This window comes from Streptomyces malaysiensis subsp. malaysiensis (assembly GCF_040653035.1).
In the GTDB taxonomy this organism is placed as follows: domain Bacteria; phylum Actinomycetota; class Actinomycetes; order Streptomycetales; family Streptomycetaceae; genus Streptomyces; species Streptomyces malaysiensis.
Genome location: NZ_JBEZNG010000020.1, coordinates 142,542 through 198,560 on the forward strand (window position 1 = coordinate 142,542; position 56,019 = coordinate 198,560).

Here is a 56,019-nt window from a genome sequence, read left to right on the forward strand (position 1 = left end):
TGGACGCCCTGAGCGACCGGCTGGAGCACCGCGCCGAGACGCTGCGCACCGGCGGTGTGGGAGGCCGGGAGCAGGAGGCCGGGGACCACGAGGAACCGGAAGAGCCGGAGGAGCCGGAGGAGCCGGAAGAGCACGAGGAGCGCGCGCGGGGGAGCGCCGCCCGGACCCGCGAGGGCGCCCCGCGCGAGCGCACCGGCAAGCAGCGCAAACCGGCCGACCACCCCGCGCGGACCAGGAAGCGGACCGGCTCCGAAGGGCCCGCGCGGCGAAGCCAGAGGTGAGGGCCATGGCTGAGGAAACCCCCAAGGGCGGGCGCGGCGGGCTCGCCCAGGAACTGCCCACCGAGCGCCTGCTGAAGGAGGCGCAGAGCCTGCTGGCGGCGCTGGGCGAAAGAGCCCTGGCATCCGTCACCCATCTGGGCAAGAACCCCGGGGCCGGCGGTCTCGAGGCCCCGCTGAAGCCGCTGAAGGGCGGGCTGGAGCAGGTCAGGGACAAGGTCGTCGACACGGCCAAGGAGCAGGTCAAGGGCACGGTGAAGGAGCAGGTCAAGGGCAAGGTCATGGATACGGCCAAAAGCCTCGTCCCGGGCCTGGGCGGTGGTGGCGACGGCGGCGGCAAGGGCGGCAAGAAGCTCAAGGTCACCAACATCGTGGAACAGATGGACGTGGGCGCGCCGCTCTCCCTCACCTACAACCTCTGGACGGAGTGGGAGAACTTCCCCTCGTACATGAAGAAGGTCGAGGACGTCCGGAACGAGGGCGAGGACGACGGCGAGGACGAGCCCGGCACGGAATCGGAGTGGAAGGCCCAGGTCCTCTGGTCGCACCGCAAGTGGCAGGCCGAGGTGGTCGAGCAGGTGCCCGACAAGCGCATCATCTGGACGTCACGGGCCGACAAGGGCCATGTGGACGGCACGATCACCTTCCATGAGCTGGCCCCCGATCTCACCCGGATCCTGTTCGTCCTGGAGTACTGGCCGCAGGGCTTCATGGAGCGCACCGGCAACCTCTGGCGCGCCCAGGGCCGCCGGGTGCGCCTGGAGATGAAGCACTTCCGCCGCCATCTGATGCGCGAGGTGCTGCTCAACCCCGACGAGGTCGTGGGCTGGCGCGGTGTGGTGCACGACGGCGAGATCGTGGAGGACGACGAACGGGAGGGCCGCGGGCCCGAGGAGGAAGAGCCCGAGGAGGGCGAGGAGTACGACGAGGGCCGCGAGGAGTACGAGAACGAGGAGCCCGAAGAGCCCGAGGAGTTCGAGGACGAGGAGCCCCGGGACGAAGACGAGGAGGAGTTCGAGGACGAGGAGCCCGTACGGCGCGGTGCGCGCCGCTGACGGACCCTGCCCCCGGAACGGGTGAGCGCGGTGACCGTAGCACGCCAGCAGCAGAGCCAGTATCTGGACCGGGCGAGTTCCAGCGCCCTGGTCGACGTGGTCGACCTCATCCTGGACAAGGGCCTGGTCATCGATGTGTATGTGCGGGTGTCCCTGGTGGGCATCGAGCTCCTGACCATCGACGCCCGTATCGTCGTCGCCAGCGTGGACACGTATCTGCGGTTCGCGGAGGCGACCAACCGACTCGACCTCGCCCGCAGCGGCACCGAGACCCATGGCCTGCCCGGCCTCATGGACGAGATCCGGGAGGGCGGCGGCAAGAGCAAGACCAAGGGCGCCCTGGAAGGCGTCAAGGAGTCGGTCTCGGATCTGTTCCAGGGCGATGAGGACGAGGACCGGGAACCCGAGGCCGAGGAGCGGGAGCGGCCCCGGCGCACGAGGGGTTCCTCCAGCCACAGGGAGCGCGAGCGGTGATGGCCGAGGGACGTGCCTGCTATGTCTACGGGGTCGTCATGGGCGACCGGGCCGATGAGTCGGTCAAGGACCTGCCCGCCGTCGGCGACCCGGAGGCCCCGGTGACCCTGGTCCGCCACGGCGGCCAGGCCGCGGTGGTCAGCGAGGTGCCGGTCGACAAGCCGCTGGGCACCCCGGAGGATCTGCGCACCCATGCCAGGGTGCTGGACCATCTGGCCGCGCAGGGCTCACCGGTGCTGCCGTTCCGCTTCGGCACCGTGATGCCCGACATCGCGGCGGTGACCGACGAGCTGCTGACCGAGGGGCATGACGACTTCGCCCGCGGCCTCGACCGGCTCCGCGGCCGGGCGCAGCTCACCGTGCGGGCCCGCTATGAACAGGACGCGGTGCTGCACGAGGTGGTCACCGAACAGCCGGAGGCCAGACGGCTCCGCGAGGAGCTGCGGGGGCTGCCGGAGGAGGCGGGCTACGAACAGCGGATCGAGCTCGGCCGGCTCGTCATGGACAGCATCGCCGCCAAGCGGAGCGTGGACGCACTGGAGCTCGACCGGCGGCTGGCGCCGTACGCGCTGGCCTCGGTCTCCGAGGAGCCGGCGTCCTCCGAAGGGCTGGTCAACGCCTCGTTCCTGGTGGATGACGCGAAGCGGCAGGCGTTCGAGGAGGCCGCCGAGCAACTCGCCGAGCACTGGCACGGCCGGGTCCGGATGCGGCTGCTCGGGCCCCTGGCGCCGTACGACTTCGTGGCCGACGCACTGCTCGAAGGAAAGGAAGGCGACGAGTAGCCATGGGACTGTTCACCGGCCTGGCCACGCTGCCGCTGGCCCCGGTGCGGGGTGTCGTCTGGGTCGCCGAGCGGCTCCACGACGAGGCCCATCGGCAGCTGTACGACCCTGAGGTGATCAAGGAGCGGCTGCAAGAGGTCGCCGAGGCCCGGGAGAGCGGAGAGCTCACCGAGGAGGAGGCGGCCCGCGAGGAGGACGAGCTGGTCCGCAGGCTGATGTCCCAGGGGCCGCCCGGCGGGGGCATGGAGGTATGAGCCGTGCCCCGCGAACGGCCCCGCGAGGAAGGCCACCGCGAAGAACGGCCGCGTGCCCGGACCCATGAGCCGCATGAGTCCCATGAGTCCCATGAGGTACGGGACCGGCATGAGCGGCCCCGGCGGCGTCCCGCCCTCGACGCCCGCGACGCCGCCCGCAGCGCCGCGCGCCATGTGGCGGGGCTGACCGGACGGACCCCGGAGGGCGTCACCTCGCTGGAGCGCCGGGAGGACGGCTGGTCCATCGGCATCGAGATCGTCGAGACCCACCGGATCCCGGACTCCACCGACATCCTCGCCGAGTACCGCGTCGAACTCGACGGCCGCGGTGAGCTCGTCTCGTACCGCCGCACCGAGCGCTACTACCGGGGCAGGGCGGAGGACCGGACATGAACCAGAGCTCCGACTGGAACGCGCCGGTCCGGCGCACCGGCGCCGCACGCGAACCGGCCCGCCGTGGCGCCGAGCCCTCCAGCCTGGCCGACATTCTGGAGCGGGTGCTCGACAAGGGCATCGTCATCGCCGGTGACATCCAGATCAATCTGCTGGACATCGAACTGCTGACGATCAAGATCCGGCTGCTGGTCGCCTCCGTGGACCGGGCCAAGGAGATGGGCATCGACTGGTGGGAGCACGACCCCACGCTCTCCTCCGGCGCCCGGGACGCCCTGGAGGAGAACGAGCGGCTGCGCCGCCGCGTCGGCGAGCTGGAGGACGGCAGCGGCGCGCGGCGGGAGGAAGACCACGGCGCGGAGCGGGAGGACGGACGGTGACCGATACCCTCGCCACCTGGCTGTACGCGGTGACCGCCGCCCCGGAGGACGGCACCCCGCCACAGGGGCTCACCGGTGTGGCGGACGAGCCGGTGCGCCTGGTGGAGGGCGCGGGGCTGGCCGCCGTCGTGGGCTCGGTACCGCTGGCGGACTTCGACGAGGACGCGCTGCGCGGCCATCTGGAGGACCTGGAGTGGCTGGAGCGCACGGCCCGCGCCCACCACCGGGTGATCAACGGCGCGGCCCGCCACGGCCAGGTCATCCCGCTGCGCTTCGCCACGCTCTACCACGACGACGACCGGGTCCGCGCCATGCTCCGGGAGCGGCGCGAGGACTTCATGGACACCTTGCGGCGGGTGGCGGGCCGCACCGAGTGGGGCGTCAAGGCGTATGTCGACCCCCGGTCGTTCCTGCCCGACCCCGATGAGTCCGAGGACGAGGGGAGCCCCGGAACCGCCTATCTGATGCGGCGGCGGGCCCAGCGGCAGGACCAGGAGACCGCGCATCTGCGCGCGACCGAGCGGGCGGAGGAGATCCACTCCTCCCTCGCCGCGCTGGCGGTGGCGACGGCCGCGCACCCACCGCAGGACAGCGCGCTGGCCGCGTACGAGGGGTGGATGGTGCTGAACAACTCCTATCTGGTGCCCGACGACCTCACCGAGGACTTCACCGCCCTGGTGAGCGCCCTGGGGGAGCGTTACCCCGCCGTCACCCTGGAGGTCAGCGGCCCCTGGCCGCCGTACTCCTTCACCGCTCCGCCGAAGCCCGCGGGAGACGCCCAGCCGGAGGAGAAGCCGTCGTGACCCGTGCGATCGAACGGCGGGAGGTGGCCCTGGTCGACCTGCTCGACCGGGTGCTCGCCGGAGGTGTGGTGATCGCGGGGGAGATCACCCTGAGCATCGCCGACATCGACCTGGTGCGGATCTCGCTGCGCGCCCTGATCGCCTCCGTACGGGTGGAGAACGACGAGGGATGGGAGGGCGACCGCGATGACGGCTGACCGCGCTCCCCGGCCCGGCCGGCGGATCGAGGTGGACGAGGAGTCGGTCCGCAAGAGCCTGGCCGGTCTGGTGCTCACCATCGTCGAACTGCTGCGGCAGCTCATGGAACGGCAGGCGCTGCGCCGCGTCGAACAGGGCGGCATCAGCGATGAGCAGATGGAGAAGCTCGGGCTGACGCTGATGGCCCTGGAACGGAACATGGCCGAGCTGCGGGAGCACTTCGGGCTGACCGAGGACGACCTCAACCTGGATCTGGGCCCGCTGGGCCCCCTGCTGCCCCGCGACCGGGACCTCTGACCGGTCCCCGACCGGCCTCCGGCACACCGCGATCAGCCTTTGCCCAGCCGCTGACCAGGGCGTCCGGTTCTGATACACGAGACACCCCGGCCGCTCCCGGTACCCGCCGAGTACTGTGCGGGTGTGGGGATCACGCTCAACCTCCAGCGCGCACAACCGGCCGACGTGCATGTCGGCCGCTCACCGCTGGCCGAGCTCATGTCGGTGCTGCACATCATGGCCGAGCCCGACCACCACCCCGAGGCCCAGCGCTGGACACACCGGCTGGGGACGGCGATCTCCCCCTCCCTAGCCCATGAGATGAGCGCCCTGTCCCCGCTGTGGGCCCGGCTCCGCTGCCGGCTGCTGTTCCCGCTGGGACTCCCGCTCGACCAGCCCTTCGAGGACGAGCTGCGCCATCTGGAGAGGCTGCCGCTCGAAGAGTTCGTGGGCCTGTGCTCCCAAGGGACGCTCGGCTTCCGCGAGGCCGTGCCCCCGGCCCGCAGTCTGCTCACCGACCCCGAGTCCGCCGAGCGCTATGTGGCCCAGTGCGAGCGGCGGTCCTTCCGGCGCGGGGAGCTGGCCCATGACCTGGTGGCCTCGCCCGAGGCGCTGCGCGGCCGGCTGCTGTGCTTCCTGGACTCCTGCGCCGAGACGTTCTTCGCCACCGAGTGGCGTACGGTCCGCGACCGGCTGGAGTCGTCCGCCGCCCGGGTCCGCACCGACATAAGGCGGCGCGGTCTGGCCGAGGTGCTGGCCGGGCTCAGCTCCACCGCGGTGGTCTCCCGGGGCGGCTCGCGGGTGCGCTACGACAAGCTGGCCGTCGCCGAGATCGAGATCGGCCCGCGCCCGCTCTTCCTGATCCCCTCCGTCCATGTCTGGCCGCATCTGATCGTCAAGGACGAGAAAACCCACCCCGTGGTGCTCCAGTTCGCCGCCCAGGAGGACCGGACGGCCGATCAGCTCACCCAGGCCGAGCTGCGGGCCCGGATGTCCGCCCTGGCCTCTCTGGGCCGGATGGAGCTGTGCCGCCATCTGCTGGGCGAGCCCATCACCACCTCCGAACTGGCCCAGCGGCTGGGGCTCGCCGACACCCAGGTCTCCCGCACCCTGCGCCAGCTCAGGGAGGCCGGGCTCATCGAGTCCGAGCGCGAGGGCAAGTACGTCTACCACCGGCTGGCCACCAGCACCCTGCTCCGGCTGGGGCAGGATGTGCTGGCGACCATCATGCGCTGACGGCCATGAGCCGACGGCCCGTCAGCCCGGCCGGGTCCACAGCAGCACCGCCGAAGGATGGTCCGCGTCCATATGGACGCGGTTGGTCGCGACCACCTTGCGGCGGCTTGCCGCCTCCGGCACCCCGGTATTGGAGTTGACGTCGAACCGGGGGAAGTCGCTGGAGGAGATGTCCACCCGCAGCCGGTGCCCGGCCCCGAAGCGGTTGGCCGTGTCCGGCGCCGGGATCTCTATCTCGTAGACCTCGCCCGGCTCCAGCGGCTCCGGGCGCTCGAACGACTTGTGGAAGCGGCAGCGGAAGATGCCCTCGGTGAGGTTCATCGCGAAGCCGTGCGGATAGTCCTCGTTCGGTGGATACACATCCACCAGCTTCACCGTGAAGTCGGTGTCCGGCGCCGAGGAGGAGATGAACAGCCGCGCCGTGACCGGCCCGGCCACCACCAGCGGCTCCTCCAGCGGGGGAGTGGCGAGCGAGATCACATCGGGCCGGGAGTTCAGCGGCAGATACGGCGGGCGGGCACCGTAGAACCGCTCGTCCGGCACCTGGTCGAAGGCGCCGCCCACCATCACCGGCTCACCGGAGGTGACCTGGCCGCCCAGCGTCGGCACCGGGTCGTTCGGGTCGAAGTCGTACTCCACCCACGCCCGTTCGGCCACCGGCCGCTCCGGGCCGAGCCCGCCCGAGGTGTGGCAGTAGAACGCGGTCTCCCGGGTCCCGGCCGGGGGCCACTGGGCGTCGGTGCGCCAGCGGCCGCCGTGCCGCATCCGCCCGGCCGCGTCCCGGCGGCCGTCCCCGCCGCCCATCAGGAAGTACTGGACCCGTGGGATCGACTCCGGATCACCGTCCCCCAGCACCGCGTCGAACCAGCGCTGCCGGAACGACAGATACGAGGTGTCCACATTGCCGCTGAAGGTCGCGGCGGGCCCGAAGTCCACATCCCCGGCGAAGGTGACACAGCGCAGCCCGTGTTTCCACGGCCCCATCACCAGATACGCCGGGGAGCGCTTGAGCCGGCCCATGGCGGTGAAGTTCTCGATGGTGGAGCGCACATACGGGTCGTACCAGCTCGACATGTGCAGGGTGGGCACATCCGGGAAGCGGTCGTAGTGGCCGCGCCCGTAGATGGCCGGCTGCCGCCAGTACGCCCCGAAGGCGTCATGCCGCCACTGGTCGAGCAGATAGCGCTCGTAACTGTCCACCTGGCGCAGCGGTGAGACGCCGGTCCGCCACGGCAGCACGGTGAACCAGTCGCGCAGATCCGTCCCCGCGAACGCCTTGCGCACCAGCGGGTCCCGCTCCGCCTCCGGGCTCTCCTCACCGTGCCGGAAGGCCCAGGTGACCTGCTTGAGTTCGAAGGCGCCCCCCATCCGCATCCCGGCCTCATAGGCGCTGGCGAAGCCGCCGGAGTCCATGAACATCGCGGACAGCCCGGCGGGGGACTCGGCCGCGGCCGCCGTCTGGGCGTGTGCCGAGTAGGACACCCCCATCATGGCCACCCGGCCGTCGCACCAGGGCTGGGCGGCGATCCAGTCGATGGTGTCCGCGCCGTCCGGCCCCTCGCCCAGGTACTTCACGAAGGTGCCCTCGGAATCCCCGCGGCCCCGGCAGTCCTGCCGCACCACGTGGTACCCCGCGCGGACGAAGAACGCCGAGGTCTCCTCCGGCGTCGGCACCGGCTCGTCATGGCGGCTGCGGTCGGAGTCGCGCATCCGGCGGCGGCCGTAGGGGGTCCGCTCCAGGATGACCGGACGGGGTCCGTGCCGCTCCTGATGGGTGAACAGATCGGCGGCCAGGACGGTCCCGTCCCGCATCGGGACGCGCAGGGTGCGCCGCCACACCCGCTGCTCCAGCAGCCGGGCGGGCTCCTCCCAGGCCGTCCGCTCCCTGTCCCCGCTCGTTTCCGTCCGACTGGTTCGTGCCATGGAAGATCTCACTGGGTCTGGGATTGCTTGGAGCCGTTGAGGGCGATCTGGCTCCGGGTGACGGTGGACAGCGGCAGCCCCCACTGGCCGAAGAGCTTGGCGTAGGTGCCCGACTCGTACAGCTTCCGCAGCCCCTTGACGATCACGGGGGCGAGCCCGGAGCCCTTCTTGGCCTGGATGCCGTAGACGGCCGTCGCGGCGGGCAGGTCCAGCATGTCCTCGAGTTCGAGGGTCTCGAAGCGGTCGTGCGAGTTCTGGCTCACCGAGGTGTTGGAGGCGCTGGGCGCGGCCACCGCCTCCACCCGCTTGCTCTGGAGTGCCAGCGAGGCGCCGGGCAGATCGGTGTAGAGCTTGGCGTCCACCGACGGCTTGCCCTTCGCCGCACACCGCTTGTTCTGCGCCGCGAGCACGTTCTGCGTTCCGGCGCCCTTCTCCACGCCGACCTTGTGTCCGCAGACCTCCAGGCCGTTCTTGGGGTGGAAGGAGCCGTCCTTGAGTACCAGCAGCGTCACACTGCTCTGCGCGAAGTCGGCGAAGTCGACCTCCTTCTGACGCTCGATGAAGTCGCCGGAGGGGGCGCTGAGGTCGATCCGGCCGGACTTCAGCCCCGGGATGACCGCGTCGAAGTTGGTCCGCTCCACCTTGATCTTTATGTCCAGCAGCGAGGAGAGCTGTGCGGACAGTTCCGGGACCAGCCCGGTGATCTTTCCGTCGGACTCGAAGGTGACATACGGCGCGTACTCGCTGACGCCCATGATCAGCGTCTTCTTCGCATAGGCCGGGGGGACCTCGGCGGCCAGCGCGCTGTCCTTGGGCTCGGGGGCGAGGGTGACCCCCGGATGGCTCTTGCTGTCCTTGTCGGCCGCGGGGGTGTCGTCCACCGAGCAGGCGGACAGCGTGAGCGTCAGACAGGCCAGCAGTGCGCATGCGGCGACAGGGGGACGGTTGCGCATGGTAGCTCCATTCCGGGAGGTGGGGGTGGCGGATGCGGAAGAACGGGGCCGGTCAGCGGCCCCAGACGGTCTCGGCGACGCGCCGTACGTTGCCCCCGGCCAGCTTGGCCACGTCCGCTTCGGAGTAGCCGCGGTCGAACAGCCACCGGATCATATTGCCGACGGCCTCCGCGGGATTCTCACAGCCCCGTACGTACTCGACCTCCTCGTGCGGCGGCAGTTCGGGGGCCATGCCGTCCAGCGCGTCGTCCTTGCCGAAGAGCGGGGCGAACGTCCGGTGCCAGGCCGTGTGATCGCCGAAGTTGGTGTCCGGGCCGAAGGCCACATGGTCGATGCCGACCAGGTCGATACAGCGCTCGATGTGCTCCATCACCGAGTCCAGGCCGTGCCGGGGGTGCCGCGCGGTGACGGTCGTATGCGGCGCCGCCTCGACCCCGATGAACCCGCCGGACCCGGCGCAGGCCCGGATCACATCGTCCGGCTTCATCCGCGGGGTCGGCCACAGCGCCCGGGACCCGGCATGGGTGATCACCACGGGGGCGGTGGAGCGGCGCACGGCGTCCAGGGCCGTCGCGTCCCCGCTGTGCGAGACATCGACGATGATCCCGAGGTCGTTCATCCGGCGCAGCGCCCGGCGGCCGAGCAGGGTCAGCCCGGTGTCACCGGCGTCGGCGAGCCCCGAACCCAGCTGATTGCTCTCGCTGTAGACCACGCCGAGCAGCCGCACGCCCAGGCCGTAGAGCAGATCGAGCCGGTCGATGTCATTGCCGATGGGGGAGGCCGACTCCAGGGTCAGCACCACTCCCACCTGGTGGGCGGCGCGCGCCCGGTCGGCGTCCTCGAGCGTATGGACCGGTGCCACCAGCCGTTGGTGGGCGAGGTCGGCCTGGCGCATCGCCAGATCGCTGACCGCGTCGTCCCAGTCCCAGGGGGCATGGGAGCGGATCATGCTCACCGCGGCCGGGCCGCCGTCGAAGAACAGGTCCACCCCCGAGTGCGCGATGCCCTCGTAGGGGATCGACTCCCGGCCCTGGTGGCGGTACGCGGCGAAGTCGCCCGGATCCGCGGGGCGCAGCGAGAGATGGTCATGGGCGGAGATCACCTGATGGCGCTCCTCGAAGTCCCGCGCGCGGACCTCGACGGCCTCGCTCCACTCCAGCGCGGCCCCGGGGACCCGGCCGAGCGCGGGCGCCAGCCCGAAGGCCCGGAAGTCCCGTCCGGCCTCCAGGTACTGGTACGAGCGGTAGGAGTCCCACAGCTTCAGCCGCCGGACGGTCTTGGCGGGCAGGGGCAGTTCGGTGCTCATGGGCTGACCTTCGACAGGAACGTACGGGTACGGTCGTGTGAGGGAGCGCGCAGCAGCAGCTCCGGGGCGCCTTCCTCGACGATCCGGCCGTCGTCCATGAAGACGATCCGGTCGGCGACATCGGCGGCGAAGCGCATCTCATGGGTGACGACGACCAGCGTCATGCCCTCACGGGCCAGGTCCTTGATGACGCTGAGCACCTCCTGCACCATCTCGGGGTCGAGGGCGGAGGTCGGCTCGTCGAAGAGCATCACCTTGGGGCGCATCGCCAGGGCGCGGGCGATGGCCACCCGCTGCTGCTGGCCGCCGGAGAGCTTGTCCGGATAGCTGTCCAGCTTGTGGGCGAGCCCCACCCGGGTCATCAGCTCCACCGCCCGTGCGTCGGCCTCGGCCCTGGAGAGCCCGAGCACCCGGCGCGGGGCCTCCACGATGTTCTCGCGGGCGGTGAGGTGCGGGAACAGATTGAAGCTCTGGAACACCATGCCCATCGCCGAGCGCTGGGCGGCCAGCTCCCGGGGGCCCAGCTCATGCAGGGTGCGCCCGCGCAGCTGATAGCCGATCACGCTGCCGTCGACCACCACCACGCCCTGGTCCGGCACCTCGAGATGGTTGACGCAGCGCAGCAGCGTGCTCTTCCCGGATCCGGAGGGGCCGATCAGGCAGACCGTCTCACCTCGATGGATATCCAGGGAGATGCCGTGCAGCACCTCGGTTCCGCGGAACGACTTGCGGATCCCGCGCAGGGAGACGACGGCCTGCGATTCCTTTTCCGTTGGCACGGTCATACCGAGTGCTCGATCCTCTTCACTTTCCCGGCCTTGTCGGCCGAAAGCATGGTGTGTCGTCCCAGACGTCGCTCCAGGCGCTGCTGAAGAAGAGTAATGACGCCGGTGATGATCATGTACCAAATTGCGGCAACGATCAACAGGGGAACGGTCTGGAAATTTTTGGCGTAAATCAGCTGTACCGAGTAGAGCAGGTCGGCCAACGTGATCACGCTGACCAGGGAGGTGGCCTTGAGGAGAGATATCAGCTCATTTCCCATCGGCGGGACGATCACCCGCAGCGCCTGGGGGAGGGTGACGCGGAAGAAGATCTGAGCCGGTGTCAACCCCAGTGCGGATGCCGCCTGTCGCTGTCCATCGGGCACGGCGAGCAGCCCCGAACGGATCAACTCCGCGATGTACGCGGTCTCGTGGAGGGTCAGGCCGATGATCGCCGCGGTCAGCGGACCGATGACGCTGTTCGAGTCGAAGGTGATGAAGCGCGGTCCCCAGGGGATGCCGAGGGACAGTGTGGGAAAGAGGGCGGCGAGGTTGTACCAGAAAAGCAGCTGCACCAGCATGGGAATGCTGCGGAAAACCCAGATGAAGGCCGCCGCGACCGTGGACATGAGCCGGGAGTCGCCCATTCGCATAAGAGCGACCAAAGTGCCGGACACCAGAGAAAGCGCCATGGTCACCGCGGTCATTCCGATACTGACCCCGATACCCTTCAGCACCCGGATTTCAAAGAAGTATTTCGCGACCGTTTCCCACTCGAAACGTGGGTTGGTGAATATCGTGGTCACCGCCATCGCGGCCAGTACCAGCACGATCGCATTGGCCACCAGAAGTCCGGGACGCCGTCGCTTCGCGCGTTTGAGCACGGTTGGCTCGGGCAGTGCATCGACGTTCAGGACTTTGGTCATGGCAGGCCCTCGGACGGTCGGGTCGCGGCAGAATTACCGCATCCTAAAACCGCATGCGCGGATGCCCACCAACAGTTGACACAGAACGGTCAACCGTAAACGGGGGAATGTCTCCGTCCGCCCGGATCGGCCGGGCGGACGGATGGACGGGCGTTGGCGGACGCGGCTCCGCCGGGCCTAGAGCCCCTTTTCGAAGGGGAGCGGGCCGATGGTCTCCGGGTCGGCCGAAATATCGAACAGCGCGGTGTAGCCGGTGGCCAGATACAGCCCGCGCGCCTCCGGCTGACGGGGCCCGGTGGTGAGGTAGATCCGCCGGTAGCCGCGCTCGGCGGCCGACCGCTCCAGCTCCGCCACCACCCGGCGGGCCAGCCCGCGCCGGCGGTGGCCCGAATGCGTCCAGATCCGCTTGAGCTCCGCCGTCCGCTCGTCGTACCGCCGGTACGCGCCCCCGGCGACCGGCTCACCGGCCTCCAGCAGCAGAAGCAGCTCCCCGCTCGGCGGGGCGAACTCCTCGGCCGGATAGCGGTTCAGCTCACGGTCGGCCGACCTTCCGTAGCGGGTGGAGTACTCATGCGCCAGCTCGCGCAGCAGCGGCTCGACCCGCGGATCGTCCACGGTCACGTGGACCACCGTGAGCTCGGGCGGGGGTTCGGCCGCGGCGGCCGCGCCGGAGCGCGGACCGGTCTGGGAGCCGTCGTCGGTGGCGGCGATGCCGAGGAACTCCAAGGGCATGGGGCGACCTTTCGGGGAGCGGGAAGCAAGCGGGAACAAAGCGGGAACGCGGGCACGCGGGACAGGAGGGGAGGCGCCCCGGGGCCGGAGTGCGGCGCGACGCCGGAGGCGAGGGCGCGCCAGGCGCGGGGAGTGACGGGCGTGGGGCCCGGAATCGGAAGAGAGCGGCCGGTGGGACGACGGCCCGCTGCCGGGTCAGCCGTAACAGGAGGCGGACCACACCCGACCGAAGTCGATGTGGTCGCGGGTGACCAGGGGCAGCTCAGTCCTCACTCGCATCATTCAGCACCGCACGGGCCCGTTCCGTCAACCGCGGTCCACATGATGGCCCGTATGCGCCCCCGTCACGACAAAGCCGCCCGTACCTCCCCCGTCGCCGCGCAGGCGGGCGGGGGGATACGGACGGCTGTGGAGCGATTTCGGCCGTCGGCCCTCGGTCAGCGGCCTCCCACCGGCTGCGGTGCGCCGGGCCGCTCCGGTGTGGTGGTGAGCCGGTCCGGCCTGCGGCCCGGCAGCAGCGAGGCCACCGCGAGCGCCAGCAGCGCACCGCTGCCGCCGATCACGAAGGCGGTGCGGAAGCCGTTCAGGGACGGGAGCTCGACGGGCCCGAACGCGGTGGTCATATGGGCGAGTACGACGCCCACCACCGCACTGGCGGTCGAGGTGCCGATGGACCGCATCAGGGTGTTGAGGCCGTTGGCCGCGCCCGTCTCGGACACCGGCACCGCCGACATGATCAGCGCGGGCATGGCGGAGTACGCGAGGCCGATCCCGGCGCCGATCACACAGGAGATGACCACGATCTGCCATACGGCGTCCATCAGGAAGACGCCCATGCCGTATCCGGCGGCGATCACCCCCGCGCCGAGCATCAGCGACACCTTGGGGCCCCAGGTGCCCGTGATCCGCGCCGACACCGGGGAGATCGCCATCATCACCAGACCGGACGGGCCCAGGCACAGACCGGCGGTCATCATCGACTGGCCCAGCCCGTACCCCGTGGCCGAGGGCATCTGGAGCAACTGCGGCAGCACCAGCGACATCCCGAACATCGCGAAGCCGATGACGATGGAGGCCAGATTGGTGAGCAGCACCTGACGGCGCATGGTGGTGCGCAGATCCACCAGCGGCCCGCTCACCCGCAACTCCCACCGGCTCCACAGGAACAGCACGACCACCGCGGCGGCGAACAGCCCGGTGGTGACACCGCTGCCCCAGCCCCAGTCGGCGCCCTTGGAGATGGCCAGCAGCAGACAGAGCAGCCCGGCCGACAGTCCGAGGGCGCCCACCAGGTCGAACCGCCCGCCGCCGTGCACCGGGGACTCCGGTACCAGCGCCAGCACCAGCGCGATCACCACCGTGCCCAGGCTCGCCGAGACCCAGAACAGCACATGCCAGTCGGCGTGTTCGGCCAGGGCCGCGGCCCCGGGCAGCCCGAGGGCGCCGCCGACGCCCAGCGAGGAGCTCATCAGCGCCATCGCCGAGCCGAGCCGTTCGGCGGGCAGTTCGTCCCGCATGATGCTGATGCCCAACGGGATCACGCCCGCGGAGAAGCCCTGGAGCGCACGGCCGACGATCATGGGGGCGAGCGTGTCGGAGAGCGCGCACACCACCGACCCGATCACCAGCATCGCCAGGCTGATCAGCAGCGTCCGCCGCTTGCCGTACATATCGCCGAGCCGGCCCAGTACGGGGGTGGCCACCGCACCGGCGAGCAGAGTGGCGGTGATCGCCCAGGAGGCGTCCGAGGCCGAGGTGTCCAGCAGCGCCGGGAGATCCGGGATCAGCGGCACCACCAGGGTCTGCATCAGCGAGACGACGATCCCGCCGAACGCCAGAACGGCGACCACCGGACCGGAGCGCGGCGGGTGGGCGGTCATCGCCGCTTCGGGGGCATCGGGGGTCGGAGGCAAGGAAGTCACGGTGGTCCTTCGTCGTGGTCCTTCGTAGGGGCGTCGAGCCACTTCGGGCGCCGCAGCAGTGTCGCATAAATTTGTGTAACAGGTACGTCAAATATGCCCGCCGGGAGTGTCGCCCCTTGGTTCGTCACCCATGTCGGGCCATGTCGTGGCAGATCTCCCGCGGTTCACGCCCGGAGGACGCCGCGGACGGCCACGAGCGGCGCCCGAGTGGACATGCGTAGCCTTGGGGACCGGCACGACGGGGGCGAGTGAAAGGACACCGGATGGCCGGGACCGCGGAGGGTACCGTCCGCAGGGGACGCGGGCGCCCGCCCCGCCTGTCGCGCGAGCAGATCGTCCGCAGCGCCGCCGAGCTCGCGGTCCGCGAGCCGGAGGCCGCGCTGACCGTCAAGAAGGTCGCCGAGGCGGTCGGCTCCGCCCCCATGGCGCTCTACCGCTACTTCCCCGACCGCGACGATCTCCTCCAGGCCGTGGCCGACCGCGTCCTGGCCGAGGCCCAGCACCGGGACCCGCCGGGCGAGACCTGGCAGGAGCGGCTGCGCGCCTGGATGCACGGCAGCCGCGAATATCTGCTGCCCTACCGCCAGCTGCTCCCCTATATGGCCGCCACCCAGCAGCCCGCCCGGATCTCCTCCCTGGTGACCCTCACCCGGATGCTGCGCCCCCTGAAGCTGAGCGACGAGGATCTCGCGCTGGCCGTGACCCTCATCGGCTCCACCGTCATCGGCCACGCGGTCTACGAAACCCACCGCGGCCCGGTCTCCGCCCGCAAACTGGACGCCCTGACCGAGGCGCTGGCCCTGTACCCCCAGGAGGAGCGGGAGGCGGTGGCCCCGCTGCTGTCGAGGCTGCCGCGGGCGCAGAGCAGGCTGTACGACGTGGTGGTGGACCGTACGGTCGCCGCCGTCGAGGCGCTGGCGGCCGAATGACCCGCCCCGGGGCCCCAGCCCCGGAACGGGTCACCACGATGGCCGAGCCGTGCGGCTACCCGGTGCACTCCATGGACGCCGGGTCGGCCGCGTCGCGGATCAGCGCCTGATGGGCCTGGCGCAGCCGCTCCACATCGGGCTTGATCTCCTTGCGGTCATAGGTGAGCAGCCCGTTGAGCTCGCCCTCCACATCCGTGATCTGGGTGTAGACGGCCCCGCTGCTGCCGTTGCACGCGACCAGCCCGCGCACCTTGTCCAGCAGCTTCAGATACTCCTCGGTGTACTGCTCCTTGTCGACGCCGACATAGGTGTGCTGCACCGGCCAGGCATGCCCCGGTATGGCCAGGCCGAGGCCGCCGTACTCACCGGTGACCCCCGCCCGTGAGGCGTCGGGGCGCGGATCGCCCGGCCCCGGGTAGGCGTGGATGTCGGCGAGGTCGCCGTTGCCGGTGTCGTTCCAGCCGCTGGCGCCGTTGATCAGCCGGCTGGGGTCCCAGCCCTTGGCCAGCGTCGGCACCTTCGGGCCGCCGTACTGGCCCCAGCCCTCGTTGAAGGTCACCCAGATGGCGATCGACGGGCTGCTGATGTGCTGGTCGATCATCCGCTTCATCTCGTGCTCGTACTGCGCCTGCGCCTTCTCGGACGGGGTGACGGTGTTCATGGCGGGCATGTCCTGCCACACCATCAGGCCCAGCCGGTCGGCCCAGTAGTACCAGCGGTCGGGCTCGACCTTGATGTGCTTGCGCACCGAGTTGAAGCCCATGTTCTTGTGCATCTTCAGGTCGTACGCGAGGGCCTCGTCGGTCGGCGCGGTGTGCAGTCCATCGGGCCAGAACCCCTGGTCGAGGGTGGCCATGGAGAAGATCGGCTTGCCGTTGAGCACAGTGCGCTTCTTGCCGTCCACCTCCTTGACGGCGATGCTCCGCATGCCGAAGTAGCTCTCCACCCGGTCCGCCGAGGCACCCCGCCCGACCGTGACCTTCAGCTGGTACAGATGCGGATCGTCGGGGGACCACAGATGCGGGGAGGGCACCGGGACGGTCAGCGGCTCACCGGTGCGCCCGGTGGCGGTGCCGACCACGCGCCGCCCGTCGTAGGCGGTCGCGGTGACCGGAACGCCGTCCCGCACCCCGCGGACCTCGGTGGTGAGGGTCTCGCCCGGGACGTCCGGGGTCAGCTTGAGGGTGTCCACATGGTCGGCGGCGACCGGCTCCATCCAGACGGTCTGCCAGATCCCGGAGGAGGGGGTGTAGAAGATGCCGCTGGGGTCGAGACGCTGCTTGCCCATCGGCGGGTTCTCGCCGTCGGCGGCGTCCGTCGGGTCGTAGACGCCGACGATCAGCTCCTGGGTGCGGCCCGGCCGCAGGGCGTCGGTGACATCGGCGCTGAACCGGTCGTAGCCGCCGCGGTGGTCGGCCACCCGGGTGCCGTTGACGTACACCTCGGCCTGCCAGTCGACGGCGTCGAAATTCAGCCGCAGCCGCTTGCCCTCGCCGACCTTCCAGCCGTCCGGGACGGTGAAGGTCCGCCGATACCACATGCGGTCCTCATGCCGCTCCACGCCGGAGAGCTTGGACTCCACCGGGTACGGCACCAGGATCCGCTCCTTCAGCCGCTGCCCGACCGGGGGCTGCTGCCCCTCCTTCGCGGCGGCGAACTCCCAGCTGCCATTGAGGTTGCGCCACTGATCGCGGGTCAGCTGGGGGCGCGGGTACTCGGGGTGGGCGTTGTCGGGACCGACATCCTTGGCCCAGGGAGTGCTCAGCTGGTACGTCGACTTGTTGCCGCCGAAGGACACATACGGGTCGATGGCGCCGTCGGTGTCCTCGAGGCCGCCCTCGCCGTCGTAGCGCACGATGGCCTCGCCGCCCTTTCCGACCACCGGCTCCTTCAGGGAGAGCAGCAGCCGGGACGGGTCGGTCGTATCCAGCCGGGCGCGCCCGAGCGGCCACTGCGCACCGCCGATGACGGCGGTCAGATGCGAGGTCAGATCGGCCGGGGGAGCGGTCAGGGGCCGGGCGAAGTCCAGCAGCAGCGTACGGCCGTCGGGCTGGACGGCGCCGGCCACCGGCCCGTCGTAGTCGAAGTCCGCGGGCAGCCGGAAGGCGGACGCGGGCACGGGCGCCTTGGCCGCGCCCGGCGGGGTCCAGGACAGATGGAGGTTGGAGCCGCCGTTGTGCTCGAAGTACTCGACCTTGATGTCATACGCCTTGCCCGCGGTGAGCTCGACGGGCTGGGAGGTCTGCTCCTTGTCCCAGTCGTCCACCCAGTGGTCGATGACCGGTTTGCCGTCGATCCACAGCCGGAAGCCGTTGTCGCCGGTGATCGAGAAGGTGTGCGCACCGGAGCGCTCGGGGGTGATCTGGCCGGTCCAGCGGACGCTGACGTCGTCGGACCGTCCGGTGGTGGCCTGTAGCCGCGGCTCCATATTGTCGAAGTCGAGGGCGGAGTCGAGGCTGGTGGCCTTCAGCTCGTGGAAGTCGAAGGCCCCCGGGGCGGACTGGAGGTAGTAGTCGCCGCGGAGGCCGTGGATGACCGAGGGGTCGTCGGAGGGGGTGTCGGCCGCGGCCGGACCGGGGGCGGTCAGCAGACCGAGCGCGCCAAGCGCCAAGGCCACGGTCGCGACCACGGATCTGGCGAAAGATGAACGAAAACGCACATGTCCTCCTTGCTGGAGCAGCTTCGACGGCTGCTGCTGGGACAAGTGGGGCGCCGCCATTGCGCCATCTCCAACAGAACCTGTCAATAGTGAACGCAAGGCAACAGGTTGGCTGTTGGGTACTGAGCCTTGACGAGAATGCGCTTTCTCCCTAGCGTGCGGTTCATAGATGTGACTGCCATTCAATGAGCTGCACTGAGGAGGCCCGTGATGGGGCGACGGATCGTGGTGTCGGGCGGCGGTACGGGCATAGGACTCGCGACCGCGGAGACCTTCGCCGCCGCGGGCGAGCGGGTGGTCATCCTCGGCCGCCGCACCGAGGTGCTGCGCGCCGCGGCGGACAAGCTCAACGCCGCCCACGGCGCCGACCTGGTCACCTGGACCGGCGCGGACCTCAGCGATCCCGAACAGACCCGGCGCGCCGCCGAGTTCATCACCGCGGACGGCGCGGTGGACGTCGTCGTGACCAACGCCGGCGGCAATGTCGCGCCCTTCAACGACGGCACCCTCGAGGGCGTCGCCGACCAGTACCAGCGGAACTTCGCGGCCAACGTGCTGACCGCCGTACTGCTCACCGAGGCGCTGCTGCCCCACCTCACCCGGCCCGGCGGCCGGATCGTCCATCTGTCCTCGGTCGCGTCGCTGCGCGGCCCCGGATCGTACGGCGGCACCAAGGCCGCGCTGCACGCCTACACCTTCGAGCTGGCCAAGCGGCTCGGCCCGGAGGGCGTCACCGCCAACGCGGTGGCCCCCGGCTATGTCGAGGACACCGAGTTCTTCGGCGAGCGCGGCACCCCCGAGTTCATCGCCCAGCAGATCGGGGAGACGCTCACCGGACAGCCCGGGACACCCGCCGAGATCGCGGCCGCCATCCGCTATCTGGCCTCCCCGGAGGCCGCGTATGTGACCGGCCAGGTGCTGCACATCAACGGTGGCGCCCAGCTCGGCCGCTGACGCCGCCTCGACCGCCCCGGCCGGGATAGCCCCGCACCGGCTCCGCGCTAGGGCCATATGGCCCTGGGGCAGGGGCCGCGCAGCCCTGCCGCCGCGTTCAGCCGTGGTCCACTCTGGTCCTCCACACAGGTGGGGGGAAGACGGACGGACGGCCGCGCCGAAGGAGTCAGCTCGCTGACTCCAAACCATCTTCGGGCGCGGCCGCCCGTCCGTCCTGCGTTACCACGTACCACGCGATGGGGGGACCTCATGTCCGTACACACCGCCCGTATCGGCGCGGCGCTCGCCGCCGGCTGCGCGATAGCCCTGCTGTACCCGGCCACGCCCGCCGGAGCCGCGGGCTCCGTACACCTTTCCAAGATCTACTACGACTCTCCCGGTACCGACAACCGGAGCAACTCCAGCCTCAACGGCGAATACGTCCAGATCAAGAACTCCACCTCGCGCGGGGTCGGCCTCAAGGGCTGGGTCCTCGTCGACGCGAGCAACCACAAGTACACCTTCCCCGCCTACACCCTCGGCGCGGGCAAGACCGTGACCGTCCGGACCGGCTCCGGCTCCGACACCTCGGCCACCAAGTACCAGGACCGCCGGGCGTACGTCTGGAACAACGACCGCGACAAGGCCACCCTCCGCAAGAGCGGCGGCTCCACGGTCGACACCTGCTCGTACAACAACAGCCGGGCCGACTACAAGATCTGCTGAGCGGTCCGCCGCGCGCGGGCGCGGCGCAGCCGGTGAAGACCTCGGGCCCGGACGACAATGGGGGAGTCGAGGGAGGAGAGCCGGTGAGCGGCCGTGTCGGACTGGGCGTGGGAGTACGAGGGCTATGAGCCCGGCGAGGAGCGGTTGCGGGAGTCGCTGTGCACACTCGGCAACGGCTACTTCGCCACCCGGGGCGCGGCCCCCGAGGCGGCCGCCGATGAGACGCACTACCCGGGCACCTATGTGGCGGGCTGCTACAACCGGCTGACCTCGGTGGCCGGCGGACGCCGGGTCGAGAACGAGGACATGGTCAACCTGCCGAACTGGCTGCCGCTGCGCTACCGCGTCCGCGACCCGGACCGGCCTCCCGGCCCCGGCGGCTGGCTCACCCCCGACGGGGACGAGCTGACCGGCTACCGGCAGACCCTCGACCTCCGGCACGGCATCCTCATGCGGCGGCCGCGCTACACCGACGGGCACGGCCGGGTGCTGCACGTCGAGCAGCAGCGCCTCGTCCACATGGGGGACCCTCATCTGGCGGCGGTGCGGACCACCTTCCGGGCCGAGGGCTGGTCCGGCACCGTCGAGCTGGAGTCGGGGCTCGACGGCGCCGTGGCCAACACCGGTGTGGCCCGCTACGACGCGCTGGCCGGCCGCCATCTCATCGACCATCGCACCGGCGCCGCGGGCCCCGACACCGTCTGGCTCAGCTGCCGCACCACCACCTCCGAGGTGCGCGTGGCCATGGCCGCGTGCACCCGGGCCGTCCGCGGCGAGCCCAGCGGCACCGGGCAGCGGCTGACCCACAGCGCGGCGATGCGCACCCTGGCCGTGCCGGTCGCGCCGGACGCCCCGGTCACCGTCGAGAAGACCGTGGCGCTCTACACCTCCAAGGACCCCGCGATCAGCGATCCGGTCCAGGCCGCGCTCGACGGGGTGGGCCGGGCGCCGGGGTTCGGCAAGCTGCTCGCCTCCCACCGCACCGCATGGGAACACCTGTGGCGCGAGGCGGCGTTGGAGGTCCCCGGCGAGGCGGGCCACATCCTGCGGCTGCACCTGTTCCACATCCTTCAGACGCTCTCCCCGCACACCGCGGAGCTGGACGTGGGCGTCCCGGCCCGCGGCCTGCACGGCGAGGCGTACCGCGGACATGTCTTCTGGGACGAGCTGTTCGTGCTGCCGTATCTGAACCTCCACTTCCCCGAGGTGTCCCGGGCCCTGCTGCACTACCGCCACCGGCGGCTGCGCCAGGCGTGCCGCGCCGCCGAGGACGCCGGGCGGGCCGGGGCGATGTACCCGTGGCAGAGCGGCAGCGACGGGCGCGAGGAGACCCAGACGCTGCATCTGAACCCGCGCTCCGGCCGCTGGCTGCCGGACCACTCCCGGCTCCAGCACCATGTGGGCTCGGCGGTGGCGTACAACGTGTGGCAGTACTGCCAGGCCAGCGGCGACACCGACTTCCTGCACACCAAGGGCGCGGAGATGCTGCTCCAGATCGCCCGCTTCTGGGCCGACACCGCCGTACCTGACCCGGACGGCGGGCGGTACCGCATCCGCGGGGTGGTCGGGCCCGACGAGTATCACGACGGCTACCCCGGCGCCGACCGCCCCGGGATCGACGACAACGCGTACACCAACGTCACCGCCGCCTGGGTGCTCGACCGGGCCCTGGAGCTGGCCCGCACCCTGCCCGAGCCGCGCCGCCGCGAGCTGTTCGAGCGGGTGGGCCTGGACCGCGCGGAGCCGGAGCGCTGGGAGGACGTCTCACGGCGGCTGCTGGTCCCCTTCCACCGGGGCGTCATCAGCCAGTTCGAGGGCTACGGGGAGCTGGCCGAACTCGACTGGGACGGCTATCGCGCCCGCTACGGCGACATCCGGCGGATGGACCGGATCCTGGAGTCCGAGGGCGACTCCGTCAACCGCTACCAGGTCTCCAAACAGGCCGACGCGCTGATGCTCGGCTATCTCTTCGGCCCCGCCGAACTGTCGGCCCTCTTCCGGCGGCTCGGATACGCCCTGGACGACGACATCTGGCGCGCCACCGTGGAGTACTACCTCGCCCGGACCAGCCACGGCTCGACCCTCAGCGAGCTGGTGCACGGCTGGGTGCTGGCGCGGGCGCGCCGGGCCGAGGCGTGGCGGCACTGCCAGGAGGCGCTGCTCGGCGATGTGGCGGACGTCCAGGGCGGCACCACCGGCGAGGGCATCCACCTCGGCGCCATGGGCGGCACCCTCGATCTGGTGCAGCGCGGTCTGACCGGTCTCGAGACCCGTGAGGACGCCCTGTGGCTGGACCCGGTGCCGCTCCCCGAGCCGTCCGGGCTCTCGGAGTACCGCTTCTCGATGCGCTATCGCGGCCACTGGGGCGTCGCCCTGCGGGTGCGGGCCGGGAGGCTGTGGATCAGCGTGCCGGACTCGGAGGAGCGCCCGATCGAGGTGCGGCTCCCCGACCGCTCGCTGACCGTCGCCCCCGGCGAATCCCACTGGCTTCCGCTGCCACCCGGCTGAACGGCGGTCCGCGCTTCCGGGACCGGCTGTCCTGGTACGACTTCCCGGTCCGCCTCTTGCGGTCCGCCTCTTGCGGTCCGCCTCTTCCGGTCCGCCTCTTACGGTCCGCCCACCGGGCCGATTCGCCCTCGGCCGCGCGGCCGGTTCCCCCTGGGCCGCGCGGCCGGTTCCCCGTCGGTCCGGTCAGCCGAGGCCGGGGACCACCATCGTCAGCCAGACGACCGGGGGGACCGCCACCACCATGATCCCGCCGTAGACCATCAGCTGCCGGAAGAACCGGTCCCGGTCCACATCCGGCGCGTTGGCCAGCACCAGCGCCCCGTTGGTCGAGAAGGGGCTGACGTCGACGACGGTCGCCGACACCGCGAGGGCCGCGATCATCCCCACCGCGCCGATGTCGCCCTGGGCCAGGAAGGGAACGGCGAGCGGGATCAGGGCGCCCATGATGCCCACCGAGGAGGCGAAGGCGGAGACGATCCCGCCGATGTAGCAGAGCAGCAGCGCGGCGAGCAGCGGAATCCCGATGTCGCTGACCGCCTTGCCCGCGTAGTCGATGGTGCCCATCTCGTCCAGCACCCCGACATAGGTGAGCACACCGCAGATCAGCAGCACGGTGGGCCAGGTGACCTCGTTCACGGCCTTCTTGCCGTGGTCCGGCCAGAAGACGCTGAGGGCCACGGCGAGTGTGATCGAGGTGAGCCCGGCGTCCAGGTCGAAGGCGAGCACCGCGACCACCAGCGCCACCAGCGCGGCCAGTGTGGCGATACGGGCTGGGGTGAGACGGCTCTCCGCGTCGGCCGGCGCGTCCACCGCCGCCCCCACCTCGCCGTCCTCGCCTTCCTTCCCGTCCCTCTTGTCCTGCCGGATCTCCCCGGCGGCGACGGCGGTCCTGGGGAGCTTCAGCCCGCCGCAGACGACGAAGACGACGGCGGCGATGACGAGGTTGACCACCAGGCTCGCGAGGAACAGCGTGACCTCATTGCCGGGGAGCTTCTCCCGGTCCACGATGCCGTTGACGATCGATCCGTAGATGCTGATCGGGGAGAAGCCGCCGCCCTGGGCGCCGTGCACCACCATGGCACCCATCAGCAGCGGGCTGATGTGGTAGCGCGCGGCGAAGGAGAGCGCGAGAGGCGCGACGATCGCGACCGCCGCCGGGCTCACCGCCCCGATCGCGGTCAGCACCCCGCTGATCGCGAACATCACCCATGGGATCAGCGCGACCCGCCCGCCCACCAGCCGGATCGAGGCGTGCACCAGCCAGTCGGTGGTGCCGTTGGCCCGGGCGAGGGCGAAGAGGTACGTCACCCCCACCAGCACCACGAACAGATCGCCCGGGAACCCGGCGAAGATGTGGTCCGCGCTGAAGTCGGCGACCAGCTCGCCCACGCCGAAGGCGGCGGCGAAGGACAGGGCGCCCATGTTGATCGACCGGGTGGTGGCGATGACGAAGACCACCACCAGCACGAGTATCGAGATCAATTCGTCGGACATCGAGCGCTCCCGTCACTGGGACCCGGTCGGCGCACCGGGGACGGTCGGGCCAAGTGGCCTGCTGGCTCAGCCACGTTGAGGGCCGGACGGTTCGGCAGTCAAGACATCGGTGGCAGATTGGCTCAGCCAATTGGCCAGTGCTCCACAGGGCCGCAAGACCGCCGCGCCATCCATCCACCCGGTGCTACGCTGCGAATCGGGGCCATCACAAACCGCGATGGGGGGAGCTCGTATGGCCGGGGACGCGCTGCGCCCGATGAACCGTCAGCGCCTGTACGAGCAGGTGCTGGAGCGGCTGCGCGCCTATGTGGAGGAGGGCGGGCTGCGCGCGGGCGACCGGCTGCCGACCGAGCGCGAGCTGGCCCAGCGGCTCGGGATCAGCCGCGCCTCCGTCAAACAGGCCATCGTCGTCCTCGAGGTGCAGGGGCTGGTCGAGGTGCGCCAGGGCGGCGGTATGTGCCTGCTGCGCGACAGCCTCGACACCGAGCCCGTCGAGCGGCTGGTGGAGCGCCGCCGTCGGCTGCCCGATGTGCTCGACGCCCGCGAGGCGTTGGAGACCAAGCTGGCCGAGCTCGCCGCCGAGCGCCGCACCGATGACGACCTCATGGCCCTCCAGCAGGCCCTGGACTGGATGGAGGACGAGATCGAGGGCGGGCGCTACGGCATCGAGGGCGACCGCCGCTTCCACGCCGCCGTCACCGCGGCCGCGCACAGCCCGCTGCTCGCCGAGTTCATGCGCTCGATCGCCGACCAGATCGCCGAGAGCCGCGAGGAGTCGCTGCACCAGCCCGGCCGTCCCAGGCGTTCCCTCGCCCAGCACCAGCGCATCCTGGACGCCATCGCCGAGCGCCGCCCCAAGGCCGCCGCCGCGGCCATGCGCCGCCATGTCCGCACCGTCGCCCAGGTGCGCCTGCTCAACTGGAATCCGGACGAAGCCCCTTGAGTCCGCCGCGGCGTCGTGCCCGAGTGTGACCGATCACCATCTTGGTCTGGACTTTCCCCCCTGGCTCGCTAGGCTCTGCGCGATCGACACGTGAAAGCGCTCTCACCAGCTGAGCAGAAGGGGAACTTCCATGAGACGGAAGCCCGTTGTCCGTGCCGGACTGTCCGCACTCCTCGTCCTCGGTGCCCTCTCGGGCGCCGGCGGGGCCTTCTCCACCGCCGCCGCGGCATCCGGCGCCGACACCCCGGCGGCCAAGCCCGCCGCCGCGTCGGCGCCGTCCGCCGGCCTCGTCCGCGCACTCGGCCGGGACCTCGGCCTGACCGCGGACCAGGCGCGCGAGCGGCTGGGCCAGGAAGCCGCCGCCATGAAGCTGGAGCCCAAGGCCAAGCGCGCCGCGGGCACCTCCTACGGCGGCTCGTGGTACGACGCGGGCAGCGGAAAGCTGGTCGTCGGCGTCACCAGCGCCGAGCGGGCCGCATCGGTACGGGCCACGGGCGCCACCACCCGGATCGTCGAGCACAGCGCCGACGCGCTCGACGCGGCCAAGGCGCGCCTGGACGAGCGGTCCCGGAAGAAGGCCGCCCCGGCCGGGGTGAGCAGTTGGAGCACCGACCCCCGGGCCGGTGCCGTCGTGGTCCGGGTCCGTGCGGGGCACGAGGGCGACGCCGCCGTGCGCGCGTTCCTCCGCGAGGCCGACCGCTCGTCCTCGGTCCCGGTCACCGTGGAGAAGGCGCCCGCCCAGGCGCCGACCACCTTCGCCGCCGGAACGGTCGGCGGCGACCCGTACTACACCGGCAACGTCCGCTGCTCCATAGGCTTCTCGGTCCAGGGCGGCTTCGTCACCGCCGGGCACTGCGGCCAGGCGGGGGGCTCCGTCAGCGGCTGGGACGGTTCGTACATCGGCAACTTCCAGGGCTCCTCCTTCCCCGGCAACGACTACGCCTATGTCAGCGTCGGCAGCGGCTGGTGGACCGTGCCGGTGGTGCTCGGCTGGGGCACCGTGCCCGACCAGCTGGTCCGCGGCTCCGCCGAGGCCCCGATCGGCGCCTCCATCTGCCGTTCCGGCTCCACCACCCACTGGCACTGCGGCACGGTGCTGGCCAAGAACGAGACGGTGAACTACAGCCAGGGCGCCGTGCACCAGATGACCAAGACCAGCGTATGCGCCGAGGGCGGTGACTCCGGCGGCTCGTTCATCAGCGGTGACCAGGCCCAGGGCGTGACCTCCGGCGGCTGGGGCAACTGCTCCAGCGGCGGCGAGACCTGGTACCAGCCGGTCAACGAGATCCTGTCGGTGTACGGCCTGCGGCTGCACACCGCCTGACCGGGCGACACGGCGACGGGGCGGGCCGGTGGCCCGCCCCGTCGTTTCCGTACCGGCGGCTGATCTTCAGTGGTGCGCGGACATCGGGTGCGGGTCGTAGCCGGGGATGGTGCCGTCGGACTTGGCGACCAGGAACAGCCCGGCCATGCCCATATCGGAGTGGCTCTGGACATGGCAGTGATACATCCAGGCGCCCGCGCCGACGTTCTCCCCGGCGATCACCTGGAAGCCGAAGGAGTCGGCGGGCCCGGTGATCTTGTTGTCGATGACCCGGCTCACATCGTCCGGGCCTTCCAGCAGCCCGGTGCGGTTGTCCGCCCAGCGGTGTCCGTGCATATGGAAGGTGTGGTAGTACTCGCCGTGGGTGATCATGATGATCTCGACGCGGTCGCCCACGGTCGCCCGGAACTCGGGGGCGTCATGGCCCGCCTTGTTGTTGATCGTCATGTCGTTGAAGACGATCGTGAACTGCTTGTCCGGCAGGATGTCGCCCGCCCGCCGCACCACCACCGGGCCGTACAGCCCCTTGCGGAGCCCGCCGGTGCCGTGCGGGGTGCCCACCGCGTGGTCGTGGTAGTGCCAGTAGCCCGCGCTGCCCGGCCGCCAGGTGCCGTCGGCGCGCTTGCCCGGGGCGTGGGTGCGCCAGGTGTAGGTGCGGGTGCCGCCCGGCTCCACCGCGCTGCGGTTGAGCTCGGTGCCGTCGCTGGCGACGTCGTAGTCCAGGCCGTGCACATGGAGGCTGGCCGTGACGTCCATGGTGTTCTCGAACTCGATGTGCAGGGTGTCGCCCTCGGTCAGCTCGATCAGCGGACCGGGGATGCTGGCCTTGCCCTTTTCGAGCCCGTAGCCCATCTGGCCGTCCGGCAGCTTCTCGGCGTAGAGCTTGAGATGGCGGACGGTCCCGCCGGCGGTCGCCGTCCGGACGGCGCCACGTTGGGCTGCCGGCGCCTTCGCGGCGGCGGAGGTGGTGAGGGCCAGCGGTCCTACGGCCGCGGCGGCCGCGCCGCCGGTGAAGAGCCGTCTGCTGAGACCGCGTCTGGATGTGAAGGCGGGTGCGTCGCTCATCGTTCTCCCAAATAGCTGTGGATCCCCTGCCATTGACGATGCGCAGATGCCCCGGGGTGCTCTCACGGTAGCCGGGCGATCCTCGTTCATCCACACTCAGGACAAAGTTCGTTGAGTTGCGGTCATAGCTATTGGCGACTCGCGAAAAGCCGTCTAGCTTCCTTCGCGGTGCTTCCGGTACGTGAGAGGGATGGGTGACCAATGCGGGACATGCCGTATCAAATGCCCTCGAAGAGAAGAGGGCTGACAGCCGGTCGGCTGCGAAAGAGACGCGCGGGGGTGGCGGCACTGCTCTTCGGCGCCCTCACCGCGGCCCTGCTGGGCGGGACCCCCGCCAGCGCCCGGCCCGAGGATCGTGCGCCACTCACGCTGCCGTCGCCGCCCGGCGGTGACAATGTCCGGGTCCTGGTGTTCCACGGCTCGGCGGGGGACGAGCCGGCCACCGTGAACGCGGGCATCGAGGCCATCGAGCGGATCGGCAACCAGGGCCCCGCGGCGACCCGGTTCACCGTCGACGCCACCGCCGACGCCTCGGTCTTCACCAAGGCCAAGCTGGGCAAGTACAACGCCGTGGTCTTCCTGACCGGCGGCGGGGATGTGCTCGACCCCGAGCAGGAGGCGGGGCTCGAGTCGTACATGGAGGCGGGCGGCGGCTTCCTCGGCATCCATGACGCGGCCCGCAACGAGCCGTACTCCGACTGGTATTCCGGGCTGATCGGCGCCCGCCCGGCCGCCACGAACCCGGCCACAGCCCAGCGGGCCGTGGTGGAGGTGGGCGACCGCGTCCACCCGGCCACCAAGGAGCTGCCGCTGGAGTGGAAGCGCACGGACACCTGGCTGAACTGGAAGGACAACCCCTCCGGCGCGGTGCACACGGTGGCCCGGGTCCGTGAGTCCAGCTATCAGCCGGGCACCGGCGCCAACGGCTGGGACCACCCGATCTCCTGGTGCCGTGACTACGACGGCGGCCGCTCCTTCTACACCGGAATGGGCGGTACGGTCGCCACCTTCCAGGAGACCGACTTCCGGGCCCATCTGCGGGGCGCGCTGCTGTGGACCACCCGTCTCTCCAGCGCCGACTGCAAGGCCACCATCAACGCGAACTACAAGGCCGAGCGCGTCACCAAGCCCAACCAGCCCGGCCAGTCCGACCAGATCGGCGAGCCGCACGGCCTCGTCGTCGCCAAGGACGGCCGGGTGCTCTACATCGGCCGCGGCGGCGGTGACAACAGCGCGCCGGTGGTCACCGACTGGAACGACCCGGAGATCGGCAAGGGCCAGGGCCAGATCCATGTCTACGACCCGGCCACCGGCAAGGTGACGCTCGCGGGCGCCCTGACCGTCTTCGGCAACAAGGGCGGCGGCGATGAGCTGATCAAGGTCGAGGAGGGGCTGCTCGGCATCGAGCTGGACCCGGACTTCCTCGACAACGGCTGGGTGTATCTCCACTACACCCCGCACTCCCGGATCAACCGGGACACCCAGATGGCCGAGCGCCGCGTCTCCCGGTTCACCCTGGACCTGAAGACCGACAAGCTGGACCTGGCCTCGGAGAAGGTCCTGCTCTCCTGGCCGGTCCAGATCCACAGCTGCTGCCACGCGGGCGGCGGGATGAGCTGGGACTCCAAGGGCAATCTCTACATCGCCACCGGGGACAACAACTCCTCGCAGTTCAGCGACGGCTACTCCGGTAACAACCCGGAGCCGAACTACAAGGGCGTCTCCTTCGCCGACGCCCGCCGCACCGCGGGCAACACCAACAACCTCAACGGCAAGATCCTGCGCATCCACCCCGAGGACGACGGCACCTACACCCTCCCCGAGGGCAATCTCTTCACCGGAAAGGAGCCCGACGAGGGCGGTGGCAAGACCCGTGGCGAGATCTATGTGATGGGTGTGCGCAACCCGGCCCGGATCTTCGTGGACCAGAAGACCGACATCCTCTACGCGGGCTGGGTCGGCCCCGACGCGGGCGAGCCCAGCACCACCTGGGGCCCGGCCAAGTACGACACCTTCGCCGCCATCACCAAGGCGGGCAACCACGGCTGGCCGTTCTGCATGGGCAACAAGCAGCCCTACCGGGACCGCAATCTGCCCGATCCCGGCAAGCCCCTGGGCTGGTACGACTGCGACCACCCCAAGAACGAGTCGCCCAACAACAACGGTCTGGTGAACCTGCCGCCCATCACCGGGAACACCATCTGGTACTCGCCGCAGGGCGGTGCCCCCGACTATCCGCGGGACGCCAACGGCATCCCCAGCTACAAGGCGTCGGAGGCCAAGTTCCTGCTGCCCTGGCTCAAGGGCGGCGGTCAGGCCACCATGAACGGCCCGGTCTACCGCTTTGACGCCGACAGCGACTCCACCACCAAGTGGCCCGCCTACTGGGACGGCAAGTGGTTCGTCGGCGACTTCTACGACGCCGACCAGCCGCGCCACGCGGTGGTGACCGACCCGAAGACGGTCGGCAAGGGCGGGCTGCCGGTGCACGCCGAATCCCTGAAGAAGATCATCCCGGTGGGCGCCGACGGCATCCGCAACCTCATGGACTGGAAGTTCGCCCCGGACGGCTCGCTCTACGTCCTCGACTACGGGCGCGGCTTCTTCACCTCCGACTCCAAGTCGGCGCTGTGGCACATCACCTACACCGGCGGCGAGCCCACTCCGCTCGCCAAGGACCTGGTCAGGAAGGCGGAGTGACCGTGAAACGAAGGCGCCAGAAACCCATCAGACCCTGGATGCCCCTCTTCGCCGCGCTGCTCATGATCCTCGGACTGAGCTCGGCCACGGCGACGGCGGCGGGCGGGCAGGACAACACCCGGCAGGCCGCGGAGCAGGTCCTCACCTGGACCGCGGGTGACGACATCACCAAGTACGCCTCGGCGCCCACCACCGCGGTAGCCGGGAAAACCACCATCGTCTTCGAGAACAGCACGGCCACCGGCAACACGATGGGGATGCCGCACACCCTGACCTTCGATGTCTCCGACCCCGAGTACAACAACGACGTCCCGCTGAACATCCTGGCCAACCCCTCGGACGACAGCGGCGGCAAGCACACCGCCGAGGTCACCCTCAGCCCCGGCCGCTACCGCTACCACTGCACCATCCCCGGCCACGGCCAGATGCAGGGGATCCTGGTGGTCACCGACGGCGGCGGTGGCGAGGACACCACCGCGCCCGACGCGTCGGCCAAGGTCGAGGGCGAGAAGAACGCGGACGGCGCCTACATCGGGATGGCCACCGTCACCGTGTCCGCCACCGACGAGGGCTCGGGCGTGGACCGGATCGAGTTCGCGGAAGGGGACGGGGCGTTCCAGCCGTACACCGCCCCGGTGATGGTCCACCAGGTGGGCGCGCACACCATCCGCTACCGGGCCGTGGACAAGGCCGGAAACGTATCGGAGGTGAAGTCGGTGGACTTCACCGTGGTGGCGCCGCCGACGGACGACACCACACCGCCCGAGACCTCGGCCACCGTCTCCGGTGAGAAGGACCCGTCCGGCGCCTACATCGGCATGGCCACCGTGACCGTCACCGCCTCGGACACCGGCTCCGGGGTCAACCGGATCGACTACGCCCTGGGCGACGGGGAGTTCCAGCCCTACACCGGTCCGGTGATGGTCCATGACGCGGGCGCGCACACCGTCCGCTACCGGGCGGCGGACAAGGCGGGCAATGTGTCCGAGGTGAAGTCGGTGGACTTCACCGTGGTGGCCCCGCCGGCCGAGGACACCATGCCCCCGGTGGTCTCCGCGAAGGTCGACGGTACGAAGAACTCCGACGGTGCCTATGTGGGCAGCGCCAAGGTCGCGCTCACCGCGGCGGATGACGACTCCGGGGTGGAGAAGGTCGAGTACTCCCTGGACAGCGGTCCGTATCTCGCCTACACCACCCCCGTGGTGGTGGACCGGGTGGGCCGCCACACCGTCGCGTACCGCGCCACCGACAAGGCGGGCAACACCTCCGAGGCCCAGCAGATCGCGTTCAGCGTGGCCGAGGGCGGCGGAGTGCCCGCACCCGCGTGTCCCGAGTGGGACGAGCGCCTCACGGTGATCGTCGGCACGGTGGACACCGGCGTCCCCAACCGCATCACCCGCAGCCGCTGCACCATCAATGAGCTGATCGAGGACGAGAAGGACTGGTCCTCCCACGCCCTGTTCCTCAAGCACGTCACCTCCGTCACCGACAAGCTGCTCGGCGACGGCGTCATCGACCAGCGCGAATACCGGGCGATCAACAAGGCGGCCAAGCAGTCCGGGATCGGCAAGCCCGGTCAGGACGAGGGCTACCGCCCGCTGTTCGACGGCACCAAGAAGTCCTTCGACAAGTGGCAGCACGTGGGCGGCGGGGCCTTCGGTCTCAATGACGACGGCAGCATGACCAGCGACACCTCGGTCGAGGGCATGGGCATGCTGTGGTTCCCGCAGCGGACGTACGACGACTTCTCGCTGAAGCTCCAGTTCCGGGATGACGCACCCGGGACGGGCAATGCCAACGGCGGTGTCTTCGTGCGCTTCCCCTATGTGCACGACCACCCCGAGGAGTCCCGTCCGGAGTGGGTCGCCATCAAATACGGGCACGAGGTGCAGATTCTCGACCGTCCCGACGGCGATATGTACAAGACCGGATCGATCTACGGTTTCGACCGGGTCGGGCTCAGCGGCGCCGGGGTCACCCCCAAGGGCAGCTGGAACGACTATGAGATCCGGGTGATCGGCCAGCACTACTCGATCTACCGCAACGGTGTGCTGCTCAATGAGTTCGACAACACCGGCGGCCAGGAGTTCACCCCGCCGCGCTCGGACGACCCCGGCACGGACGGCCGCCGGTACTCCTCCGGGTACATCGGTCTCCAGGTCCACAGCACCGACGATGTGATCTCGTACCGCGACATCCGCATCCAGGAGCTCTAGGCGCCATTGCGTACGGCCGACCTGCCGAACCCCCCGCTTCCGGCTTCCGGAAGCGGGGGGTTCGGCGTACGTCGGGCGGAGCCGGGCGTGGGCGTATGGACGTGTGTATATGGCCTCAGGACGCCAGGGTGTCCAGAATCCCCTGTCCGTACTTCACCAGCTTGTTCTCGCCGACCCCGTTCACCGTGCCGAGCTCATCCAGCGTGGCCGGGAGACTCGTCGCGATCTCGCGCAGGGTGGCGTCGTGGAAGACCACATACGCGGGGACACCCTGCTCCTTCGCGGTCGCAGCCCGCCAGGCGCGCAGCCGCTCGAAGACCGGCACGGCCTCCTCCGCCAGATCCACCGGGGCCTTCTTGGCCTTCCCCGAGGCGCCCGTCTTCCCCTTCGCGGCCCGCGAGACCTTCTCCGGTTCGCGCCGCAGCCTGACCTCGTGCCGCCCGTTCAGCACCTCCGCGCTCGCGTCGGTGAGCACCAGCGTGCCGTAGTCCCCCTCGACCCCGAGCAGCCCCTGGGCCAGCAACTGCCGTACCGCGCCGCGCCATTCGGCCTCGCGCAGCTCCGTGCCGATGCCGAACACCGACAGGGCGTCATGGTCGAACTGGATGACCTTGGCGGTCTTCTTGCCGAGCAGGATGTCGATGATCTGGCCGGCGCCGAACTTCTGGTTGCGCTCCCGCTTGAGCCGCACCACCGTGGACAGCAGCTTCTGCGCGGGGACGGTGCCGTCCCGGACTTCCGGCGGTGTGAGGCAGGTGTCGCAGTTGCCGCAGGGGGTGGACTCCTGGCCGAAGTAGGCCAGCAGCCCCACCCGGCGGCACTCCACCGTCTCGCACAGTGCCAGCATCGCGTCGAGATGGGCGCCCAGGCGCCGCCGATGGGTGTCGTCGCCCTCGGAGGTGTCGATCATCTTCCGCTGCTGGACGACGTCCTGGAGCCCGTACGCCAGCCATGCGGTGGAGGGCAGCCCGTCCCGCCCGGCGCGGCCGGTCTCCTGGTAGTAGCCCTCGACGGACTTGGGCAGGTCCAGATGGGCCACGAACCGCACATCGGGCTTGTCGATGCCCATGCCGAACGCGATCGTGGCCACCACGACCAGACCGTCCTCGCGCAGGAAGCGCGCCTGGTGCTCGGCGCGGATCCGCGCGTCCAGCCCCGCGTGGTACGGCACCGCGTCGATGCCCTGGGCGACCAGGAACTCGGCCGTCTTCTCCACCGAGGCGCGGGACAGGCAGTAGACGATCCCCGCGTCGCCCGGGTGCTCGGTGCGCAACAGCTCCAGCAGCTGCTTCTTGGGCTCGTTCTTGGGGGCGATCCGGTACTGGATGTTCGGGCGGTCGAAGCTGGCCACGAAGTGCAGCGCGTCCTGGAGCTTCAGCCGGGACGCGATCTCGGAGTGGGTGGCCTCGGTGGCGGTGGCGGTCAGCGCGATCCGGGGCACGGTGGGCCAGCGCTCATGCAGCTCGGACAGGGCCAGATAGTCGGGCCGGAAGTCGTGCCCCCACTGGGCCACACAGTGCGCCTCGTCGATGGCGAACAGCGAGACCGTGCCCCGGTCCAGCAGCCGCAGCGTGGACTCGACCCGCAGCCGCTCCGGTGCGAGATAGAGCAGATCCAGCTCGCCCGCGAGGAACTCGGCCTCGACCAGCCGCCGCTCGTCCAGGTCCTGGGTGGAGTTGAGGAACCCGGCCCGGACCCCGAGGTTCCGCAGGGCGTCGACCTGGTCCTGCATCAGCGCGATCAGCGGGGAGATGACGACGCCGACGCCCTTCCGGACCAGCGCCGGGATCTGGTAGCACAGCGATTTGCCACCGCCGGTCGGCATGAGGACGAGCGCGTCACCACCGGCCACCACATGGTCGATGATCTCCTGCTGCCCTCCCCGGAACGCGTCGTAACCGAAGACGCGGTGCAGGACGTCGAGCGCGGCGCTCGTCTCGGGGCCTGGTGCGTCGCTCATGTCGGGGCCGGTGTCGGGGAGAGCCATCCGGTGATTCTAGGGTGTGGGGAGGTACTCGCGGTGACCGCCTGTGGACAACCGGCCGGATGCGACAGGGTGGGTGGGCACGGTGGCCGATGAGCCGGACGGCATGCCATGCTCATGCCCACTCCGTCCATCCTTTCCCCACGAGGAGGCCGATCGTGAGATCCAGCACGTTCGTACGCGCCTTACCCGCCGCGGTGACCGCGGTGCTCGCCCTGACGGCCGGACAGGCCGTGGCCGCTCCCGCCTCCGCCGCCCCGGCGGAGCACACCGCGGCCGCGCGGGTGGTGACCTACGACGCCAGCGGGGCGGCCGAGTTCAAGGACGCCGTGACCAAGGGCGCGGCGGTCTGGAACGAGAGCGTGGTCAACGTCCAGCTGAAGCCGGCCACATCCGGTCAGCGGGCCAACGTGCGCATCATCGCGGACGACGGATGGCCGCGCACCGCGTCCACCGGCCTCGGCAGCGGCACGATCTACTTCGGTCGCCAGGCGGTCGACGAGGGCCACAACACCGTGCGGATCTCGTCGCACGAGCTGGGCCACATCCTGGGCCTGCCCGACCGAAAGCCCGGCCCCTGCTCCAGCCTGATGTCCGGCGCCAGCGCCGGTACGTCGTGCACCAACGCCTACCCGAACGCCGCCGAGAAGGCCGAGGTCGAGGGCGACTTCGGCCTCGCCGGGGCGGCGGCCCTCGGGGCGCGCACCTTCCGGGACTGACCCGGGGCGTCGGACACCGGGCAGCGGGCATCCCGCGCGCCCGGTGTCCGACGCGGCGTCACACCGTGATGACCTCCGTGTCGGGCAGCGCCCGGAAGGGGCCGAGCTGGTCATCGGTGGCGCCGCTGTCGGTGACCAGCGTCCACGGCCGGTCCAGCGGGGCCCAGGCGGTGAACGGGGACTCGCCCAGCTTGCTGCTGTCGGCGAGGACGTACACCTCCCTGCCGCGGTCGGCCATCATCTCCTTGAGCGCGGTCTGGTGCAGACTCGCCTCGCAGATCCCCAGCCGGGCGTCCAGCCCGTCGGCTCCCAGGAAGACCTTGTCCGCGGTCAGCCGGGACAGGGTCAGCTCGGCGAGCGGTCCGACGAAGCCCTGGCTGACATGGCGCAGGGTCCCGGCGAGAGTGATCACCTCCACGCCGTCCGCCTCGGCCAGTTCGCGCAGCGCGGTGAGCCCGCTGGTGATCACGGTCAGATCGGTACGGGCGCGCAGATGGTGGGCGAGCCGACCGGTGGTGGTGCCGGCGTCGAGGATCACGGTGTCGCCCGGCCCGATCCGCGCGGCCGCCCAGCGCCCGATGCGGTCCTTCTCGGCGACCGCGAGCCCGCTGCGCTGCCCGAGAGTGGGCTCGGCGGTGTGACCCGCGCTCATCGCGCCGCCGTAGGTGCGGGCGATGGCGCCCTGTTCGGTGAGGAGCGCCAGATCCCGGCGGATGGTGGAGGGAGTCACCTCCAGCGAGCGGGCCAGCTCCTCGACGACGACCGTGCCATCGGTCTGGATCATTCGCGCGATCAGTTCCCGGCGGTCCACCGCGCGCAGCCGCCTGCGCTCTTCCGCCCCGGTCTCCTGACTCATGGCGGCCCCCATCCTTCCGTAACCCTGCGCGACTCCGCGCAGCCCTGAGCAACATTATCAGTCTGCGCATTCCGCGCTGTTTCGCTGCGGATGCTGCGCAGAGTCTTGCGTGTTACGTGCGGTCGTGCGAGTGTTCCGCTCACAACGCGCATGGAGCGGGGAGGTCGTAGGACGGGGGAGAGCGTGCCGACGCGGGTCGGAACGGGGGGCGAGGCGCCGTCCGACACCCTCGGCCTCGCGGCAGCCCCATGCTGAACGGCGCGCCGGTGCTCGGCAGTACGGCCATCGGCGCCGACCTGATGTGCCGGGCCGGGGCGGGGGAGGAGCCCATGGGACGGGGGTCCGGGGCTCCCGCCCGACCGGAGGTCAGCCCTCCACGCGCATCGGCGGGTCCGTCAGCCCCCGGGCCCGCGGCAGCAGCACGGTCCGCAGGGCGACCCCGGGGGACAGCAGACGGGACGGGCCCGCCGCCAGATAGATGACATCACGGAACGCCGCGCCGACCGCCCGGTCGATCGCCGCCCGGTCCGCCAGCCGCCCGAAGTACCAGCTCCGCAGCCGCTCGGCCGCTCCCGGCGGGGTGGCGTCCGCGTCCGTGGCGTACGGGCGGTCCGCGCCCACGGCGGTCAGCCAGGCGGTGTCGCCCGCCCGGGCCACCGCGCGCTGCGCCGTGGCCGCGAAGCCGGGCCGCAGACCCCCCTCGGCCAGGCAGCGGCGCAGGGCCAGCCCGCTGAGGGCGGCCACCGCCATGCCCTGGCCGTAGATCGGGTTGAAGGTGCAGGCGGCGTCCGAGACCGCGAGGAAGCCCTCGGGCACGCCGCCCGGGGCGTCGTAGTGGCGGCGGCGGTTGGAGGTGTCGCGGAAGCCGTACGGCGGGGAGACCGGTTCACAGGTCAGCAGATGTTCGTACAGCGCCGGTTCGCCCAGGGACTTGACGAAGCCCGGCACCTGCGAGCTCTCGGTCGGCGGATGCTGACCGCGCACCCCCGACAGCGTCAGCAGCCAGTGGCCGCCCTCGACCGGGGACCATGCCGCACCGCGCGGAAGGTCCGGGCGCGGCTGGATGACCATCACCATGTCCAGCGGTTCGGCGGGCCGGAACATCTGGGTGCAGTAGCCGATCCCGGCGTCCACGACCTCCTCGCGCGGTGCCGGGGCGCCCAGTTCGGCCAGCCACTTGGGAGCGCGCGAGCCGCGCCCCGAGGCGTCCACGACCAGATCGGCGGACAGCTCCCGCTCGGCGCGCCCGGCGTCCCGGCTCCGCACCCGTACGCCGGTGACCCGGTCCGCGTCGCCGAGCAGCCCGACGGCCTCGGTGCCCTGGAGCACCTCCACCCGGGTCCCGGACCCCTCGGCCTCGGCCAGCACCCGCGTCCGTACGGTGGCGTCGAACAGCGCCCGGGTGCAGCTGGTGGTGGCGTGTCTGCCCTCGTGGAAGCGGCGCTGCCAGCCGTTGGGGGCCTTGGTGATCACATCGCGCGGCGCCTCCAGACGGTGTGCGCCGGCCGCCTCCAGTTCACCGTTCAGCCCGGGTAACAGCTCTTCCAGGGCGCGCCGCCCGCCGCTGAGGAAGACATGCAGATGGCGGCCCTGGGGCACGCCCTTGCGGAAGACGGGCTGCTCCGGGTAGCGATCGCGCTCCACCAGGGTGACCGTGTCGACGTGGCCGATGAGCGCACCGGCCGCCAGCGTGCCCGCGAGCCCGCCGCCCACCACCACCGCGTCGCCCTTGCCCATCTGCCCGCCCTCCGCCGATCGTGATCATTGACGGCCCAAGCCTGGTGTCCCGGGCTTGGGCCGTCAACCACGCACGGTTACGGGACCACCACGATCTTGCGGCCCTGCCCCGCCTTGAACTGGTCGAGCGCCTTGGGGTACTCCTCCAGCGGCAGCCGGTGGCTGATGAAGATCTTCGGGTCCAGCACCCCGCTCGCGAACAGCCCGGCGGCACGCTCGTAGCTGTGCAGCACGGCCATCGAGCCGGTGATGGTGATCTCCTGGTTGTAGATCTTGTACGGCTCGATGGTGGCCCGCGTCGCGTAGTCGGAGACACCGAATTGCAGGAACGTCCCGGCCTTGGCCACCCGGCCCAGACCGTCCTGAATGGCGGCCTGGTTGCCGGTGGCGTCGATGACCACGTCCCAGCCCCGCGGCTGATCCAGCTCGTCCGCCGAGCCGGCGGCCCGGGAGCAGCCGAGGGTGGTGGCGGTGGACAGCCGCTCGGAGTTGACATCGAGCATGTCCACGCTGGTGGCGCCGGTCCGCTTGGCCAGCTCCAGCATCATCAGCCCCATGGTGCCGGAGCCGTAGATGAGCACCTCGGCGCCCAGGTTGCCGTGGAGCACGTCATAGCCGCGCACCGCGCAGGACAGCGGCTCGATCAGGGCCGCGTCGGCCACGTCCACATGCTCGGGCAGCTTGACGCAGTTGGCCACCGGGGCCACCGCGAACTCGGCGGCCCCGCCGGGGACGCTGACCCCGATCGCGTTCCAGTTGTCGCACAGATTGCCCCGGCCGATCCGGCAGTAACGGCACTCATGGCAGTGCAGGGAGGGGTCCACGGCGACCCGGTCGCCCTCCGCCAACTCGGTGACATCGCTGCCGACGCCGACGACCACACCGGCGAACTCGTGCCCGGGGACGATGGGCAGCGTGGGTGCGAACTCCCCCTGCAAGATATGCAGGTCGGTGCCGCACAGCCCGCAGGCGGCCACATCCACCACGACCTCGCGGGGACCCGGGGTGGGGTCCGCGACGGTGGCGACGGTGACCTTCCCGGGGGCTTCGATGACTGCGGCCCTCATTTGACTGCTCCTAGCGAAAGGCCCTGGACCAGCTTGTCCTGGGCGGCGAAACCGGCGGCGAGCACCGGCAGGGAAATGACCATCGACGCCGCGCACACCTTGGCCAGGAAGAGCCCCTGGCTGGTGACGAACGTGGTCAGGAACGCCGGGGCGGTCTGGGCGACCACACCGGTGAGCACTTGGGCGAAGAGCATCTCGTTCCAGCTGAAGATGAAGCAGATCAGCGAGGTGGCGGCGATGCCCGGGCCCGCGATCGGGGCGACGACCCGCCACAGGATGGTGGGCAGCCGCGCGCCGTCCATCTGGGCGGCCTCGATGATCGACACCGGGATGTCGGCGAGGAAGGACTGCATCATCCACACCGCGATCGGCAGGTTCATCGAGGTGTAGAGGATGACCAGCAGCCAGACGTTGTCCAGGAAGCTGATGTCCCGCGCGAACAGGAAGACCGGCAGCAGTCCGGCCACCACCGGCAGCATCTTGGTGGACAGGAAGAAGAACATCACATCGGTCCACTTGCGCACCGGCCGGATCGACAGCGCGTACGCCGCCGGAAGCGCCAGCACCAGCACGAAGCAGGTGGAGAAGATGGATGTGCCCATCGAGTTCAGCAGCGCGGGCCAGGGGCTCGCGCCGCCGCCCGAGCCGAAGAACTCCTTGTACCCGTCCAGGGTCAGCGAAGCGGCCAGCGAGGGCGGGTTGGTGGCCGCGTCGGTCTCGGAGTGGAACGAGGTCAGCAGCATCCACAGCACCGGCAGCACGAAGACGACGCCGATGAACCAGGCCAGCACGGCCAGCGCCGTACCGCGCCGCTTCGCGCGGCGGGTGGCCTCCGAAACGGTGGTGATGACTGGGGTGCTCACGGCGGTCATGCGTGGGACACCTCCTCACGGAAGAGGGACGAAACCACGCGCAGCGCGAAGGTGGCGATGATGATCGTGCCGATCACCACGACGACCCCGGCGGCCGATGCCAGGCCGTACTCATGGGCGTTGTAGAAGGTTTCGTAGATGGTGTACGGGAGGTTGGCGGTGCCGAGGCCACCACGGGTCATGGTGAACACGGCGTCGAAGTTCTGCACGATGTAGATGGACCCCAGCAGGGTGCCCAGCTCGAGGTAGCGGCGCAGATGCGGAAGGGTCAGGAAGCGGAAGATCTGCCAGTTGCTCGCCCCGTCCAGCCGGGCCGCCTCGAGGGTGTCCAGCGGACGGCTCTGGAGCCCGGCCAGCAGGATGAGCATCATGAACGGCGTCCACTGCCAGATCAGCGACGCCTCCACCGCGATCAGCGGCGTATCGGTGAGCCACTCCGGCTGGGGCCCGCCCAGCCAGTTGAGCACGCCGTTGAACAGGCCGTACTCGGGGTTGTACAGCGCGTGCTTCCACAGCAGCGCCGAGGCCACCGGCACCAGCAGGAACGGCGCGATGAGCATGGTGCGGACCAGGCCACGGCCGCGGAACTTGCGGTCGAGCAGCAGCGCCAGCAGCAGCCCGAGCACCACGCTGACGATCACCACGGAGGCGGTCAGCAGCACGGTGGTGCCGATGGACTCGCGCAGCGCCGAGTCGCTGAGCACCGTCTTGTAGTTCTCAAGACCCGCGAACGCACGGCGGTCGGGCCGGAACGAGTTCCAGTTGAAGAGCGAGATCACCAGCGTCGCCACGAACGGAAGCTGGGTGACCACGATCAGGAAGATCAGCGCGGGCAGCAGCGGCGCCCGGGTGGCCCACTCCCGGGCCCGGTTCCGGGGCGCCGCGGGGCGCCCCGCGGAGGCTGTGGTCGCGGCCGGTGGCCGCTTGCCGCTCACGGGTACGGCCGTCGTCGGATTACTCATCGGTACTCCTCGCCGACGTTCTCGGCCAGCTTCTGCGACTTCTTCAATGCCGACTCGACGGACTGCTTTCCGGCGATGGCGGCGCTGATCTCCTGGGCGACCTTGGTGCCCAGATCGGCGAATTCGGGGATGTCGACGAACTGGATACCGATCGTCGGCCGCGGCTGCACACCCGGATCGCGCGGCTTGGCGCCGAGGATCGCCTTACGGGTCTCCTCGGAGAAGGTGGCGGCGGTTTCCCGGTACTCCGGGGTGGAGTAGGTGGACGTCCGCTTGCCCGCGGGCACATTGGCCCAGCCGAAGTTCTTGCCGACCAGGGCCTCGTACTTCTTGCTGGATGCCCAGGAGATGAACTTCCACGCGTTGTCCGGGTGGCGCGACGCCTTCTGCACGCCCCAGGCCCAGGTGTAGAGCCAGCCCGAGCTCCGGGTCTTCTCCACCGGCGCCTGGACATATCCGATCTTGCCCTTGACCGGGGACTTGTCGGCCTCCAGCGATCCGGCCGCCGAGGTGGCGTCGTACCACATGGCGCTCTTGCCCTGGGTGAGGTTGTTCAGGCACTCGGCGAAGCCCGACTGGGCCGCACCGGCCTCACCGTGCTTGCGCACCAGGTCGACATAGAACTTGGTCGCCTTGACGAACTCGGGCGAGTCCAGCTGCGCCTTCCAGTCCTTGGTGAACCAGGTGCCGCCGAAGGTGTTGACCACCGTGGTCAGCGGGGCCATCAGCTCACCCCAGCCGGGCAGGCCGCGCAGACAGATCCCGTTCATCCCCTTGCGGGCGCCGTCCAGCTTGGCCGCGATGTCCGCGACCTGCTGCCAGGTGGGCCGCTCGGGCATCTTCAGATTCTTCTCGGCCAGGACGTCCTTGCGGTACATCAGGAACGACGATTCACCGTAGAAGGGCTCGGCGTAGAGCTTGCCGTCCTCGGCGGTCAGCGACTCCCGCATCGAGGGGAGGATGTCCTTCTGGTCGAACGCCTTGTCCTTGTTGGCGTAGCCGTCGAGCGGCAACAGCCAGCCGTTCTTCGCGTAGAAGGGCACCTCGAAATTGCTGATGGTGGCCACGTCGTACTGACGCGCCTGATTGGCAAAGTCCTGACTGATCTTGTCGCGGACCTCGTTCTCGGGCATCATGGTGAATTTAACCGTGATGCCCGTTTCCTTGGTGAAATACTTTTTGGTGAGCTTTTGCAGGTCGACCATCTGCGGGTTGTTCACCATCAGGACATTGACGGTCTTGTCGCCTGAGCTGCCGCCCCCCATACCGGCGCAACCGGTGAGGAGCGCGCCCGCGGTCAGGGCCACCACCGGTATCCGGGCAGCGCGAAGAGTCAGGACTGGCATAACGGGTCCAATCGAAGGGACGTGGGGAAGGAAAAACAGCGGAGAAAGGGTCAGACCCTGACGATCTGGGGGCCCAGCAGCGAATAGCGATGCGCCTCGGTCAGCGGCAGACCGGTATCGGTCACGATGGTTTCGAAGTCCGAGACATCCGCGAATCGGCAGAAACTGACGGCTCCGAATTTGGTGTGCACCCCGGAGAAGATCTTCCTCCGGGACACCCGCACCACCTGTGCCTTGATCTCGCTGACCGCCGGATCCGGGGTGGTCAGGCCGTACTGGCGGGAGATGCCGTTGGCGCCGATGAACGCCAGGTCGATGACGAAGCCCGAGAGCATATGCGTCGCCCAGTGGTCGACGGTGGCCATCGTGCCGCCGCGCACCCGGCCGCCGAGGAGCAGCACGGTGGTGTTGTCACGGGTGGCGAGGCCGGTGGCGGTCGTGAGGGAAGCGGTGATCACGGTGAGCGGCCGGTCCCGGGGCAGGGCCTCCGCGATCAGCTGTGGGGTGAATCCCTCGTCGACGAAGACCGTCTCGGCATCGCCCAGTAGATCCGCCGCGGCGCTCGCGATCCGCGACTTCTCCGGTACATGCATGGTGGTGCGGAAGGCGAGGGTGGTCTCGAAACCGGCGCTTTCCACGGGGTACGCGCCGCCATGGGTGCGCCGAACCAGTCCGTGCTGTTCCAGGACTCGCAGGTCGCGGCGCACCGTCTCCTTGGACACCCCGAGATCGGCGGCGAGCTTGCCGACATCGACGACGCCGGCACGGCGAGCCGTGTCGAGGATCTCCCGACGGCGTTCCTCCGCGTCCACGCCGCACCTCCTGCCTAGGTCTTTCGGCTTGCGTGGCAGTTTTACAAGCGTGCAACAGGAGAGGCCAGCCTTGGCACCATGGAGATCGTGACCGTATGCGCCCGTTTCACAATCGTTATGAGGGCAGGTCGGGGTGGGTGAGGCCACGGACGGTGAGGAACCCGGATGCCTGGTTGTCCACCCGCCGGGCCCGTTTCCCGCCCGTTTACCGAAAGAGGGCGTGAACGGAGCCCGACCGGGCGGGTTCAGATACTGGGGAATGCCCGAACGGACATGTGCTAGAGGCGGGTGAGCGCGCCGGAGGCTTCGAGGATCCGGCCCGCGACCTTGACCGAGTCCACCAGCGGGTGGAGTGCGAGGGCCCGCAGGGCCGCACCGCGGGCGATGCCCGAATCGCTGCCCGCTTCGGTCGTGGCCGCCTCGATGGCCGAGCGCTCCACCGCCTTGATCGACAACATCAGGCCAAGCTGGTCCGGGGCCACCGCGCCGGTCGCCAGCGGCCGCGCCCCGCCCGCGTCCACCAGACAGGGCACCTCCACCACGGCGTCCTCGTCAAGACCGGGGACGGCCGTGCGGTTGCGCACGTTGAGGATCAGCGTGGCGCGCTCATCGCGGGCGATGGCCCGCATGATGGCCAGCGCGATCCGGTCGTAGCCGCCGCCGTCCAGATCACAGGTGTCGCGCTCCCAGCCGCCGGTGGCCTCACGGCTCTCCGCCATGTACGTGGCCTCGCGCTCCAGCCGGGTGCGCTCCCACGCCCTGAGCGCCCCGGGCGCACCGGAGCCCGCCGTCTCGTAGAACCGGGCCTGCTGGTCGCGGAGGAACTCCCCACGGGTGGCCGGGGCCTGACGGATCGAGGCCACCGACTCCCGGTTGAAGTAGTAGTAGTGCAGATACTCGTTGGGCAGCGCGCCGAGCGCCCGCAGCCACTCGGCGCCGAAGAGCTTGCCCTCCTCGAACGACTCCAGGGCGCCGGTGTCGCCGAGCAGCTCCGGCAGCCGGTCCCGGCCGTCCACCACCACCCGGCGCAGCCAGCCCAGATGGTTCAGGCCCACATAGTCGTAGACGGCCCGGTCCGGATCGGCGCCGACCGCCCGCGCGGCGCGGCGGCACAGGCCGACCGGGGAGTCACAGATGCCGATCACCCGGTCGCCGAGCACCCGCTGCATCGCCTCGGTGACCATGCCCGCCGGGTTGGTGAAGTTGATGACCCAGGCGTCCGGGGCCACGGCGGCGATCCGCTCCGCGATCCGCAGCGCCACCGGGAGGGTGCGCAGTCCGTAGAGCACCCCGCCCGCGCCGACGGTCTCCTGCCCCAGCACCCCTTCGGCGAGCGGAATCCGCTCGTCGGTCGCCCGGCCCTCCAGACCGCCGACGCGGATGGCCGAGAAGACGAAGTCGGCGCCGCGCAGCGCCTCGTCGAGATCGGTGGTGGCCCGGACCACGGGGGCGCTGGGGCGGCCCGCGGCCTGTTCGGCCAGGACCGCGCGGATCGCGTCCAGCCGGCGGGAGTCGGTGTCGTACAGCACCAGCTCGGTGCAGCGCCCCGCCTCGTCCCCGGTGTCATCGAGCAACGCCCGGTACACCAGGGGCATACGGAACCCGCCGCCGCCCAGCACAGTCAGCCTCATACGGTCACTACCTCCACATCGGCCTCGCGGAACACGGCGAGCGTCGCCGGGTCGGAAGTCTTGTTGGTGATCAGGGTGTCGATCCGCTCCGGTCCGCAGATCCGGGCGAGGCCGGTGTCGCCGGGGAACTTCCCCGCGGTGGCCAGCAGCACCACCTCCCGGGTCGCGCCGAGCATGGCCCGTTTGACGGGCACCTCCACATGGGTGCTGTCCAGCACGCTGCCGTCGGGGAGCACCCCGCTCGCGCCGAGGAAGAGCCGGCCGACCCGCAGCTGGCGGATGTTGGACTCGGTCAGGAAGCCGACCACGGAGCGGTAGTTGGCGCGCACCTGCCCGCCCAGCAGGATCAGCGTCACCAGCGGATCGTCGCGCAGCTCGTCGTAGACCGCGAGATTGCTGGTCACCACGGTGACCGGACGGCCGCGCAGCAGCTTGGCGAGCTGGAGGGTGGTGGTGCCGATGTCCAGCAGCAGCACATCGCCGTCGGTGACCAGCTCGGCGGCGGCGCGTGCGACGGCCTCCTTGTCGGCCAGGTCGTCGACCGCCACCTCGCCGAACGGCCGCTCCTCGTCCTGCGAGGGTGCCGCCACCGCGCCGCCGTAGACCCGGGTGAGCCGGCCCGCCCGGCCCAGCTCGGTGAGGTCCCGGCGGGCCGTGGCCTCGCTGATGCCCAGGCGTGTGGCGATCTCCCCGATGGGCAGCACGCCCTCCTCGCCGAGGATGCTCAGCAGCTTCTCGTGGCGGGTCTCTCGCAGCATGGTGGCAACGTACTCCAGATGAGCGAGTTTGCGCGAGTGTGATCGACCTCTTGCATTCGGCATCGGTGAGGTGCAAGGTGTCGCTCACGCCACCAGGGTCCTTCTGACGGATTCCCGCGGGCGAAGGGCCGGGCGCCGTGACGCCGCGGAGATCCGTCAGAAGGGCCCTGGGCGAGAACAAGCCATGCCGCACAAGGAAAGGCACGTCGGTGAGCACCACGGCCGGAACACCCGATCCCATCCAACCGATCCAACCGATCGACCCGCTCGCGGCGCTGCGCGCCTCCGAGGACCCCGAGCACGACGTCTACCTCACCGGCACCGTGTTCCTGGACATCATCTTCACCGGGCTCGACCACGCCCCCATCCGCGGCACCGAGTCCTGGGCGCGCGGCATGGGATCGAGCCCCGGCGGCGTCGCCAACATGGCCACCGCCGTGGCCCGGCTGGGGCTGCATACCACGCTCGCCGCCGCCTTCGGCACCGATGTCTACGGCGACTACTGCTGGGAGAGCCTCGCCCTCGGCGAGGGAGTGGACCTCGCCCACTCCAGGCGCGTCCCCGGCTGGCACTCCCCGGTCACCGTCTCCATGGCGTACGAGGGCGAGCGCACCATGGTCACCCATGAGCACCCGGCCCCGCCGCCCGCCGTCCAGGGCGACCCGCCCCGCTCCCGCGCCTGTGTGACCGCCTTCGAACCAGGGCGCCAGGAGGACTGGGTGCGCCAGGCGCACGCGCAGGGCAGCAAGGTCTTCGCCGATGTCGGCTGGGACGAATCCGGCCGCTGGGACCCCGCCGCGCTTCTCGATCTGCCCTACGCCCACGCCTTTCTGCCCAACGCGGCCGAGGCCCAGCGCTACACCCGCACCGACAGCCCCGAGCGGGCGGTGCGCGCCCTGGCGGAGCAGGTGCCGATCGCGGTGGTCACCAGGGGCGCCGAGGGCGCCGTGGCCCTCGACTCGCTCACCGGGGAGAGCGCCGAGGTGCCGGGGCTGCCCGTGGACGCGCTGGACCCGACCGGCGCCGGCGATGTCTTCGTGGCCGGTTTCATCACCGGCACGCTCGCGGGCTGGCCGCTCGCCGACCGGCTCGCCTTCGCCAACCTCACCGCCGCCCTCTCCGTCCAGCACTTCGGCGGCTCCCTGGCCGCGCCCGGCTGGCCGGAGGTGGCCGCCTGGTGGAGCCGGACGCGGCGGGCGGCCGACGGCGGGGCGGACGCGGCCGAACTCGCCCGCCGCTACGGCTTCCTGGGCGATCTGATCCCGGACCGGGTGCGCGACTGCCCGCGGCTGCGGGCCCTGCCCACCATCGGCTTCCGGGTGCATGACAGTGCCCAACGGTCCTGACGGTCCCGACCACCGCATCGAGGAGAACCCCATGGAACTCGTCTGTACCGGGGCGCGCCGGTCACGCCGCAGAGCCGTGCCGGCGGCGCTCGCCGTCGGCGTCGTCCTGCTCGCCGCGGGGTGTGTCCCCGGCACCGACGGCTCGGGGGCCGCCGGTGCCGGGACCGGCGCGGCCACCGCGATACCCGATCCGGCCAAGGCCGGAAAGACCACGCTGACCGTGTGGGACCAGGAGATACGCGGCGGGACCAACGGCGAACTACAGCAGCTGAACCGGGAGTTCGAGAAGAAGTACCCCAATGTGCGGATCAAGCGGACCGCCCGCAGCTTCACCGATCTGAAGACCACCCTGAAGCTGGCCGTCTCCGGCAACAATCCGCCCGATGTCATCCAGGCCAACCAGGGCTACCCGGACATGGTCGCCTTCGTCCGGGCCGGGCTGCTCGCCCCGCTGGACAACTACGCCGGGATCTACGACTGGAACACCCGCTACCCCGGCACCCTGCTGGGCCTCAACCGGGTCTCCGCCGACGGCAACGACTTCGGCCGCGGGCGGCTCTACGGCATCTCCCAGACCGGTGAGTACATCGGCCTCTACTACAACAAGGACCTGCTGAAGCGGGCCGGGCTGCGACCCCCGCGCACCTGGGGCGAGTTCACCGACGGCCTGGCCCGGCTCGAGGACCGCGGCGAGCTGCCGATCCAGTTCGGCAACCTCGACAAGTACCCGGCCATTCACACCTTCGGGGCGCTGCACGACCAGCTCGGCGCCGCCGCCGCCCGCGACACGGTCCTCGGCCGCGGCGACGGCTTCGACAACGCCGCCACCAAGGACGCCGCGGCGACCCTCGCCGACTGGGCGAAACGCGGCTATCTGCCCGGGGGCGCCAACGGCCTGGGCTACGACGACGCGGCCAAGAAGTTCGCCTCCGGCGACGGCGCGTATCTGCTGACGGGCACCTGGCAGCTGGCCGACCTCAAGAAGCCCATGGGCGACAAGCTGGGCATCATGCCGCCCCCGCCCGCCAAGGCCGGCGGCGACCCCGTCACCACCGGAGGCCAGGGCCTCGCCTGGTCCATCACCTCCCGCTCCCGCCACCCACAGGTGGCCGCCGCCTATCTGGACTTCATCACCAACGCCCACGCCGCCGACGTGATGACCCGGCACGGAGTGCTGCCCGCCGTACCCGCGAAGGCCGCGGCACAGATCGGCCCGGACAGCGTGGACGGCCAGATGATCGCCGGCTGGCGGCGGCTGAGCGCCGCCGACGGACTCGTCCCGTACCTGGACTACGCCACCCCCACCTTCTACGACACCCTCTCGGCCGCGCTCCAGGGCGTGATCAGCGGCAAGACCTCCCCGGACGCCTTCGCCGCGACCCTCCAGAAGGACTACGGCGCCTTCATGAAGAAGCAGCGCGAGCGCCACCCGGCCACGCCGGCACCGGCGGGGACCCGATGAAGTACACCGCTCTGACCAGGGCATACCGCCGCCGGGCGCCCGGTGAACCACGCGCCATCGGCTATCTGTACATCCTGCCCGCGCTGATCGTGTACGCCGTCTTCCTGCTCTACCCCTTCGGGCAGTCGGTGTGGCTTTCGTTCGTGCACTGGGACGGGCTGACGGTCGCCACCCCCGCCGGATTCGACAACTACCGCGCGCTGTTCAGCGACCCGAGCCTGCGCGCCCCCTTCCTCCACGCGCTGCTGCTGCTCGTCTTCTACGCGGCCCTGCCGGTGGCCATCGGGCTGCTGCTGGCCGCCGTTATGTCCCGGGTCCGGGTCCGGGGCATGACCTTCTTCCGTACGGTCCTGTTCCTGCCCCAGGTCCTGGCGCTGATCGTGGTCGGCGTGGCCTGGCGCTCGATCCTCGCCCCCGACGGGCTGCTCAACGACACCCTCCGCGCGGTCGGCCTCGGCGGGCTCGCCCGCCCCTGGCTCGGCGACTACACCTGGGCGCTGCCCGCCGTCGGCGTCATCGGCACCTGGGTCGGCACCGGGCTGTGCATGGTCCTCTTCCTCGCCGGGGCCCAGCGCATTCCGCGCGAGCTGTACGAGGCGGCGCGGATGGACGGCGCCGGGCCGCTGCGCGAGTTCCTCACCGTCACCCTGCCCGGTCTGCGGCCGCAGATCGCGGTGGCGCTGACCCTGACCATCGTGGCCGGGCTGCGGAACTTCGACCTGATCTACATCACCACCAGCGGCGGCCCCGGAAACGCCACCTCCGTACCCGCCTACGAGGTCTACCACCGGGCCTTCGAGACCAACCAGGTCGGCTCGGCCGCGGCCGTCGGCGTGGGCCTCACGGTCCTGATCTTCGTCCTGACCGTCACGGTCTCCCGGCTCGTGGAAGGGCGTCGGGCATGACGACACGCCTGGAACGCAACGTCACCTACGGCATCCTCGCCCTCTTCACCGTCATCGCGCTCACCCCCGTGATCGGCATCCTCTCCACGGCCTTCGGCTCACAGAGCTCCCTGGACACCGGCTTCTCGCTGCCGAAGGGCGGGCTGCACTGGAGCAACTTCGCCGACGCCTGGAGCCGTGGCCACTTCGGCACCTATCTGGGGAACTCGGTCCTGGTCACGGCGGCCGTGGTGGCCGCCACCACCGTGCTGGCCATCCTCGCCGCGTATGCCTTCGGGGTGATGCGCTTCCCCGGCTCCACGGTGCTGTTCCACCTCTTCGTGATCGGGCTGACCCTCCCCCAGGAGGCGCTGGTCGTCCCGCTCTACTTCGATCTGCGCCACGCCGAACTCACCGACAGCTACTGGGCGTTGATCCTGCCGCAGACCGCGCAGTCCCTGGCCTTCGGGGTCTTCTGGATGCGCACGTACTTCCGTGGCAGCGCACGGGCGGTGATCGAGGCGGCCCGGATCGACGGGGCGAACACCTGGACCACGCTGTGGCGCGTCCTGGTCCCCATGGGCCGCCCGGCGATCTCCACCATGGTCGTGATCACCTTCATGTGGACCTGGAACGAGTTCCTGATGGCCCTGGTGATGGTCAGCGACGAGGCCCATCGCACGGTCCCCCTCGGCCTCGCCTTCTTCCAGGGCCAGCACAGCTCCGACGCGGCGCTGCTCGCGGCGGCCTCGGTGCTCATCGCGCTGCCGGTGGTCGTGGTCTACGTGGCCCTCCAGCGCCGGTTCATCGAGGGCATGCTGGGCGGGGCGGTGAAGGAGTGAGCCCGGCGGGCACCACGGCGACGAGGTGCCCGCCCTACGGCGAGGGTGTGCCGCTGACCGGGCGGCCCAGGCGGTCCACGGCACGGGCGAAGACGGCCGCGTCGTGCACCGCGGCCCCGCCCGTGTCGTTGTTGAAGTAGGCGTAGACCTCCGCGTCGGCCGGCCAGGTGTCCTGGATTCGCCGGGCCCAGGTGGTCAGCGCCTGGCGCCCGTAGCGCGGGGCCGGCCGGGCGAGGCCGCCGTGGAAGCGCAGATACCCCCACCCGGTGGTCCGCCACAGCGGGGTGACCGGCCGGGACCCGGAGTCGGCCCAGCACAGCGCGGCCGACCGGCGCTCCAGCACCGCGCGGACCTCCCCGGTCCACCAGGAGGTGTGGCGCGGTTCGACGGCCACCCGCGTCCCGGCGGGGAAACAGCCCAGACAGCGGTCCAGCAGCTCACCGTCGGCCCGCAGCGTGGGCGGCAGCTGGAGCAGCACCGGGCCCAGCCGGTCGCCGAGCCCGGCCGCATGGGACATCAGCCGCTCCACCGGCTCCTCCGGATCGCGCAGCCGCTTGATGTGGGTGAGGTAGCGGCTCGCCTTGAGCGCCATCACAAAGCCCTCCGGGAGGCGCCTCCGCCAGGTGGTGAACTGGTCGTACGAGGGCAGCCGGTAGAAGGCGTTGTTGCTCTCCACCGTGGCGAAGGAGCGGGTGTACTCCTCCAGCCACAGCCGCTGCGGACAGCCCTCGGGGTAGAGATCGCCGCGCCAGTCCCGGTACTGCCATCCCGAGGTGCCGACCAGGACGGTCATGCCTCGCCCGGATGCCAGGGCGGCCACTGCCCGGGCCGGTCCTCCCAGTGGACCTGGGCCGGGTCGTCGAGGTCGATATCGGGGAAGACCTGCCGCAGGCGCGGTTCGAACTCCTCCCGTTCCAGTGGTTCGCAGCCCAGACCGCGCAGCCGCACCCGCCGGTAGCGGCTGTCGGCGTCGAATGACTCGACGAAGACGGGGTAACCGGACTCCTCCGGGCCGGTGGCGTTCTTCATACCTCCAGGGTGCCGGAGTCTCCGGTATCCGCACGCCCCGGGCGGCGGCCCGGGGACCGCCGGTTTGCGCATGGGCGGATCGTCGGCTTGATTCGAAGGTGAGTCCCTCAGGAGCGGGGGTGAATCATGATCTTCACCGACCGGGTGGACGCCGGGCGGCGCCTGGGCGAGGCGCTGCGCCCCCTGGGCGAGGAGAAACCGGTCGTGCTCGGGCTGCCGCGGGGCGGGGTGCCGGTGGCCTTCGAGGTGGCCCTGGCGCTCCATGCGCCCCTTGACGTGATCATCGTCCGTAAGCTCGGCGTCCCCTACCACCGGGAGCTGGGGTTCGGCGCCATCGGCGAAGGCGGGGTACGGGTCGTCCATGAGGCGATCATCCGCATGAGCCGGGCCGACCAGGAGGACCTCGCCGAGGTGGAGCGGACCGAGCGGGAGGAGCTGGCCCGCAAGGCGCGCCGATTCCGTCAGGGCCGCTCACGGGTCCCGGTCGAGGGCCGGACCGCGATCGTCGTGGACGACGGCATCGCGACCGGCGCCACGGCCCAGGCCGCCTGCCGGGTCGCACATGCCCAGGGAGCCGCGCGGGTGGTCCTCGCCGTGCCGGTGGCGCCCCCGGACGCGGTCACCGCCCTGCGCGAGGACGCGGACGAGGTGGTGGCCCTCTCCACCCCCTCGGACTTCGCGGCGGTGGGGGAGTGGTACCAGGACTTCTCCCAGACCACGGACGACGAGGTGGTGGAGTTGCTGTCCCGGTCGACCGGAGAGGCGGGCGAGGCGCATCCTGGAAGGTAACGCAGGAGGTGAGAGCGATGGAGACGATCGTGGGATGCGACCTTCAGATGGAGTTCCGTGAGATCGGCCCGCTGACCGAAGCGGTCGTCCGGCTGAGAATGCACGACGGTACGGAGATGCTGGCCCAGGGCCGTGCCAACCGCAACCCCGACGACCCGGCACAGCCGAGGGTCGGCGAGGAGATCGCGGCGGCGCGGGCGCTGAGCAATCTGGCGCACCGGCTGATCGGCAAGGCGGGCGGCGACATCGAGGAAGTCACCCATTCCAAGGCACATTTGGTGATGTAAGGCCGCCCCGGCGAAGGAGCGTCCGCCGCGGTGGTCCACCGCGGGCGGAGGCTCCTGTGCGTGCTCCTGTATGTCCCGGGCTCCCGGCGCGTTCAGTGGTCCCCGAGGGTGAGCCGCTGGCCGGGGCGGATCAGGTCCGGGTCGGCGCCGATGACCTGGCGGTTGATCTCGTAGAGCCGCTCCCAGCCGCCCGTCACGTTCTCGGCGTCGGCGATCCCGGAGAGGGTGTCACCCCGGACGACGGTGTACGACCCGGTCTGAGGCTGGGCCTTGGCCGGGGGCTCGGGCACGGCTCTGGGGGCGATGAGGAGCGGCTGGGCCTTGGCGGCCGTGACGGAGGTGACGGCCGGGGTGGCGGAGGTGGGTGCGGGCGCTGAGGCGGCGTTCGCCTGGCCGATGCCGATGAGCGGCAGGGCGACGCCGGCGCCGCCCGCGGTGATCGCGAGCGAGGTGCGGGAGACCCGGTGGGGCCGGGGCCGGCGATGACGTCCGCGTGCGGCCATGGAGTCCTTCTTCCTGTCCTGGTGTGGCAATTGGCGAGTGCGATGGCTGCCGAACAGTAATCCCACGGTTCTGGCGGGGACAAGGCGTTCGGATGTTTGCGGTAGAGAATCCAATGTGAGGAATTTGATCGCCGACGCGATCAATGTGCCCCGGACATAAGAGCCTTCGCGCGGGGAAGGGAAACCGGAGGGGAGGAATGCGGGGGAGGCACCGGGGCACTCGAGCTCGGGGCCGATGCCCCCGCAGACGGCTGACCTCGGGAGGTCGCTCATGACTCAACGGAACGGTTCGGCTCGGCGCACGACGACATCGCGGTCCCGCTCGCTTCGGCCGCCGGTCTTATGCGCGCTGCTGGTCGGCGCGCTGGCCACGGTCACCGCGTGCGGCAGCGACACCGGGGGCGGGGACTCCGCACAGCGTGCCTCGTCCGCCTCCTCGGCCGCACCACCCTCCGCTCCCTCGGCTGCCTCCTCCGGCTCCTCCGGCTCCTCCGGCGGCGGGTCCTCCCGGAACGAGCGGCCTTCGTCGCAGACCGCGCAGTCCCCTCCGCCCTCGGCGCACCGGGCCCCCTCGGGCGGGTCCTCCGCGCGGCCCGAAGCGCGGTCCGGTGTGCGCCGCATCTGTTCCAAGGCGCAGTTGACGCTGTCGGCCGGCCGGATGGACATGGGCGCCGGCAATGTGTATCTGCCGCTGGTGTTCACCAACAAGGGCTCCACGACCTGCACGCTCACCGGATATCCCGGTGTCTCGCTGCGCGATTCCGCGGGCGCCGGGATCGGCGCCCCCGCCACCCGGCGCGGCCCCACACGGTCCACGGTCTCCCTGCCGCCCGGCGGCCGCGCCTCCGCCGCCCTGCACACGCTCAACGAGGGCACGACCGACACCCCGTGCCGGCGCACCGCCGAGCGGATCCGGGTCTATCCGCCGGATTCCTTCGACGCCATGAACGTCTCGGTGCGGTCGTTCCGGGTGTGCGGAGGCGTCTTCGAGGTCGAGGCGATGCGATCCGGAACGGGTGGCTGACACCGACATATCGGGGCGCTCCTTCACGAGTCGAAGTGACCGAAAATCTTGACAAGGCGCGCGCCGACTGGCCGTGTTCACCCTTTCGCAATCAAAAGGGGTAGGCCACCATGGGGATGCCGCATATGAGCCGGTAGGGAGCGTCCGGAGGGGGACCGTGTCATGGAGCGAGTCGCGACCGAGGTCGAGACGGAGCTGCTGGACCTTTCGGGGACGACGCTCGAAGATCTCGAGCGGTACGAAGGGCTTTCCGCGGTGACGGAGTGGCTGCTCGACATCGTCCAGCGACCACCGATGGTCGGGGGTAACACGTCACAGTCCCAGGAATCGTGTGTGAGTTAGGCGGCTATGACGTCCTCCGCCGGGCGGGGTCCTAACCATCGTTTATCGGTGGAGTCTTTCGCCGAGTTGGCGCTGGGTTCGGGCGGCTCCTCGGCCGTGGCCGAACTGAGGTCGGGGCAGCGCAGCCGGACCATGCTGCTGCTGCGCGCCCTGGTGGACATGGCCTCCGCCCACCCCGCCCTGTCCGGCCCGCTTCCCCCGCCCCGGGACGCCTGGCGGCTGCTGGTCCGGGCCGAGCACCGCTCCCCGGCCGCCGTGGAAAGGCTGCTGCTGCACCCTCCCGTGGGCGTGTGGCTCCACCGCTGTCTGCGCAGGCTGCGCGGTCTGGAATCGGAGGACAGGCCGCTGTGGAGTGCGGTGGGTTATCTGCATGCCATGGCCGCCTCGGCGGCTCTTCTCGCCGGAATCGACTTTCGCGGCGCCGTTCCGGTGCGCGAGGGCGGGGTGATATTGCCGGCCCTGGGATTCGCCCGCATTCCGGACACGACCGATGTCGCCGAGGTCGTCATGAGCGGGCAGAAAGCGGTGGTGTTATCCGGCCCGCATTCGGTGACCCTGCCCGCCGACTTCTCCGAGGACGCTCCCGATTGGCACGGTCTGCGGCGACTTCGCGGCGAACACCGGGGGATCGTCTGCTCACCCCTTGTCGATGACATCGATCCCTATCGCGACTTTCTCCGGATCCGGGGCCCGGAGCGGCTCGGCGCCGAAGAGCGGCAAGGCTGGCGGGAACGATTCGAGAATGCGTGGCGGCTGGTCGCGGAGCAGCGCCAGGTGGACCCGCGGGGAATCGGTGCCTGCCTGGTCTCCGTCGTGCCCGTGCCGTACACCGCCTGGCCCGAACCGTTCAGCGCCTCATCGCCCGAGGCGTACGGCTGTGTGCTGCTCAACGGGGCCACCGACCCGCTGACCCTCGCCGCCGCGCTGGTGCACGAGGCCCAGCACATCAAACTCAGCGCCCTGATGGATCTGGTGCCCCTGATCGAAGGGGGTCTGGAGGAGATCCACTACGCGCCCTGGCGGCTGGATCCCCGACCGCTGCGGGGGCTCCTTCAAGGGGTGTACGCGTTCCTGGGCGTGACCGGATTCTGGTGGGACCGACTGCGGCGCGCCGAGACCGGCCCGGCCCGGAACACCGCCGCGTTCGAGTTCGCCCTGCGCCGGGCGCAGACCGCCTCGGGGCTGCGTACACTCCTCACCCATGCCGAACTGACGCCCAGGGGCAAGGAGTTCCTCCGGGGGCTGGAGAAAAGGCTGGCCGAGTGGCTCGAGCAGCCGGTGCCCTCCGTACCCGGGCGGCTCGCCTCCGATCTGATCGAGGACCACCGGCTCGTCCACCGCATGCGGCACCTCGCGACGGAACCGGAGCGAACCGCCCAGTGGGCGTGGGCCTGGCGGGAGCGGACCGACCCTCCTCGGGAGCTGCCCGGGACCTCGGTCCGGCCCACTCGCCCCGAGGCGCTGGCGCGCCCCGCGCTCGCCCGGCTCCGGCTCAGGGATCCGGCGGGGTTCGCCCGGCTGCGCGAGGGCGGGGGAGCGGGGCTGCCCGGGGGCGGTGCCGCCCCCGACCGGGTCGACCTCGACTGGGCCGCGGGGGACGCCGCGGCCGCTCTGCGGGGCTACCGGGCCCGCCTGGAAGCGGACCCGGACGACATCGCGGCATGGGCGGGGCTCGCGCTCAGCCTGCCGGACGGCGTGGCCAGGACGACGCTGCTGAACCACCCCGAACTGGCCGTGGCCGTCCACCGGGAGCTGCGCACCGCACCGGGCACGGGTCCCGACCCGGTGGCTCTGGCACGGTGGATCGGGACGCGTGGACGCGGCTGAACGGCGCGTGGCGCGGCCCCGCCGGCGGCGGGGTGGACGGCGGTTCAGATGGAGATCGACTCCGCGTCGCAGTCCGCCCGGATGCCCCGGGCCGCCGCGACCGTCGCCGGGTGATTGGCCGACAGCACCCGGCGCAGCCGGCCGAGCGCGCCCTGGTGGAGCTCCTCCGCCCGCCTGCCCTCGCCCAGCGCGCGCAGATCGCCCGACAGATTGAGCGCACACGCCAGCGTGGTGGGGTGGTCCTCACCGAGCCGGGACCGGCAGGCCGCCAGGGTCTCGACGTCCAGGTCGTGGGCCTCCTGGTAGTCCGCGAGGGTGTAGTGGTCGCTGGCCATGTTGATGGCACAGGCCAGCGTCATGGGATGGTCGGCCGCCAGCCGCTCGACGAGGACCGGCAGCGTCTCCCTGTTCAGCGCGAGCGCCTCATCCGTCTCGCCCAGCAGCCGCAGCGTCACGGCGAGGTCGATCGCCGCGCCCAGGGTCGCCGGATGCCGTTCCCCCAGCAGGACGCGCATCTCCTCACAGCATTTCCGGCCGAGCTCACGGGCGCCCTCCAGGTCGGCGGTCTGCCGCAGATCCATCGAGAGGGCCAGGGCCGTGGTGGTGATCTGGAGGTTGGGCTCGGTGTAGCGCAGCCGGTAGCGCTCCAGCACCTCCCGGCTGAGGCTCAGGGCGCCCTCATGGTCGCCCGCCTTACGACGCGCTACGGCGAGGTTGCGCAGGGCGTAGACCAGGATGGGCGCGTTCGGTGGGAGCAGCTGACGGGCGCGGGCACAGGTCTGCTCCAG

The 56,019-nt window shown here is 70.6% G+C and carries 52 protein-coding genes and 2 pseudogenes (2 of these 54 running past the window's edge); 29 read left to right on the forward strand and 25 right to left on the reverse strand.

The window, feature by feature from the left end:
- From AB0E24_RS32320 to AB0E24_RS32370, 11 genes are all read left to right on the forward strand, one after another.
- On the forward strand, positions 1-281 hold the 3' portion of the coding sequence (locus AB0E24_RS32320) for a hypothetical protein (protein WP_359382326.1). Its footprint begins 241 nt before the window's first position; only the last 281 of its 522 coding nucleotides appear in the window; its start codon lies off the left edge, out of view; the stop codon is at positions 279-281.
- A gap of 5 nt (positions 282-286) precedes the next feature.
- A complete protein-coding gene (locus AB0E24_RS32325) occupies positions 287-1,333 on the forward strand; it encodes an SRPBCC family protein (protein WP_359382328.1) in 1,047 nt (348 codons plus the stop codon).
- A gap of 30 nt (positions 1,334-1,363) precedes the next feature.
- Positions 1,364-1,807, forward strand: a complete 444-nt coding sequence (gene gvpJ / locus AB0E24_RS32330; RefSeq protein ID WP_079152792.1) for a gas vesicle protein GvpJ — start codon at positions 1,364-1,366, stop codon at positions 1,805-1,807.
- Positions 1,807-2,589, forward strand: coding sequence for a GvpL/GvpF family gas vesicle protein (locus tag AB0E24_RS32335; protein ID WP_079259884.1), 783 nt, complete (start codon positions 1,807-1,809; stop codon positions 2,587-2,589). Before gvpJ ends, AB0E24_RS32335 begins: the two co-directional genes overlap by 1 nt.
- Before the next feature lie 2 nt (positions 2,590-2,591).
- Positions 2,592-2,843 carry a gas vesicle protein GvpG gene (locus tag AB0E24_RS32340; protein ID WP_069860332.1) on the forward strand — a complete coding sequence of 84 codons (252 nt, stop codon included), beginning with the start codon at positions 2,592-2,594 and terminating at the stop codon, positions 2,841-2,843.
- A 3-nt stretch (positions 2,844-2,846) separates the two neighbouring features.
- A complete protein-coding gene (gvpO, locus tag AB0E24_RS32345) occupies positions 2,847-3,236 on the forward strand; it encodes a gas vesicle protein GvpO (protein WP_099015777.1) in 390 nt (129 codons plus the stop codon).
- Entirely contained in the window at positions 3,233-3,616 is a 384-nt protein-coding gene (locus AB0E24_RS32350; protein WP_069860334.1) for a gas vesicle protein, read from the forward strand. Before gvpO ends, AB0E24_RS32350 begins: the two co-directional genes overlap by 4 nt.
- Positions 3,613-4,419, forward strand: a complete 807-nt coding sequence (locus AB0E24_RS32355) for a GvpL/GvpF family gas vesicle protein (RefSeq protein ID WP_069860335.1) — start codon at positions 3,613-3,615, stop codon at positions 4,417-4,419. The genes AB0E24_RS32350 and AB0E24_RS32355 overlap by 4 nt, the downstream gene beginning before the upstream one ends.
- A complete protein-coding gene (locus AB0E24_RS32360; RefSeq protein ID WP_069860336.1) occupies positions 4,416-4,616 on the forward strand; it encodes a gas vesicle protein in 201 nt (66 codons plus the stop codon). The genes AB0E24_RS32355 and AB0E24_RS32360 overlap by 4 nt, the downstream gene beginning before the upstream one ends.
- Entirely contained in the window at positions 4,606-4,914 is a 309-nt protein-coding gene (locus AB0E24_RS32365; protein ID WP_069860337.1) for a gas vesicle protein K, read from the forward strand. Before AB0E24_RS32360 ends, AB0E24_RS32365 begins: the two co-directional genes overlap by 11 nt.
- A gap of 123 nt (positions 4,915-5,037) precedes the next feature.
- Positions 5,038-6,129, forward strand: a complete 1,092-nt coding sequence (locus AB0E24_RS32370; protein ID WP_359382337.1) for a DUF5937 family protein — start codon at positions 5,038-5,040, stop codon at positions 6,127-6,129.
- Between the two features lie 21 nt (positions 6,130-6,150).
- On the opposite strand, the gene AB0E24_RS32375 is transcribed toward AB0E24_RS32370, so the two are convergent.
- From AB0E24_RS32375 to AB0E24_RS32405, 7 genes are all read right to left on the reverse strand, one after another.
- The gene (locus tag AB0E24_RS32375; protein ID WP_359382339.1) at positions 6,151-8,052 is read right to left on the reverse strand and encodes a CocE/NonD family hydrolase; all 1,902 of its coding nucleotides are present in this window, start codon (positions 8,050-8,052) and stop codon (positions 6,151-6,153) included.
- Between the two features lie 8 nt (positions 8,053-8,060).
- A complete protein-coding gene (locus AB0E24_RS32380; protein WP_251771018.1) occupies positions 8,061-9,005 on the reverse strand; it encodes a transporter substrate-binding domain-containing protein in 945 nt (314 codons plus the stop codon).
- 52 nt (positions 9,006-9,057) lie between these two features.
- Positions 9,058-10,311, reverse strand: coding sequence for a dipeptidase (locus AB0E24_RS32385; protein WP_359382343.1), 1,254 nt, complete (start codon positions 10,309-10,311; stop codon positions 9,058-9,060).
- The gene (locus AB0E24_RS32390) at positions 10,308-11,096 is read right to left on the reverse strand and encodes an amino acid ABC transporter ATP-binding protein (protein ID WP_069860341.1); all 789 of its coding nucleotides are present in this window, start codon (positions 11,094-11,096) and stop codon (positions 10,308-10,310) included. Before AB0E24_RS32390 ends, AB0E24_RS32385 begins: the two co-directional genes overlap by 4 nt.
- A complete protein-coding gene (locus AB0E24_RS32395) occupies positions 11,093-12,001 on the reverse strand; it encodes an amino acid ABC transporter permease (RefSeq protein WP_100805425.1) in 909 nt (302 codons plus the stop codon). The genes AB0E24_RS32390 and AB0E24_RS32395 overlap by 4 nt, the downstream gene beginning before the upstream one ends.
- A gap of 177 nt (positions 12,002-12,178) precedes the next feature.
- Positions 12,179-12,733 (reverse strand): GNAT family N-acetyltransferase, encoded by a 555-nt coding sequence (locus tag AB0E24_RS32400; protein WP_232564866.1) that lies wholly within the window; start codon positions 12,731-12,733, stop codon positions 12,179-12,181.
- 437 nt (positions 12,734-13,170) lie between these two features.
- A complete protein-coding gene (locus tag AB0E24_RS32405) occupies positions 13,171-14,655 on the reverse strand; it encodes an MFS transporter (RefSeq protein WP_371350589.1) in 1,485 nt (494 codons plus the stop codon).
- A 263-nt stretch (positions 14,656-14,918) separates the two neighbouring features.
- Between AB0E24_RS32405 and AB0E24_RS32410 the strand changes: the two genes are divergently transcribed.
- Positions 14,919-15,584, forward strand: coding sequence for a TetR/AcrR family transcriptional regulator (locus tag AB0E24_RS32410; protein ID WP_079259889.1), 666 nt, complete (start codon positions 14,919-14,921; stop codon positions 15,582-15,584).
- A gap of 55 nt (positions 15,585-15,639) precedes the next feature.
- Here AB0E24_RS32410 and AB0E24_RS32415 read toward each other — a convergent pair whose 3' ends face one another.
- A complete protein-coding gene (locus AB0E24_RS32415; protein ID WP_435865348.1) occupies positions 15,640-18,303 on the reverse strand; it encodes a PA14 domain-containing protein in 2,664 nt (887 codons plus the stop codon).
- A 150-nt stretch (positions 18,304-18,453) separates the two neighbouring features.
- Between AB0E24_RS32415 and AB0E24_RS32420 the strand changes: the two genes are divergently transcribed.
- The 3 genes from AB0E24_RS32420 (at position 18,454) to AB0E24_RS32430 (ending at position 22,410) form a co-directional block, all read left to right on the forward strand.
- Complete coding sequence (locus tag AB0E24_RS32420; protein WP_359382352.1) at positions 18,454-19,197, forward strand: SDR family NAD(P)-dependent oxidoreductase; 744 nt, start codon at positions 18,454-18,456, stop codon at positions 19,195-19,197.
- A 249-nt stretch (positions 19,198-19,446) separates the two neighbouring features.
- Complete coding sequence (locus AB0E24_RS32425) at positions 19,447-19,902, forward strand: lamin tail domain-containing protein (RefSeq protein WP_079259892.1); 456 nt, start codon at positions 19,447-19,449, stop codon at positions 19,900-19,902.
- 93 nt (positions 19,903-19,995) lie between these two features.
- Positions 19,996-22,410: a glycoside hydrolase family 65 protein gene (locus AB0E24_RS32430; RefSeq protein WP_359382355.1), complete on the forward strand. Its 2,415-nt coding sequence runs from the start codon at positions 19,996-19,998 to the stop codon at positions 22,408-22,410.
- Positions 22,411-22,593: 183 nt separating this feature from the next.
- Here the strand turns inward: AB0E24_RS32430 and AB0E24_RS32435 are convergent, their stop codons facing one another.
- The gene (locus AB0E24_RS32435) at positions 22,594-23,904 is read right to left on the reverse strand and encodes an SLC13 family permease (protein ID WP_359382358.1); all 1,311 of its coding nucleotides are present in this window, start codon (positions 23,902-23,904) and stop codon (positions 22,594-22,596) included.
- Between the two features lie 232 nt (positions 23,905-24,136).
- On the opposite strand from AB0E24_RS32435, the gene AB0E24_RS32440 reads away from it, so the two are divergent.
- On the forward strand, positions 24,137-24,847 hold the full coding sequence (locus AB0E24_RS32440; RefSeq protein WP_069860349.1) for a FadR/GntR family transcriptional regulator: 711 nt from the start codon (positions 24,137-24,139) through the stop codon (positions 24,845-24,847).
- A gap of 130 nt (positions 24,848-24,977) precedes the next feature.
- Positions 24,978-26,171, forward strand: a complete 1,194-nt coding sequence (locus tag AB0E24_RS32445; protein ID WP_232637713.1) for a S1 family peptidase — start codon at positions 24,978-24,980, stop codon at positions 26,169-26,171.
- A 66-nt stretch (positions 26,172-26,237) separates the two neighbouring features.
- On the opposite strand, the gene AB0E24_RS32450 is transcribed toward AB0E24_RS32445, so the two are convergent.
- Positions 26,238-27,236: a multicopper oxidase domain-containing protein gene (locus AB0E24_RS32450; protein ID WP_069860351.1), complete on the reverse strand. Its 999-nt coding sequence runs from the start codon at positions 27,234-27,236 to the stop codon at positions 26,238-26,240.
- A 201-nt stretch (positions 27,237-27,437) separates the two neighbouring features.
- On the opposite strand from AB0E24_RS32450, the gene AB0E24_RS32455 reads away from it, so the two are divergent.
- A complete protein-coding gene (locus tag AB0E24_RS32455) occupies positions 27,438-29,936 on the forward strand; it encodes a ThuA domain-containing protein (protein ID WP_371350591.1) in 2,499 nt (832 codons plus the stop codon).
- Between the two features lie 38 nt (positions 29,937-29,974).
- Positions 29,975-32,152, forward strand: coding sequence for an OmpL47-type beta-barrel domain-containing protein (locus AB0E24_RS32460; protein WP_069860352.1), 2,178 nt, complete (start codon positions 29,975-29,977; stop codon positions 32,150-32,152).
- A 115-nt stretch (positions 32,153-32,267) separates the two neighbouring features.
- Here AB0E24_RS32460 and recQ read toward each other — a convergent pair whose 3' ends face one another.
- Positions 32,268-34,139 (reverse strand): DNA helicase RecQ, encoded by a 1,872-nt coding sequence (gene recQ / locus AB0E24_RS32465; RefSeq protein WP_093701518.1) that lies wholly within the window; start codon positions 34,137-34,139, stop codon positions 32,268-32,270.
- Between the two features lie 155 nt (positions 34,140-34,294).
- Here recQ and AB0E24_RS32470 point away from each other — a divergent pair, with 155 nt between their 5' ends.
- The gene (locus AB0E24_RS32470; protein WP_069860354.1) at positions 34,295-34,855 is read left to right on the forward strand and encodes a snapalysin family zinc-dependent metalloprotease; all 561 of its coding nucleotides are present in this window, start codon (positions 34,295-34,297) and stop codon (positions 34,853-34,855) included.
- A 58-nt stretch (positions 34,856-34,913) separates the two neighbouring features.
- Here the strand turns inward: AB0E24_RS32470 and AB0E24_RS32475 are convergent, their stop codons facing one another.
- The 9 genes and pseudogenes from AB0E24_RS32475 to AB0E24_RS32515 form a co-directional block, all read right to left on the reverse strand.
- Entirely contained in the window at positions 34,914-35,711 is a 798-nt protein-coding gene (locus tag AB0E24_RS32475; protein WP_231981180.1) for a DeoR/GlpR family DNA-binding transcription regulator, read from the reverse strand.
- A gap of 366 nt (positions 35,712-36,077) precedes the next feature.
- Entirely contained in the window at positions 36,078-37,448 is a 1,371-nt protein-coding gene (locus AB0E24_RS32480; RefSeq protein WP_347233889.1) for an NAD(P)/FAD-dependent oxidoreductase, read from the reverse strand.
- 77 nt (positions 37,449-37,525) lie between these two features.
- Complete coding sequence (locus AB0E24_RS32485) at positions 37,526-38,515, reverse strand: zinc-dependent alcohol dehydrogenase family protein (protein WP_069860357.1); 990 nt, start codon at positions 38,513-38,515, stop codon at positions 37,526-37,528.
- Positions 38,512-39,387 carry a carbohydrate ABC transporter permease gene (locus tag AB0E24_RS32490; RefSeq protein WP_283882600.1) on the reverse strand — a complete coding sequence of 292 codons (876 nt, stop codon included), beginning with the start codon at positions 39,385-39,387 and terminating at the stop codon, positions 38,512-38,514. Before AB0E24_RS32490 ends, AB0E24_RS32485 begins: the two co-directional genes overlap by 4 nt.
- On the reverse strand, positions 39,384-40,349 hold the full coding sequence (locus tag AB0E24_RS32495; protein WP_359382369.1) for a carbohydrate ABC transporter permease: 966 nt from the start codon (positions 40,347-40,349) through the stop codon (positions 39,384-39,386). Before AB0E24_RS32495 ends, AB0E24_RS32490 begins: the two co-directional genes overlap by 4 nt.
- A complete protein-coding gene (locus AB0E24_RS32500) occupies positions 40,346-41,695 on the reverse strand; it encodes an ABC transporter substrate-binding protein (protein WP_102936602.1) in 1,350 nt (449 codons plus the stop codon). Before AB0E24_RS32500 ends, AB0E24_RS32495 begins: the two co-directional genes overlap by 4 nt.
- Positions 41,696-41,745: 50 nt before the next feature.
- Positions 41,746-42,507, reverse strand: a complete 762-nt coding sequence (locus AB0E24_RS32505) for a DeoR/GlpR family DNA-binding transcription regulator (protein WP_069860361.1) — start codon at positions 42,505-42,507, stop codon at positions 41,746-41,748.
- Between the two features lie 267 nt (positions 42,508-42,774).
- Positions 42,775-44,138 (reverse strand): annotated as a pseudogene (locus AB0E24_RS32510) (6-phospho-beta-glucosidase); the annotation flags it as partial.
- Positions 44,135-44,896, reverse strand: a complete 762-nt coding sequence (locus AB0E24_RS32515) for a DeoR/GlpR family DNA-binding transcription regulator (RefSeq protein WP_079259900.1) — start codon at positions 44,894-44,896, stop codon at positions 44,135-44,137. The pseudogene AB0E24_RS32510 and the gene AB0E24_RS32515, both read right to left, overlap by 4 nt.
- Positions 44,897-45,105: 209 nt before the next feature.
- Between AB0E24_RS32515 and AB0E24_RS32520 the strand changes: the two genes are divergently transcribed.
- Genes AB0E24_RS32520 through AB0E24_RS32535 form a run of 4 tightly spaced genes read left to right on the forward strand, consistent with a single transcriptional unit; the run spans position 45,106 to position 49,430 of the window.
- Positions 45,106-46,242 carry a carbohydrate kinase family protein gene (locus tag AB0E24_RS32520; RefSeq protein WP_208720382.1) on the forward strand — a complete coding sequence of 379 codons (1,137 nt, stop codon included), beginning with the start codon at positions 45,106-45,108 and terminating at the stop codon, positions 46,240-46,242.
- A 31-nt stretch (positions 46,243-46,273) separates the two neighbouring features.
- Entirely contained in the window at positions 46,274-47,704 is a 1,431-nt protein-coding gene (locus AB0E24_RS32525) for an extracellular solute-binding protein (RefSeq protein ID WP_174883046.1), read from the forward strand.
- A complete protein-coding gene (locus AB0E24_RS32530) occupies positions 47,701-48,609 on the forward strand; it encodes a carbohydrate ABC transporter permease (RefSeq protein WP_147967625.1) in 909 nt (302 codons plus the stop codon). The genes AB0E24_RS32525 and AB0E24_RS32530 overlap by 4 nt, the downstream gene beginning before the upstream one ends.
- Positions 48,606-49,430 carry a carbohydrate ABC transporter permease gene (locus AB0E24_RS32535; protein WP_093700688.1) on the forward strand — a complete coding sequence of 275 codons (825 nt, stop codon included), beginning with the start codon at positions 48,606-48,608 and terminating at the stop codon, positions 49,428-49,430. The genes AB0E24_RS32530 and AB0E24_RS32535 overlap by 4 nt, the downstream gene beginning before the upstream one ends.
- 34 nt (positions 49,431-49,464) lie before the next feature.
- On the opposite strand, the gene AB0E24_RS32540 is transcribed toward AB0E24_RS32535, so the two are convergent.
- Together AB0E24_RS32540 and AB0E24_RS32545 are read right to left on the reverse strand one after the other, a co-directional pair.
- Positions 49,465-50,223: a DUF72 domain-containing protein gene (locus AB0E24_RS32540; RefSeq protein ID WP_079260799.1), complete on the reverse strand. Its 759-nt coding sequence runs from the start codon at positions 50,221-50,223 to the stop codon at positions 49,465-49,467.
- Positions 50,220-50,459 (reverse strand): hypothetical protein, encoded by a 240-nt coding sequence (locus AB0E24_RS32545; RefSeq protein ID WP_069860366.1) that lies wholly within the window; start codon positions 50,457-50,459, stop codon positions 50,220-50,222. The genes AB0E24_RS32540 and AB0E24_RS32545 overlap by 4 nt, the downstream gene beginning before the upstream one ends.
- 126 nt (positions 50,460-50,585) lie before the next feature.
- Between AB0E24_RS32545 and AB0E24_RS32550 the strand changes: the two are divergent.
- Positions 50,586-51,230: pseudogene (locus AB0E24_RS32550) on the forward strand (phosphoribosyltransferase); the annotation flags it as partial.
- A gap of 35 nt (positions 51,231-51,265) precedes the next feature.
- A complete protein-coding gene (locus tag AB0E24_RS32555; protein ID WP_069860368.1) occupies positions 51,266-51,535 on the forward strand; it encodes a DUF1876 domain-containing protein in 270 nt (89 codons plus the stop codon).
- 92 nt (positions 51,536-51,627) lie between these two features.
- Here the strand turns inward: AB0E24_RS32555 and AB0E24_RS32560 are convergent, their stop codons facing one another.
- Complete coding sequence (locus tag AB0E24_RS32560) at positions 51,628-52,038, reverse strand: LysM peptidoglycan-binding domain-containing protein (protein ID WP_079259905.1); 411 nt, start codon at positions 52,036-52,038, stop codon at positions 51,628-51,630.
- A 276-nt stretch (positions 52,039-52,314) separates the two neighbouring features.
- Positions 52,315-52,704, reverse strand: a complete 390-nt coding sequence (locus tag AB0E24_RS32565; RefSeq protein ID WP_232637725.1) for a hypothetical protein — start codon at positions 52,702-52,704, stop codon at positions 52,315-52,317.
- Here AB0E24_RS32565 and AB0E24_RS32570 point away from each other — a divergent pair.
- The 3 genes from AB0E24_RS32570 (at position 52,697) to AB0E24_RS32580 (ending at position 55,231) form a co-directional block, all read left to right on the forward strand.
- Positions 52,697-53,062, forward strand: coding sequence for a DUF4232 domain-containing protein (locus AB0E24_RS32570; RefSeq protein ID WP_231981178.1), 366 nt, complete (start codon positions 52,697-52,699; stop codon positions 53,060-53,062). The genes AB0E24_RS32565 and AB0E24_RS32570 overlap by 8 nt on opposite strands.
- 162 nt (positions 53,063-53,224) lie before the next feature.
- Positions 53,225-53,404 (forward strand): hypothetical protein, encoded by a 180-nt coding sequence (locus AB0E24_RS32575; RefSeq protein WP_069860371.1) that lies wholly within the window; start codon positions 53,225-53,227, stop codon positions 53,402-53,404.
- A gap of 48 nt (positions 53,405-53,452) precedes the next feature.
- Entirely contained in the window at positions 53,453-55,231 is a 1,779-nt protein-coding gene (locus AB0E24_RS32580) for an HEXXH motif domain-containing protein (protein WP_347233886.1), read from the forward strand.
- A gap of 44 nt (positions 55,232-55,275) precedes the next feature.
- Here AB0E24_RS32580 and fxsT read toward each other — a convergent pair whose 3' ends face one another.
- Positions 55,276-56,019 carry the 3' portion of an FxSxx-COOH system tetratricopeptide repeat protein gene (gene fxsT / locus AB0E24_RS32585; RefSeq protein WP_359382382.1) on the reverse strand. 3,618 nt of this gene lie beyond the right edge of the window, so 744 of the gene's 4,362 nt are visible here — the last part of the coding sequence; its start codon lies off the right edge, out of view — the gene reads right to left on this strand; the stop codon is at positions 55,276-55,278.

Excerpts from the sequence above, each read along its gene's own strand:
- AB0E24_RS32325 (WP_359382328.1), top strand. The coding sequence starts at position 287 with ATGGCTGAGGAAACCCCCAAGGGCGGGCGCGGCGGGCTCGCCCAGGAA.
- AB0E24_RS32335 (WP_079259884.1), top strand. The coding sequence starts at position 1,807 with ATGGCCGAGGGACGTGCCTGCTATGTCTACGGGGTCGTCATGGGCGAC.
- AB0E24_RS32340 (WP_069860332.1), top strand. The coding sequence starts at position 2,592 with ATGGGACTGTTCACCGGCCTGGCCACGCTGCCGCTGGCCCCGGTGCGG.
- AB0E24_RS32350 (WP_069860334.1), top strand. The coding sequence starts at position 3,233 with ATGAACCAGAGCTCCGACTGGAACGCGCCGGTCCGGCGCACCGGCGCC.
- AB0E24_RS32365 (WP_069860337.1), top strand. The coding sequence starts at position 4,606 with ATGACGGCTGACCGCGCTCCCCGGCCCGGCCGGCGGATCGAGGTGGAC.
- AB0E24_RS32375 (WP_359382339.1), bottom strand. The coding sequence starts at position 8,052 with ATGGCACGAACCAGTCGGACGGAAACGAGCGGGGACAGGGAGCGGACG.
- AB0E24_RS32380 (WP_251771018.1), bottom strand. The coding sequence starts at position 9,005 with ATGCGCAACCGTCCCCCTGTCGCCGCATGCGCACTGCTGGCCTGTCTG.
- AB0E24_RS32385 (WP_359382343.1), bottom strand. The coding sequence starts at position 10,311 with ATGAGCACCGAACTGCCCCTGCCCGCCAAGACCGTCCGGCGGCTGAAG.
- AB0E24_RS32390 (WP_069860341.1), bottom strand. The coding sequence starts at position 11,096 with ATGACCGTGCCAACGGAAAAGGAATCGCAGGCCGTCGTCTCCCTGCGC.
- AB0E24_RS32395 (WP_100805425.1), bottom strand. The coding sequence starts at position 12,001 with ATGACCAAAGTCCTGAACGTCGATGCACTGCCCGAGCCAACCGTGCTC.
- AB0E24_RS32400 (WP_232564866.1), bottom strand. The coding sequence starts at position 12,733 with ATGCCCTTGGAGTTCCTCGGCATCGCCGCCACCGACGACGGCTCCCAG.
- AB0E24_RS32410 (WP_079259889.1), top strand. The coding sequence starts at position 14,919 with ATGGCCGGGACCGCGGAGGGTACCGTCCGCAGGGGACGCGGGCGCCCG.
- AB0E24_RS32415 (WP_435865348.1), bottom strand. The coding sequence starts at position 18,303 with ATGGCGGCGCCCCACTTGTCCCAGCAGCAGCCGTCGAAGCTGCTCCAG.
- AB0E24_RS32420 (WP_359382352.1), top strand. The coding sequence starts at position 18,454 with ATGGGGCGACGGATCGTGGTGTCGGGCGGCGGTACGGGCATAGGACTC.
- AB0E24_RS32425 (WP_079259892.1), top strand. The coding sequence starts at position 19,447 with ATGTCCGTACACACCGCCCGTATCGGCGCGGCGCTCGCCGCCGGCTGC.
- AB0E24_RS32435 (WP_359382358.1), bottom strand. The coding sequence starts at position 23,904 with ATGTCCGACGAATTGATCTCGATACTCGTGCTGGTGGTGGTCTTCGTC.
- AB0E24_RS32440 (WP_069860349.1), top strand. The coding sequence starts at position 24,137 with ATGGCCGGGGACGCGCTGCGCCCGATGAACCGTCAGCGCCTGTACGAG.
- AB0E24_RS32445 (WP_232637713.1), top strand. The coding sequence starts at position 24,978 with ATGAGACGGAAGCCCGTTGTCCGTGCCGGACTGTCCGCACTCCTCGTC.
- AB0E24_RS32450 (WP_069860351.1), bottom strand. The coding sequence starts at position 27,236 with ATGAGCGACGCACCCGCCTTCACATCCAGACGCGGTCTCAGCAGACGG.
- AB0E24_RS32455 (WP_371350591.1), top strand. The coding sequence starts at position 27,438 with ATGCGGGACATGCCGTATCAAATGCCCTCGAAGAGAAGAGGGCTGACA.
- AB0E24_RS32460 (WP_069860352.1), top strand. The coding sequence starts at position 29,975 with ATGCCCCTCTTCGCCGCGCTGCTCATGATCCTCGGACTGAGCTCGGCC.
- recQ (WP_093701518.1), bottom strand. The coding sequence starts at position 34,139 with ATGGCTCTCCCCGACACCGGCCCCGACATGAGCGACGCACCAGGCCCC.
- AB0E24_RS32475 (WP_231981180.1), bottom strand. The coding sequence starts at position 35,711 with ATGAGTCAGGAGACCGGGGCGGAAGAGCGCAGGCGGCTGCGCGCGGTG.
- AB0E24_RS32480 (WP_347233889.1), bottom strand. The coding sequence starts at position 37,448 with ATGGGCAAGGGCGACGCGGTGGTGGTGGGCGGCGGGCTCGCGGGCACG.
- AB0E24_RS32485 (WP_069860357.1), bottom strand. The coding sequence starts at position 38,515 with ATGAGGGCCGCAGTCATCGAAGCCCCCGGGAAGGTCACCGTCGCCACC.
- AB0E24_RS32490 (WP_283882600.1), bottom strand. The coding sequence starts at position 39,387 with ATGACCGCCGTGAGCACCCCAGTCATCACCACCGTTTCGGAGGCCACC.
- AB0E24_RS32495 (WP_359382369.1), bottom strand. The coding sequence starts at position 40,349 with ATGAGTAATCCGACGACGGCCGTACCCGTGAGCGGCAAGCGGCCACCG.
- AB0E24_RS32500 (WP_102936602.1), bottom strand. The coding sequence starts at position 41,695 with ATGCCAGTCCTGACTCTTCGCGCTGCCCGGATACCGGTGGTGGCCCTG.
- AB0E24_RS32515 (WP_079259900.1), bottom strand. The coding sequence starts at position 44,896 with ATGCTGCGAGAGACCCGCCACGAGAAGCTGCTGAGCATCCTCGGCGAG.
- AB0E24_RS32525 (WP_174883046.1), top strand. The coding sequence starts at position 46,274 with ATGGAACTCGTCTGTACCGGGGCGCGCCGGTCACGCCGCAGAGCCGTG.
- AB0E24_RS32530 (WP_147967625.1), top strand. The coding sequence starts at position 47,701 with ATGAAGTACACCGCTCTGACCAGGGCATACCGCCGCCGGGCGCCCGGT.
- AB0E24_RS32535 (WP_093700688.1), top strand. The coding sequence starts at position 48,606 with ATGACGACACGCCTGGAACGCAACGTCACCTACGGCATCCTCGCCCTC.
- AB0E24_RS32540 (WP_079260799.1), bottom strand. The coding sequence starts at position 50,223 with ATGACCGTCCTGGTCGGCACCTCGGGATGGCAGTACCGGGACTGGCGC.
- AB0E24_RS32545 (WP_069860366.1), bottom strand. The coding sequence starts at position 50,459 with ATGAAGAACGCCACCGGCCCGGAGGAGTCCGGTTACCCCGTCTTCGTC.
- AB0E24_RS32555 (WP_069860368.1), top strand. The coding sequence starts at position 51,266 with ATGGAGACGATCGTGGGATGCGACCTTCAGATGGAGTTCCGTGAGATC.
- AB0E24_RS32560 (WP_079259905.1), bottom strand. The coding sequence starts at position 52,038 with ATGGCCGCACGCGGACGTCATCGCCGGCCCCGGCCCCACCGGGTCTCC.
- AB0E24_RS32570 (WP_231981178.1), top strand. The coding sequence starts at position 52,697 with ATGGACATGGGCGCCGGCAATGTGTATCTGCCGCTGGTGTTCACCAAC.
- AB0E24_RS32565 (WP_232637725.1), bottom strand. The coding sequence starts at position 52,704 with ATGTCCATCCGGCCGGCCGACAGCGTCAACTGCGCCTTGGAACAGATG.
- AB0E24_RS32575 (WP_069860371.1), top strand. The coding sequence starts at position 53,225 with ATGGAGCGAGTCGCGACCGAGGTCGAGACGGAGCTGCTGGACCTTTCG.